Annotated in this window: 51 protein-coding genes and 1 riboswitch (1 of these 52 running past the window's edge); of the genes, 21 read left to right on the top strand and 30 right to left on the bottom strand. The window is 47.0% G+C overall.

The annotated features are described in order from the left end of the window. Window positions 1-498: 498 nt before the first annotated feature. Both QP860_RS06675 and QP860_RS06680 read right to left on the bottom strand, forming a co-directional pair. Window positions 499-966, bottom strand: coding sequence for a threonine/serine exporter family protein (locus tag QP860_RS06675; protein ID WP_070620462.1), 468 nt, complete (start codon window positions 964-966; stop codon window positions 499-501). Next, window positions 963-1757: a threonine/serine exporter family protein gene (locus tag QP860_RS06680; protein ID WP_070620458.1), complete on the bottom strand. Its 795-nt coding sequence runs from the start codon at window positions 1755-1757 to the stop codon at window positions 963-965. The genes QP860_RS06675 and QP860_RS06680 overlap by 4 nt, the downstream gene beginning before the upstream one ends. A 248-nt stretch (window positions 1758-2005) precedes the next feature. Between QP860_RS06680 and glyA the strand changes: the two genes are divergently transcribed. Beyond that, window positions 2006-3226, top strand: a complete 1221-nt coding sequence (gene glyA, locus QP860_RS06685; RefSeq protein ID WP_070620455.1) for a serine hydroxymethyltransferase — start codon at window positions 2006-2008, stop codon at window positions 3224-3226. A 106-nt stretch (window positions 3227-3332) separates the two neighbouring features. On the opposite strand, the gene QP860_RS06690 is transcribed toward glyA, so the two are convergent. The 4 genes from QP860_RS06690 to QP860_RS06705 all read right to left on the bottom strand — a co-directional run bounded on the left by QP860_RS06690 (window position 3333) and on the right by QP860_RS06705 (window position 6738). Continuing rightward, window positions 3333-4349 (bottom strand): PTS sugar transporter subunit IIC, encoded by a 1017-nt coding sequence (locus QP860_RS06690; protein WP_070620452.1) that lies wholly within the window; start codon window positions 4347-4349, stop codon window positions 3333-3335. A 225-nt stretch (window positions 4350-4574) separates the two neighbouring features. Continuing rightward, entirely contained in the window at window positions 4575-4922 is a 348-nt protein-coding gene (locus tag QP860_RS06695; RefSeq protein ID WP_284912405.1) for a hypothetical protein, read from the bottom strand. Further along, window positions 4891-6204 (bottom strand): DUF1576 domain-containing protein, encoded by a 1314-nt coding sequence (locus QP860_RS06700; RefSeq protein ID WP_143236729.1) that lies wholly within the window; start codon window positions 6202-6204, stop codon window positions 4891-4893. Before QP860_RS06700 ends, QP860_RS06695 begins: the two co-directional genes overlap by 32 nt. A 12-nt stretch (window positions 6205-6216) precedes the next feature. Continuing rightward, window positions 6217-6738: an FUSC family protein gene (locus QP860_RS06705; RefSeq protein WP_070620443.1), complete on the bottom strand. Its 522-nt coding sequence runs from the start codon at window positions 6736-6738 to the stop codon at window positions 6217-6219. A gap of 132 nt (window positions 6739-6870) precedes the next feature. Between QP860_RS06705 and QP860_RS06710 the strand changes: the two genes are divergently transcribed. Then, window positions 6871-7476, top strand: a complete 606-nt coding sequence (locus QP860_RS06710) for a GNAT family N-acetyltransferase (RefSeq protein ID WP_070620440.1) — start codon at window positions 6871-6873, stop codon at window positions 7474-7476. A 485-nt stretch (window positions 7477-7961) separates the two neighbouring features. On the opposite strand, the gene QP860_RS06715 is transcribed toward QP860_RS06710, so the two are convergent. The 7 genes from QP860_RS06715 to rpsF all read right to left on the bottom strand — a co-directional run bounded on the left by QP860_RS06715 (window position 7962) and on the right by rpsF (window position 17039). Further along, the gene (locus QP860_RS06715; RefSeq protein WP_070616417.1) at window positions 7962-9254 is read right to left on the bottom strand and encodes an adenylosuccinate synthase; all 1293 of its coding nucleotides are present in this window, start codon (window positions 9252-9254) and stop codon (window positions 7962-7964) included. 75 nt (window positions 9255-9329) lie between these two features. Further along, the gene (gene dnaB, locus QP860_RS06720) at window positions 9330-10706 is read right to left on the bottom strand and encodes a replicative DNA helicase (protein WP_067973592.1); all 1377 of its coding nucleotides are present in this window, start codon (window positions 10704-10706) and stop codon (window positions 9330-9332) included. A 128-nt stretch (window positions 10707-10834) separates the two neighbouring features. Beyond that, window positions 10835-11287 (bottom strand): 50S ribosomal protein L9, encoded by a 453-nt coding sequence (gene rplI / locus QP860_RS06725; RefSeq protein WP_070616415.1) that lies wholly within the window; start codon window positions 11285-11287, stop codon window positions 10835-10837. Between the two features lie 2 nt (window positions 11288-11289). Next, the gene (locus QP860_RS06730) at window positions 11290-13311 is read right to left on the bottom strand and encodes a DHH family phosphoesterase (RefSeq protein ID WP_070616413.1); all 2022 of its coding nucleotides are present in this window, start codon (window positions 13309-13311) and stop codon (window positions 11290-11292) included. Between the two features lie 2547 nt (window positions 13312-15858). Continuing rightward, entirely contained in the window at window positions 15859-16098 is a 240-nt protein-coding gene (gene rpsR / locus QP860_RS06735) for a 30S ribosomal protein S18 (protein WP_083272419.1), read from the bottom strand. 26 nt (window positions 16099-16124) lie between these two features. Next, the gene (gene ssb / locus QP860_RS06740) at window positions 16125-16715 is read right to left on the bottom strand and encodes a single-stranded DNA-binding protein (RefSeq protein ID WP_070616411.1); all 591 of its coding nucleotides are present in this window, start codon (window positions 16713-16715) and stop codon (window positions 16125-16127) included. A 33-nt stretch (window positions 16716-16748) separates the two neighbouring features. Beyond that, a complete protein-coding gene (gene rpsF, locus QP860_RS06745; RefSeq protein ID WP_067973608.1) occupies window positions 16749-17039 on the bottom strand; it encodes a 30S ribosomal protein S6 in 291 nt (96 codons plus the stop codon). A gap of 240 nt (window positions 17040-17279) precedes the next feature. Here rpsF and QP860_RS06750 point away from each other — a divergent pair, with 240 nt between their 5' ends. Then, entirely contained in the window at window positions 17280-18152 is an 873-nt protein-coding gene (locus QP860_RS06750) for a fumarylacetoacetate hydrolase family protein (RefSeq protein WP_070616409.1), read from the top strand. On the opposite strand, the gene QP860_RS06755 is transcribed toward QP860_RS06750, so the two are convergent. Then, on the bottom strand, window positions 18142-18438 hold the full coding sequence (locus tag QP860_RS06755) for a hypothetical protein (protein WP_070616407.1): 297 nt from the start codon (window positions 18436-18438) through the stop codon (window positions 18142-18144). The two genes, QP860_RS06750 and QP860_RS06755, sit on opposite strands and share 11 nt — an antisense overlap. A gap of 170 nt (window positions 18439-18608) precedes the next feature. Between QP860_RS06755 and QP860_RS06760 the strand changes: the two genes are divergently transcribed. The 5 genes from QP860_RS06760 to QP860_RS06780 all read left to right on the top strand — a co-directional run bounded on the left by QP860_RS06760 (window position 18609) and on the right by QP860_RS06780 (window position 26609). After that, entirely contained in the window at window positions 18609-20327 is a 1719-nt protein-coding gene (locus QP860_RS06760; protein WP_284912406.1) for an ABC transporter ATP-binding protein, read from the top strand. Continuing rightward, the gene (locus QP860_RS06765) at window positions 20320-22068 is read left to right on the top strand and encodes an ABC transporter ATP-binding protein (RefSeq protein WP_070616403.1); all 1749 of its coding nucleotides are present in this window, start codon (window positions 20320-20322) and stop codon (window positions 22066-22068) included. Before QP860_RS06760 ends, QP860_RS06765 begins: the two co-directional genes overlap by 8 nt. Before the next feature lie 1000 nt (window positions 22069-23068). Further along, the gene (locus QP860_RS06770; protein WP_070619946.1) at window positions 23069-24181 is read left to right on the top strand and encodes a lactate oxidase; all 1113 of its coding nucleotides are present in this window, start codon (window positions 23069-23071) and stop codon (window positions 24179-24181) included. A 234-nt stretch (window positions 24182-24415) separates the two neighbouring features. Then, window positions 24416-25321 (top strand): ABC transporter ATP-binding protein, encoded by a 906-nt coding sequence (locus QP860_RS06775; protein ID WP_070619942.1) that lies wholly within the window; start codon window positions 24416-24418, stop codon window positions 25319-25321. Continuing rightward, on the top strand, window positions 25314-26609 hold the full coding sequence (locus QP860_RS06780; RefSeq protein WP_284912407.1) for an ABC transporter permease: 1296 nt from the start codon (window positions 25314-25316) through the stop codon (window positions 26607-26609). Before QP860_RS06775 ends, QP860_RS06780 begins: the two co-directional genes overlap by 8 nt. A 65-nt stretch (window positions 26610-26674) precedes the next feature. Here QP860_RS06780 and gyrA read toward each other — a convergent pair whose 3' ends face one another. The 4 genes from gyrA to yaaA form a co-directional block, all read right to left on the bottom strand. Further along, entirely contained in the window at window positions 26675-29287 is a 2613-nt protein-coding gene (gene gyrA, locus QP860_RS06785) for a DNA gyrase subunit A (protein ID WP_502869810.1), read from the bottom strand. Window positions 29288-29380: 93 nt separating this feature from the next. Beyond that, window positions 29381-31360 carry a DNA topoisomerase (ATP-hydrolyzing) subunit B gene (gyrB, locus tag QP860_RS06790; RefSeq protein ID WP_284911080.1) on the bottom strand — a complete coding sequence of 660 codons (1980 nt, stop codon included), beginning with the start codon at window positions 31358-31360 and terminating at the stop codon, window positions 29381-29383. Between the two features lie 18 nt (window positions 31361-31378). Continuing rightward, complete coding sequence (recF, locus tag QP860_RS06795) at window positions 31379-32500, bottom strand: DNA replication/repair protein RecF (RefSeq protein ID WP_070619933.1); 1122 nt, start codon at window positions 32498-32500, stop codon at window positions 31379-31381. Beyond that, window positions 32487-32744, bottom strand: coding sequence for a S4 domain-containing protein YaaA (gene yaaA, locus QP860_RS06800; RefSeq protein WP_070619930.1), 258 nt, complete (start codon window positions 32742-32744; stop codon window positions 32487-32489). Before yaaA ends, recF begins: the two co-directional genes overlap by 14 nt. Window positions 32745-33154: 410 nt before the next feature. Then, a riboswitch (Fluoride riboswitch) is annotated at window positions 33155-33238 on the top strand. 59 nt (window positions 33239-33297) lie between these two features. On the opposite strand from yaaA, the gene QP860_RS06805 reads away from it, so the two are divergent. Continuing rightward, on the top strand, window positions 33298-34476 hold the full coding sequence (locus QP860_RS06805) for a cation:proton antiporter (RefSeq protein ID WP_284912408.1): 1179 nt from the start codon (window positions 33298-33300) through the stop codon (window positions 34474-34476). A 61-nt stretch (window positions 34477-34537) separates the two neighbouring features. Here QP860_RS06805 and QP860_RS06810 read toward each other — a convergent pair whose 3' ends face one another. The 3 genes from QP860_RS06810 to dnaA all read right to left on the bottom strand — a co-directional run bounded on the left by QP860_RS06810 (window position 34538) and on the right by dnaA (window position 37754). Continuing rightward, window positions 34538-34876 carry a hypothetical protein gene (locus QP860_RS06810; protein WP_070619924.1) on the bottom strand — a complete coding sequence of 113 codons (339 nt, stop codon included), beginning with the start codon at window positions 34874-34876 and terminating at the stop codon, window positions 34538-34540. Between the two features lie 175 nt (window positions 34877-35051). After that, a complete protein-coding gene (gene dnaN / locus QP860_RS06815; protein ID WP_070619921.1) occupies window positions 35052-36203 on the bottom strand; it encodes a DNA polymerase III subunit beta in 1152 nt (383 codons plus the stop codon). A 204-nt stretch (window positions 36204-36407) separates the two neighbouring features. Then, window positions 36408-37754 (bottom strand): chromosomal replication initiator protein DnaA, encoded by a 1347-nt coding sequence (dnaA, locus tag QP860_RS06820; protein ID WP_284911076.1) that lies wholly within the window; start codon window positions 37752-37754, stop codon window positions 36408-36410. Window positions 37755-38337: 583 nt separating this feature from the next. Between dnaA and rpmH the strand changes: the two genes are divergently transcribed. The 4 genes from rpmH to jag are packed head-to-tail and all read left to right on the top strand — an operon-like array spanning window position 38338 to window position 40872. Then, window positions 38338-38472 carry a 50S ribosomal protein L34 gene (gene rpmH / locus QP860_RS06825; protein WP_083272416.1) on the top strand — a complete coding sequence of 45 codons (135 nt, stop codon included), beginning with the start codon at window positions 38338-38340 and terminating at the stop codon, window positions 38470-38472. 43 nt (window positions 38473-38515) lie between these two features. Then, a complete protein-coding gene (gene rnpA, locus QP860_RS06830) occupies window positions 38516-38863 on the top strand; it encodes a ribonuclease P protein component (RefSeq protein ID WP_284912409.1) in 348 nt (115 codons plus the stop codon). Window positions 38864-38897: 34 nt separating this feature from the next. Further along, window positions 38898-39752 (top strand): membrane protein insertase YidC, encoded by an 855-nt coding sequence (gene yidC / locus QP860_RS06835; RefSeq protein ID WP_284911075.1) that lies wholly within the window; start codon window positions 38898-38900, stop codon window positions 39750-39752. Window positions 39753-39792: 40 nt separating this feature from the next. Then, on the top strand, window positions 39793-40872 hold the full coding sequence (gene jag, locus QP860_RS06840; RefSeq protein WP_284912410.1) for an RNA-binding cell elongation regulator Jag/EloR: 1080 nt from the start codon (window positions 39793-39795) through the stop codon (window positions 40870-40872). A 252-nt stretch (window positions 40873-41124) separates the two neighbouring features. Here the strand turns inward: jag and phnX are convergent, their stop codons facing one another. From phnX to QP860_RS06870, 6 genes are read right to left on the bottom strand one after another with little or no spacing between them, the layout of a single operon-like run. Beyond that, the gene (gene phnX / locus QP860_RS06845) at window positions 41125-41904 is read right to left on the bottom strand and encodes a phosphonoacetaldehyde hydrolase (RefSeq protein WP_070619909.1); all 780 of its coding nucleotides are present in this window, start codon (window positions 41902-41904) and stop codon (window positions 41125-41127) included. Then, window positions 41891-42991, bottom strand: coding sequence for a 2-aminoethylphosphonate--pyruvate transaminase (locus QP860_RS06850; RefSeq protein WP_284912411.1), 1101 nt, complete (start codon window positions 42989-42991; stop codon window positions 41891-41893). Before QP860_RS06850 ends, phnX begins: the two co-directional genes overlap by 14 nt. A 25-nt stretch (window positions 42992-43016) precedes the next feature. Beyond that, window positions 43017-44018 (bottom strand): ABC transporter substrate-binding protein, encoded by a 1002-nt coding sequence (locus QP860_RS06855; RefSeq protein WP_070619903.1) that lies wholly within the window; start codon window positions 44016-44018, stop codon window positions 43017-43019. A 1-nt stretch (window position 44019) separates the two neighbouring features. Further along, window positions 44020-44958, bottom strand: coding sequence for an ABC transporter permease subunit (locus QP860_RS06860; protein ID WP_284912412.1), 939 nt, complete (start codon window positions 44956-44958; stop codon window positions 44020-44022). A 6-nt stretch (window positions 44959-44964) separates the two neighbouring features. Further along, a complete protein-coding gene (locus QP860_RS06865) occupies window positions 44965-45651 on the bottom strand; it encodes an ABC transporter permease (RefSeq protein ID WP_284912413.1) in 687 nt (228 codons plus the stop codon). A 1-nt stretch (window position 45652) separates the two neighbouring features. Then, window positions 45653-46417, bottom strand: a complete 765-nt coding sequence (locus QP860_RS06870; protein ID WP_070619896.1) for an ABC transporter ATP-binding protein — start codon at window positions 46415-46417, stop codon at window positions 45653-45655. A 215-nt stretch (window positions 46418-46632) separates the two neighbouring features. On the opposite strand from QP860_RS06870, the gene QP860_RS06875 reads away from it, so the two are divergent. The 4 genes from QP860_RS06875 (at window position 46633) to mnmG (ending at window position 51860) form a co-directional block, all read left to right on the top strand. Then, window positions 46633-47409: a DeoR/GlpR family DNA-binding transcription regulator gene (locus tag QP860_RS06875; RefSeq protein ID WP_284912414.1), complete on the top strand. Its 777-nt coding sequence runs from the start codon at window positions 46633-46635 to the stop codon at window positions 47407-47409. An 82-nt stretch (window positions 47410-47491) separates the two neighbouring features. Further along, window positions 47492-48343: an HAD family hydrolase gene (locus QP860_RS06880; RefSeq protein ID WP_284912415.1), complete on the top strand. Its 852-nt coding sequence runs from the start codon at window positions 47492-47494 to the stop codon at window positions 48341-48343. A 202-nt stretch (window positions 48344-48545) separates the two neighbouring features. Next, complete coding sequence (gene mnmE / locus QP860_RS06885) at window positions 48546-49937, top strand: tRNA uridine-5-carboxymethylaminomethyl(34) synthesis GTPase MnmE (RefSeq protein ID WP_070619854.1); 1392 nt, start codon at window positions 48546-48548, stop codon at window positions 49935-49937. A 21-nt stretch (window positions 49938-49958) separates the two neighbouring features. Continuing rightward, window positions 49959-51860 carry a tRNA uridine-5-carboxymethylaminomethyl(34) synthesis enzyme MnmG gene (gene mnmG, locus QP860_RS06890; RefSeq protein ID WP_284912416.1) on the top strand — a complete coding sequence of 634 codons (1902 nt, stop codon included), beginning with the start codon at window positions 49959-49961 and terminating at the stop codon, window positions 51858-51860. 890 nt (window positions 51861-52750) lie between these two features. Here mnmG and QP860_RS06895 read toward each other — a convergent pair. Beyond that, window positions 52751-52966 carry a hypothetical protein gene (locus tag QP860_RS06895; protein ID WP_070619847.1) on the bottom strand — a complete coding sequence of 72 codons (216 nt, stop codon included), beginning with the start codon at window positions 52964-52966 and terminating at the stop codon, window positions 52751-52753. Between the two features lie 9 nt (window positions 52967-52975). Next, complete coding sequence (locus QP860_RS06900) at window positions 52976-53176, bottom strand: hypothetical protein (RefSeq protein WP_070619844.1); 201 nt, start codon at window positions 53174-53176, stop codon at window positions 52976-52978. Between the two features lie 292 nt (window positions 53177-53468). Here QP860_RS06900 and QP860_RS06905 point away from each other — a divergent pair, with 292 nt between their 5' ends. The 3 genes from QP860_RS06905 (at window position 53469) to rsmG (ending at window position 55782) form a co-directional block, all read left to right on the top strand. After that, window positions 53469-54629, top strand: a complete 1161-nt coding sequence (locus tag QP860_RS06905; RefSeq protein ID WP_284912417.1) for an MFS transporter — start codon at window positions 53469-53471, stop codon at window positions 54627-54629. Between the two features lie 98 nt (window positions 54630-54727). Next, entirely contained in the window at window positions 54728-55057 is a 330-nt protein-coding gene (locus tag QP860_RS06910; RefSeq protein ID WP_284911065.1) for a DsrE family protein, read from the top strand. Window positions 55058-55065: 8 nt separating this feature from the next. Then, window positions 55066-55782 (top strand): 16S rRNA (guanine(527)-N(7))-methyltransferase RsmG, encoded by a 717-nt coding sequence (gene rsmG, locus QP860_RS06915; RefSeq protein ID WP_284912418.1) that lies wholly within the window; start codon window positions 55066-55068, stop codon window positions 55780-55782. 966 nt (window positions 55783-56748) lie between these two features. Here rsmG and QP860_RS06920 read toward each other — a convergent pair. Further along, window positions 56749-56913 carry a hypothetical protein gene (locus QP860_RS06920; protein WP_284912419.1) on the bottom strand — a complete coding sequence of 55 codons (165 nt, stop codon included), beginning with the start codon at window positions 56911-56913 and terminating at the stop codon, window positions 56749-56751. 181 nt (window positions 56914-57094) lie between these two features. On the opposite strand from QP860_RS06920, the gene QP860_RS06925 reads away from it, so the two are divergent. Beyond that, on the top strand, window positions 57095-57671 hold the 5' portion of the coding sequence (locus tag QP860_RS06925; RefSeq protein WP_284912420.1) for a VOC family protein. The gene runs 278 nt beyond the window's last position; the window shows 577 of its 855 coding nt (coding positions 1-577); it begins with the start codon at window positions 57095-57097; the stop codon falls past the right edge of the window.

Here is a 57671-nt window from a genome sequence, read left to right on the forward strand (position 1 = left end):
AAAAATCAGTCTACTAAATATTGCCTCGTATACTTTAGCAACTTTATACCAATTTATACTTGACTAATCGTAGGAAAGAAGGGTGTGAGCAAAGGCGATTAGAAAGGGATGACTGGAGGCAAAGAGGATAAGAGCGGCTTCAGCCGATCGTTCCACTTTGCTGAAGTCACTCCCTTTCTGCCTTTGCGAACCCGACTAGGGTGTGAGCAAGAGCGCTTAGCTTTGGATGCTTGGAGTAAGTTAGAATAAGGGCAAGCCCTGCTTGCACGTTTCCAACTTGCGAAAGCACTCCGAAACTGCTCTTGCGAGCCCAACTACATAGGCTGTTACCCCCTTCAACAACCAAAGAAAAACTCCGCTAGAGGATTAGTCAACTAATCCAAGCTAGCGGAGTTTTTTGTACATTAAACGATCTATCACTAGGGCAGGACCCCTGCACCACCATGCATCCAAATCCAAAAAGAGTACCAGCCAGAAAAAGCCAATGTTCGATACGGATCACTTACGCCAATTTCGAATCTTCTTCTCAAATTCACGCTGTCGGCGCAGGATATCAATCACCGTATCTGCTGTAAATACTGCTAGAGCAATTGCCAAAGCCGTAAACATAGTGGTTGCCAGCTCACTCAAACCTCGCGAATAATCGGATTGGATGAGATACAAGGCAGTCCGATACATCCCTCCCCCAGGCACCAGGGTATAGAAGCCTGGAATAAAGAAAACCGTAACCGGTTGGTTATAACGCCGAGAGAACCATTGGGACATTCCAGCAATCGCCAGACTCGCAATATAGGTGGCGCCTCCAACTTCTAAAGTCAAAAAATCCAAACATATTAAATAAACCAGCCAACCTGTCGCCGCAATCACTGAGGCCCGATAAATTTGACGTGGCGGAGTTTGCACACAGATAGAACAGGTATAGCCAACAAAATACGCCGCAATAATCTGCAAGATAAAATTAATCATCCTCTAATCCTCCCTATAATAATCAGGGCGATCAAAGAACCCAATGCAATCATTAAAGCTTGAAAGAAAGCTTCCATCGCCCGAGCCCCACCAGCTAGATAATCTTCATGGAAAATATCGCGCAAGGAATTAGTAATCGCTGTTCCTGGCACCAAAGGCATCAGAGTAGAAACAATCACAATCCCCAAAGAAACATTAGGGAAGTACCATGCCTGCATAGCATAGGCAAAGAGCGTGATCATCATGGTACAGAAAACATTCTCGACTGGGCTAGAAATCTCATAACGAGCTGTCATATACATCAGCCCTGATAAGAAGACCGCATCAAAAGTCGTTACTATAAACTCATCGACACCGCCTCCAAAGAGAATAGCAAAGCACATTCCTAAACCAATCACGCCAATAAAACGCATGTGGATCGGATAAGGATTACTTTCTGAATCGATCTTTAGTAATTTTAGATAAGCTACAGCCAGCGTAATCTCCCCATTAGATAATTGCCTAGAGACCGTATTTACCTTCGAGACCTTGTGAAGAACACTCCCCCTGGTTTGGATCCGTTTAATGCCCACGAGTCGATTATTCGCTTCATTCAGGTCATCAAGTGACGCATAGAGCCCCGTGGCATAGGATATTGCTACGGTTGAATAAAGGTTCGAATAACTTAAGATGCGCTCCATAGTATCTTCCACGCGGTAGGTTTCAGAGTTACTCTCCGTCATAATCTTTCCAGCTAACAGGGCCGTCTCTAAGAGTAATTTCTTAGGTACTTGCTTCTCATCTACGGCCATTCCCGTCACTCCCTCCACCATCACATTATAATTACCCTTTATTTTATCATACTGACCCTCTAATATTATAGATAAAATATAAAAAATAAGATTTTTCTCCCATTAAAATACTTTCAATCACATCTTTCATAAATATTATCAAATTTATATATATAAAGGGCTTACATATTTTACTTGTGAAATTCATATTTTAATGATACTATAATTTTGACGTTAAAAGTCAAAATAAAATTATGGAGGTATAGCATATGTCAAGAGATGTTGTATTTGATTACATTGATAAGGAATTTGAACGCCAGCAAAATGGGATTGAGTTAATCGCGAGTGAAAACTGGGTATCCCCAGCTGTTCGTGAAGCTCAAGGTTCTGTACTCACTAACAAATACGCTGAAGGCTATCCTGGCCGTCGCTACTATGGTGGGTGCGAGTTTGTCGACGAAATCGAAACCCTAGCCATTGACCGCTTGAAAGAACTTTTTGGCGCTGAATATGCCAACGTACAACCCCACTCAGGTGCTCAAGCTAACATGGCTGTTTATTCTGCCCTTTTACAACCAGGTGACAAGGTACTTGGCATGAACTTGACAGATGGTGGCCACTTAACACACGGCTCTAAAGTGAACTCAAGTGGTAAACTCTATGATTTCGCTGACTATGGCGTAGACAAAGAAACCGAACGTATCGACTACGACAAACTTGAAGAAACTGCTAAAGAAGTTAAACCAAAATTAATCGTAGCTGGGGCTTCTGCCTATGCCCGTGAAATTGACTTCAAACGCATTGGCGAAATCGCTAAGGCTGTTGATGCTTACTTCATGGTTGATATGGCCCATATCGCTGGTTTAGTAGCTGTTGGCCTCCACCAGAACCCAGTTCCTTATGCCGATGTTGTTACCTCAACAACCCATAAGACTCTGCGTGGCCCACGTGGCGGAGTTATCTTATCCAATAACCAAGACCTCTTCAAGAAATTAAACTCTGCTGTCTTCCCAGGCATGCAAGGGGGCCCATTAGAGCACGTTATCGCCGCTAAGGCCGTTGCTTTCGGTGAAGCTCTCGACGATTCCTTCAAAGATTATCAAAACCAAATCGTTAAGAATGCTAAAGCAATGGAAAAAGTCTTCAGTGAGAGCGGTCTCCACATGGTATCTGGTGGGACAGACAACCACTTAATCTTACTCAAGGTAATCGACCGCGACCTAACTGGTCAAGAAGTTGAAGCGGCTTTAGATGAAGTTGGCATCACTGTAAACAAGAATACCATCCCATTCGAAACTTTAAGCCCAACTAAAGCATCTGGTATTCGTTTAGGGACACCTGCCATCACTTCTCGCGGCTTCAAGGAAGAAGAAGCAGCTAAAGTGGCTGAATGGATTGTTCGCATCATTGAAAATATCAATGACGACAAGGTGAAAGAAGAAGTGAAGCAAGAAGTTCAAGACTTAGTGAAGGACTTCCCACTTCAATAAGCATTCACTTAATCTAACTAAATAAAACGGCACCGAAGCAACTTAATCAGAAATTGCTTCGGTGCCGTTTTTTTATTATCAAAAGATGTAATAAAATACTATCTTTTTAATCTTCAATAATGTCATTCGTTGTGTAAACCCGCAGGTTACGGAAAATATAACTTGTGAAGAAACCAACAGCCGCCCCGCATAGTAAACAGATAAGCCCAGCAAACAATACTTTATGAGCTGGATTATCGGCTAGGGGTGCTAGAATTCCAGGAATGATGGAAGCAGTCCCTGGCGTATTATTGACTAAATCAGTCATCGCAACATACATACCAGAGACAGCTCCGGTGAGGGTACTCGTCACATAAACTGGCAGGGGATTGGCCGTTACTAAGTGGGCCTGAGTTAAGGGCTCAAGAGCCACACTTAAACTTTCCTCACGCGTACCAATCTTCAAGCGACTAAAGAGTAGATAGTTAGCCGTTGCGGAAGAAAAGATCGCTAAGCCAGCGATAGCCATCGCTTTACCAGTCAGGCCCATCATAGCTGTTAAGGCCATGGAGCTGAGTGGTGCCGTTGAAACTACCGTAAAGACAGCGCCCAAAACAGCCCCCATAAAAAGTGGACTGGATTGAGAAGCGGCTTCAATAATTGCCCCAATCTGACCTAGGGCACTGTCAATAATCGGTGCGATCAAGGCTGCAATGGCATAGGCAATCGGCAAGGCTGTTGCCGCAATGACAAAGACATCCAAGCCCCCATTGACTTTCTCTTGAATATACCGCACAAGGAAGGATATTAAATAGGCCGCAATAAAACCGGGCAAGATGCCAAATTGCATCATGGACAAGGCAATAAGTAAAGAGTTAACAGGACTTGCTCCTAGACGTAAAAGCACCATCCCTGCAGCCGCTACCCCGGCTAAAGAACCATTGGCTTCAGCAATTCCATTTAAGAAAGGAACATCCAAAATCGTTCCAAAAAGGGCACCATAAACAGCTTCAACCAAGAAACTAGCAACTGCTGCATCGGCTAGAGCACTCATTGTTTTTGCCCCATAAGGTGCTTTAAAGCTAAATAGAGTAAAGAAGGATAGGATCAAAGCTAAGTAAAATAAACCTAATAGTACATCCATAATTTAACTCCCACGAGCTCTCAGACTAGTGGGAACTCCTTTCTGTAGAAGACCCCTACATAACAATCTGCTGTTTAAACCACTCCCTCATCCCCATAAGGTAGTAAGCTTATTAGCTCTTACATTTTTAGTATAACATATTTGTAAGCGTTTTAAAAATATAAAAAATTGTGACAGGAAAAATATTAACAAGACGGCATTAACTTACCATTTCTTAAGAAATTATTAGGACAAATAACGAATTAATTCTAATTGAAAGGAATTCGGCTCAAAAGAATAAGCTGCTTCATCAATCATTGCTGCAATAATTTCAGGATTTATTTGGTCCTCGCGAATGCCTAAGAGGTCTTCGTAATACTCTTCCACCTCGTATTGACGAGGCTTTTGGAGCTGGTCCATCAATTCCTCAATATCAGCTGGTGCTTTAGGCATGGCAGCCGTCAAGTGAATAACGACCTCTTCCGCTTCAAAGGTAATCTCAACCCTAAGGTCCTTGACCCGGTAGTTGAAGAAATAATCCATCATCTCACTTGCAATTAATTTAGCTTTCCGAAATTCTTGAGCGTTCGGCACGGTCTCGCCTCCATTCTGCAATTGTCTCTAAGACAGGGGCCATTGTTGCAGCAACAAAGCCACCTGAAAAACCATTATTGTATAAATTTAAACCGGCATGGACGCCCCCTACATTATTCACCAGGGTCGCATGTAAGGCGCCCGCTAAGAAGCCTGCTAAGGGCCCATAATGCCCTGCAATCGGAGCTAAGGTGGTTCCAAATAGCACCGCTAGAATGGCTGAGGTCATATCGGGATCGTGGGTCAGCATAAAGTGCTGCATCAAGAAGATCCCCAAGACCACGGGCGTCACATTGCGAGGATGTTTCCCAAAGGCGGCAAAACCCATAACCGTCAAAATACCTCCCATAACTGGACCGTTGAGTACACCACCCAAGGCTATTAGATAAGCTATCGCTAGGAGTCCCAGGATGCCAACATTCACTAGCGTCAAAGCTGATCCATGTAAGAGAACAAAGTCTGTGACAGAAGTTCCTGCCTCGTGGTTCAAAGCTCGGTAGCCCTTAAACGAAAAGCGGTTGGCACTCCAGCCCATCAAGATTAGGAAGAGGCAGAGCAAGATAACAAAGCCAAAGACCGGCCCATAGTTCACCGTCACCTGAATATTCTCCACCTCAACAGCCAACTTAAAGGACCGCATGACGCTAGCCACCACCATGGCCAAAACCCCACTGGTAAAGCCTAAATTATAGAGGTTAAAACCCAGGTGGAAGCGGAGGAAGGAAGAAGCAATGGGACTCACCACAAAGCCAACAAAAATACCCAAAGCATAGCCCAGAGGAATTCCCCAAGCCAAGGGCAGGCCCTGACCGAAACTCACCAGACTCACAACAGGACTCAAAGCCGTTGAAAAGAGGGCTGTCAGCAGGACTTTTTTAAAAGGAATAGATAAAAATTTTGTATAGAGCCAAGCCCCCATCATAAAGGGAATAGTATTGAATAAATTTTTGCCAAAAAAAGCAAAACCTGTTACAGTAAAGAGTGCCGCAAAAAGTGGTCCTGTCATCCATTTGGCATGGCGGCTCACCATAAAAGCATTCAGTAACATAAGGATCCCGGCATTAACAAAGGTCGCCCCGTAGCCTCCGACGGCAAAATAGTCCGTCAATAAATTCGAGGGCGCGATGAGAATCTGCCAGTAGCCCTGCAAAAGTTCAGGCAGGGGCTGGATTAAAAGACCACAAACAATAAAAAATAGGGCCAAAAGGTATAAAAAGTTGCTAGAAATGAGATTCTTCTTTAAAAAATAGGCATCGAGATGTTCGAGTACAGTGCCTAACAAATGGATCCCCCCTTAAGCTTTACTTATTTTGTCAAAAAAACTTTTAACCGCATCCACCCTTTCTCGCGATAGGGCCCATTCGACGAAGAGCGCAACAGCCGCCCCCACCAAGGTATCCACTAAGCGCCAGAAAACATAGAGAATCCGTTCCTGGTCGGGAATGGAATAGAGGACGATCGTATAAATCGCAATGGAACCTACAATCGCTTGCGAGGAATTAAAAGCATTGCCTAAGATAATGGTGAGCATAACACCCAAAGCAGGAAAGAGATAAGAAAAAATCTGCCAATTAGGGAAGAGGGTCATCAAAGAAACACAGAGAAGGGCCATCAAGCCCCCAATAAAATTCCCAAAAATCCGGTGGCGGCCATATTTATTGGTCGACTGGAAATCCGTTCGCTGGCTAAATCCAGCAGACAAGGCAGCAATCTGGGGGGAATGGGTGCTAAAGAGATCATATAGCAAGGCGATTAAAAAGAAACTGAGACCTGTCTTAAAAGTGCGCATTCCTAAGTGAAATCTTGTCTGTCCCATGCCAAGGGCTCCTTTCATCTTGACAAAAACTTTATAAGTAACATAATAGCGGTCAAGTTAGTAATTAACAAGTCTAAATTTAAAGAAAATCTAAATAAAAGCATTTTGAAAAAGAAAATAGGAGGAGACGCATTGGAAAAATCATCCCTAACACCAAGTGAACGTGAACAAGTTGCCGATATCATTGTCAATACCTTCGAAGACAAAATCCACTATGTTTGGATTATGACCAGCGACAAGGCCAAAGCCAAACGCCTGATCGCTAAACACTTCAATGAAGACCAATTAATCGTCGTACGCGACCAGGGCAAGATCCAAGGCATCCTCTCCTATGAAAGCCGGGACCAACCCAACTTCCTCCCCATCCCCTGGCAGAGCTTCCGCCAAGAATTCGGCTTCTTCCCCTCCCTGATCCGCAGCCTAGGCTACTACATCTACAAGCACAGCCAAAGTAAAGCCCAAGCAAGAGACTGGCACATTGACCTCCTCGCCGTCCACTCCCAAGCCAGGGGCCAAGGCATCGGTAGCCAACTCCTCCAAAAAGCCAGTCAAGCCGCCAAGGCCGACCACAAACAACAAGTCATCCTAGAAGTCGTCAACAGCAACCCCCGCGGCAAAAAATTCTACGAACAAAACGGCTTCGAAACCAGCGACCACCAAACCATCCCCCGCCTCTTCCAACCCTTCACCAAAGCCGCCAACTTCAACAGCTTCTATATCATGAAAAAAAGAGTGTAAAAAGACAGGGTGCGAGCAAGAGCGTTTAGCTTTGGATGCTTGGAGTAAGTTGGAATAAGGGCAAGCCAGGCTTGCACGTTTCCAACTTGCGAAAGCACTCCAAAGCTGCTCTTGCGAACCCGACTACAGGGTGTGAGGGCGCGCGGGTAGAAGTGGACCTCTGGAGCAAAGCGACAGAGAAGACTGAAAGTCTTCGGCGGCGCTTTGTGAAGAGGAGCCACTTCTGCGCGACCGAACCCGACTAGACAGGGTGTGAAGGTTGGCGCTTAGCTTTCGTTCACTGGAGCAAGTCACCAGAGCAGTCAACCAGACTGCGGCGGAGACTTGTGAAGTGACACGAAAGCTGCCAGTCTGAACCCGACTATAGTGAAAGCAAGGGCATTTGCTTAGATAAGAAGCTCATCCCAAGCAAGATAGCAATCCAAACTAAAAGGCAGCTAAGCGAGAAATGATTGGTTTTCTCGCTTAGCTGCCTTTTTATCTTCTTAGCTATTCCAAATATCATTCAAAATATTAGTTTGTTCGCGATCAGGGCCGACAGAGAAGGTAGAGATTTTAACCCCCACTAATTCACTGACGCGTTCCACATAACGACGGGCATTGTCAGGTAGGTCATCAAGGCTCTTGCAAGCTGTAATATCTTCTGACCAACCAGGCAGCGTTTCATAAATAGGGGTACAATCAGCCAATTCTTTAAGGCTGGCAGGATAGTAATCGATGCGACTGCCATCTGATTTCTCGTAAGCCACGCAGATCTTCACTTCTTCCAGACCAGATAAGACATCGACACAGTTCAAGCTGAGATCGGTTAAGCCAGAGATACGTTTAGAGTGGCGCATCACCACAGCGTCGAACCAACCTACCCGGCGTGGCCGACCCGTTGTCGTCCCATATTCATGACCCACTTCGCGGATGCGGTCGCCTACTTCATCAAAGAGCTCAGTTGGGAAGGCCCCTTCCCCCACTCGTGAGGTATAGGCCTTGCAGACCCCAACCACCTTATCAATCTGGGTTGCACCGATCCCGGTCCCAATGGTGGCGCCCCCAGCTACAGGATTTGAAGAGGTCACAAAAGGATAGGTCCCTTGGTCAATATCCAACATATTACCTTGGGCCCCTTCGAAGAGAACCCGTTGCCCTTGGTCCATCAACTGACCAATCAAATAAGAAGAATCCGCCACATAATCTTTAACTTCTTGACCATAAGCATAGTAGCTTTCAAAAATAGAGTCAAAATCTAAAGCTTGTCCTTGGTAAATCTTTTCAATGACTTGGTTATGATAAGCAAGATTTGCCTTTAATTTTTCCGCAAAGCTATCCTTTTCTAGTAAATCACAGAAACGAATCCCGATCCGAGCTGCTTTATCAGTATAAGCAGGGCCGATCCCTTTAATGGTCGTTCCAATCTTTTGGTCGCCCTTAGCTTCTTCTTGGAGTCGGTCTAATTCAATGTGGTAGGGCAGGATGACATGGGCCCGGTTGGAAATCCGTAAGCCGCTCGTGTCTACACCATTCTCCTTAAGATAGTTCAATTCCTTGACTAAGGCTTGGGGATTGACGACAACCCCATTGCCAATAATGGATAACTTATCTGGCGAGAAGATACCAGAAGGAATGAGGTGGAGGGCAAATTTCTTCCCATCGAATTGGATGGTATGGCCGGCATTATCTCCGCCCTGGTAGCGGACAATAGCGCTAGCCTCCTTAGCTAGGAAGTCCGTAATCTTCCCTTTCCCTTCGTCTCCCCACTGTGTTCCAACAACAACAATTCCAGACATAATTCCAAGTCCTTTCTCGATTGGCTTATCCATAGATTGGATAGTATTTTTGACGCTACAACCGTCTTTACTCCCCTACATCTCCGCTTCATCTCGGAAACTTACCGAGGAGAATTTATTGAATTCCTTAGTGAAGATTAATTTCACTGTCCCGCGGGCCCCACTCCGGTTCTTCTCAATAATCACTTCAATAATGTTATTATCAGCATCCGGATTCTCTTCCTCTTCGCTGCCCTCTCTTTGATAATAATCCTCACGGTAAAGGAAGGCAACAATATCCGCATCCTGCTCGATCGAACCGGATTCCCGGATATCACTGAGGACAGGCCGCTTATCCTGCCGTTGCTCCACACTCCGAGAAAGTTGGGACAGGGCAATGACCGGCACACTCAGTTCTTTAGCTAATTTCTTTAATTGCCGAGAAATCTCAGACACTTCCTGCTGGCGGTTCTCGCTCCGCCGGCTCCCTTCGATCAACTGCAAGTAGTCAATCACAATCAGGTCCAAGTCTCCCTTCTCTTGCTTGAGTCGGCGCGACTTAGCCCGAATATCTGTCACCCGGATCCCTGGAGTGTCGTCGATGTAAATCTCAGACTCCCCTAAAGCCCCCATGGCAACGACTAGGTCAGACCACTCTTGCGGCTCTAAACGTCCCGTCCGCAAACGGTTAGCATCGATACTACCTTCCGCACAGAGCATCCGGTTAACCAAGGATTCGGCCCCCATTTCCAGGCTGAAGATGGCCACCCGACCATTCTGCTTGGTCGAAATGTTCTGAGCTATATTCAGAACGAAAGCCGTCTTCCCTACCCCAGGCCGGGCCGCAAGGATAATCAACTCATCCGGGTGCAAGCCCGTGGTCATCTTATCAAGATCAGGGTAACCCGTCGCAATCCCCGTTACCGCCTCATGCTGCTTGGACAATTCTTCAATATGTCCAATCGATTCCTGGAGCACCTGGGAGATATGGATAAAACCATTACGATTGCGATTTTCACTCACCGCTAGGATTTGCCGCTCGGCCCCATCCAGGATGGTCGTCAAGTCATGTTCCTCACCGTAAGATTCCTTCTGAATTGTATTGGTCGCATGGATCAGCTTTCTAAGGATCGACTTCTCTTCGACAATCTTGGCATAGTACTCCGCATTCGCTGCCGTCGGTGTCTTCTCAGCAATTTCAAAAATATAGTCAGCCCCACCGATATTCTCCAGCATGCCCCGGCTCTGCAGATCTTCCTGGATCGTCAAGGCGTCAATCGCCTCATCCCGGTCATTGAGTCGCTGCATAGAGCTAAAAATCAAGCGGTGGCTTCTTTTATAAAAATCTTCTTCACTGACAAATTCATTGACAGTTGTAAAAATATCCGGTTCAAGTAGGATTGAACCCAATACTGCCTGCTCAGCTTCAATATTCTGAGGAGGAATACGTTCTATTAAGTCACTATCAGCCATGATTTCCTCCTTCGTCATAAATCAAGTCATTTAGGCGTTAATAATTATACTAAAAACTTCAGCTCATGAAAATAAGCCAGGGCAAAAAAAGCCCTAGCCCATTCAATTCTCATTCTTTTTTAAATTTTCTATTCCTCAACAACATGTACCCGGATCGTCGCTTCAACATCCGGATGTAATTTCACAGGCACGTTCCGATAGCCAAAAGCACGGATTGGGTTGGGTAATTCAATCTTCCGTTTATCGATCTTAATCCCATATTGGTCCTTCAAGGCTGTCGCAATTTGCTTAGATGGCACAGAACCAAAGAGACGGCCATCTTCGCCACCCTTAGCCTTAACTTCAGCAACCGTTTCCTCATCTTCTAGAAGGGCCTTTAATTTTTCAGCCTCTGCCTTTTCTTCAGCGGCTTCTTTGGCTTCTGCCTTTTGTTTGCCTTTTAGGGCAGAGATGGCACTATTGGTCGCTTCTTTAGCTAGGCCTTTTTTAATCAGGTAGTTTTGCGCATAGCCGGTAGAAACTTCCTTAATTTCACCTTTTTTACCTTGTTTTTTAACATCTTGTAAGAATATAACTTTCATCCTTATTCCTCCTTATCTTTTGCTAAAACTGCTTTCAACTGGTCGACCGCTTCACTCACCGTCACATCGGAAATCTGTGTGGCAGCATTGGACAAGTGGCCGCCACCTCCCAGTTCTTCCATGATCGTTTGCACGTTGACATTTCCCATACTCCGAGCCGAAATGCCGACCCGACCGTCATTACGTTGGAAGACAACGAAGGAAGCGGCTATCCCATTCATGGACAAGAGGGTATCCGCTGCCTGGGCAGCAATCACAGTGGCATATACTTGACCATCTGGACCCTGAGCAATCCCCATATTGGGCTCAACATACTGGACGCTCTCGATCAATTGGCTGCGGTCGATATAATCATTGAGATCCTCCTTCAAGAACTCTTGGATGAGGATGGAATCGGCCCCATTAGACTTCAGATAAGAAGCCGCATCAAAGGTCCGCGAGCCCGTACGCAAGGAGAAGTTCCGTGAGTCAACCATAATCCCTGCCAACATGATCGTCGCTTCCAAGCGATTAACCGGACTGCCTTCTGGATTTTGGTATTCAAAGAATTCCGTAATCAGTTCGCAGGCCGAGGAAGCATAGGGCTCAATGTATTCTAAGAGAATATTACTGGCCACTTCTTCACCCTTCCGGTGGTGGTCAATAACCACAATCCCATTAACCGCTTCAATTAATTCAGGGGCTACCGTGATAGAAGGCCGGTGAACATCCACCAAGAAGACAAGAGAGTCTGGTTGGACCATCTCTTCGGCCTGGCTTGGCGAAATAATAGCCTCTGCATTATCTGGATCTTGGCGCAATTCTTCAATTACCCGCTTAATATCTTGGTTGATTCGATCTTCATTCACCACGATATAGCAGTGGCTATCATTCATCTGAGCAATACGCCGAATTCCCACGCAAGCACCAATAGCATCCATATCGGGATAATCGTGCCCCATAACAAAGATAGTCTGATTTTCCTGCATCATCTTGGCAATCGTATTGGCTATTTGCCGCGACCGCACATGGGTCCGCTTAACCATTGGATTGGTTTTTCCCCCATAGTAACGGGCCTTTTGGTTCTTAACTTTGATGACAACTTGATCACCTCCACGGCTCAAGGCCAGGTCCACATTGGCTTGGGCTTGGTCCCCAATTTCGCTAATACTTAGCGGATCATCCATCTCACGGTAAGAAATCCCAATCGATAAGGTCAGTGGGAAGTTCCACTTAGAAGTGGCTTCTCGGATTGTATCGATAATCTGGAATTTATCCTCTTCCATCTCTTGCAAGGCCCCGTAAGTCCCGATGAGAAGGAAGCGGTCATCGTCCAATTCTTTAACAAAACTATTATACTTTCTTCCCCAAGTCGACAATTGCTTGGTCATGTAGTTATCGATCGTTGACTTGCGGCGGTCATTCAAGGCCGACATGATTTCATCATAATTATCCACCAAAATATGGCCAATAATCATACGATTGTTGCTGGCTGCTTGACTGATTTCGCCATATTGGGTCACATCCATAAAGTACATGGCCCGTTGATCGCGCAAGAGACCGACATCAAAGAAACGATCCTGCCACTGAATCCGATCCGTGGATTGACCTTCTTCTTCATATAAACGATGAAAAACTTCGGCTAAATCAGCATCGATTTCTTCAAGTTCATGGCCAATCAAGTCATTACGGTCAAAATACTTTAATAAGTAAGGGTTCACCCAGTCGATCAAATTATCATTCGGATTAAACAAGATAATACCAATCGGCATCTGCAATAAAATTTCATTCTGTACCGATTGCAAACGATTTTCGAGCCGCTCCATTTGTTTAGCAAACTCATATTCCAGGGCATTCCAAGCATAAAGCAAGACTAAAGCTACTAAGATAACCAATACGAGGATGAGAGCCCCTAATTTCACACTAGAGATAAAGGCTAGGATGGCACAAGCCAAGAGTAAGAGTGCAGCAATCCCAATCGCAAGAGAAATGCGACCATCTTTTAATTCAGGATGCTGCTTAGACTGCTTGTAATTTTTTTGCATGATCTACTCCTTCATTTCATATAAGGATATTTTAACACACTTAGCTTATTTTTAAATTAATTTCAATCATCTCTATTATACCGTGAAATAGGCAAAAAGAAAAGGATTAAAGAACATACGTTCCCTATATAAAATGTTACACGTGAAACAAAATAAAGTCACTTTTTTGGTAAAACAATTAATTAAGCTTCATAAGAGTCAAAACAGTAAAAACTTAAAATATTATCTTTATATATTAAATAAACACTTTCTTTTTGCTTGAATTCTCGCTTGCTATCAATCATTAAGAAATATTTTTGCTCAGCTATAAAAAAATCAGTTTTACTATTTCTATCTTTTATAAATGTTCCACGTGAAACACTAATACTGATTCCAACTTATTCAGCACTCAATTTTAAAATGTTTCACGTGAAACATAGCTGGAAAAAGTTAATAGGAAAGATATTAATCATTACGAAAAAGAAAAACTAAGCATTTATATTACAAAAGCAATAAGATATGGACAATAGCTTCATAGTGAATTAAAGTCGATTTTGATATTTTCATTTCAAGCATTCAAAACTTGACGATAAAAAAGAAGGACTAAAGAGAATAAAGCATTAGATATCAAAGTGGAACTCTTTCTTTAACTAGACAGACCTCCCTGTATGAAATATTTTTTTTAAGTCAACTACAAATTAAACTTCTGTCATCAACCAAGCTAAAGATTTCCCCATAATTTTTACCACGTATAGTTTTGTCCATAGCAATGTTAAAAGTGTCATGAAACACGGATAATAATAAGTGGTTCTATGCTAGCTAGTTAGCTGATTCAGAACTAACTACTCAACAGTAAGCAATTATAATCTGTCTAACTTAAAAGTTTTCGCCTCCTCCCAATTTCAACGATTGAGCTTATAAATAAAGATTAGCTGTCATAGATATGATTAACAATTACAATATCCAATAAGATAAACAAGAGACAAACATCTACAATCATTGTTTCACGTGAAACACAAATAGCAAAATTACTTTAATAACACGATTAAGTAGAAATAGAAAGGATCACACTTTTATTCAGTAATTAATTATTCTCCACTGGCCTCCGCTTGGATAAATTAATTTAATATTGCTAGTCTTTACAACTAATTGGTATGGAGAATTAAGATGATGCTATTTAGACCTTTCGATGACTTGAAATCACTTCAAGTCGAATCTTGCGAGCCCAACTCAACAACTATACCAGGAGTGTGAATGTAAGCATTGTCCGCTTAGCTTTTGTTCACTGGAGTAAGCCATCAGAATTAGAACACTCTTCAAGACTTGACTGTGTGTCGGAGACTTGTGAAGTCACATGAAGGTTAGGAAAATGAATCCAACTACTAACTATGTCCAATCCTTTACCAACAGTTTTCCATAGTTAACAGATAAGTTGTGCTATAGCTGATCGAAAGCTAGAGCGAATTACAGATATATATTCCGAATTCAGGACTAATAGACTTTTGTCACACGCTCTTATAGAATTAAAATAAATCTATTTTAACCTACATATCACATTCAATATCTTTTTTAAAGAAGACATTTTTAGAGAGAAGTATTAGCTATAGTCAATATAGTCAACAATACTGTTTTCATTAACTTGAAATCTAGCCCTAGATTCTAGATGTCTTCCATATTTAGTAAAAGGCTTCTGTGGCACACAGTCTATTGTTCCACGTGAAACATCGAAGTGGGTTAAGTAAAGCTAGCAAAATATAAAAAAAGAGAGACGATAGTTCTTGCATTCTTGAAGAAAAATCGTCTCTCTTTTATTTATTACACAATCTGATGATTCAATAATAGGTATTCTTGCTTAGGAAAGTATTATATTTAATCATTTATATTAAGATTATTTTGGTCAAAGTTATCCCAAATCTGCTAGGAAGTTAGATCTTTTCATTAACTTAAGACTAATTCAGTATTTTTCTTGGACTATGTATTCTCAAAAACTCAGCAATGGAGAATAAGCCAATTCATTATATTACGCTATCATATTTCCCTTTATAGTCCCAATTAAAAAACTTCATTTTGTTCCATGTGGCACATTAAAAGATCTACTCACATCGCTAATCATTTTTTAGCTAGAAGAACTTATACACAGTTTTATAATAAAAAGAAAATTTTATACTTATCCACACTAGACGAGAGGAACATCATTTCTTATTTTTATCCACAATTCAAGGATATCCACATTAGGTTTATACTTTTCCATATTTAAGTACTTTTTTATCTAATAATCAATAATAATGCTATAAATAAGAACATACGTTCCTACCAACGGACAAAACCCCTGTTTCCCAAACTTCTTATCCACAAATCAACAGGTTTGTCCACTTACGAACAGTCTTGTGGATAGTTGCTGTGGACAAGTTCTAGGCTGTTTCACGTGGAACAATCCACAGTTAGCCTCATAACTATCCACACCTGTGCATAAATAGAATTAACATGTGGAAAACTCTTGTTTTAGGAACATATGTTTATACACAGGCATAAAAAAAGCACCCGGTTGATACCCGGTGCTCTCTTCTATTAGTCCTGAACGGTAAATGGTAATAAGGCCATTACACGTGAACGTTTAATAGCAGTTGCTAAAGCACGTTGGTGTTTTGCACATGTACCAGTTACACGGCGAGGTAAGATTTTACCTTTTTCAGAAATATAACGTTGTAATAAATCTGTATCTTTAAAATCAATATGATCTACATGGTTAGCGCAGAAGAAACATACTTTTCTACGTCTACGGCCACCACGACGACGATTTTGTGCCATGTTCATTATCCTCCTTTATTCCATTTTTAGAATGGCAGGTCATCATCGGCAATATTAATCGAGGCCCCATCATTGTTAGACGATTGGTTCTGGTCGTTGTTACCAGAAGCAAATGGGTTGTCATTGCCAAATCCGCCTGCACTAAACGGAGAAGAATTATCATTAGAGGCAAAAGGATCTTGATTTGCTTGGGAAGCAAATGGATCTTGATTTTGGTTTGATGAACCAAAGTTATTGCCTTGGTAAGCATTGTTACCATATGAATTATTGTTAGATTGTGGACGACTTTCAGTAACTGATTTTGGCTCTAGTAAGCTGAAATTATTAGCTAAAACTTCTGTTACGTAAACACGTTGTCCTTGTTGGTTTTCGTAGTTACGCGTTTGAATACTCCCTTCAATTCCGACGAGGGAACCTTTCCGGGTAAACTTAGCAAAATTTTCGGCTGACTTACGCCACATCACACAGGAAATGAAGTCTGTCTCAGTTTCACCCTGTGAATTACGAAAGTTGCGATCACAAGCTACTGTAAAGTTAGCAACAGCGATGCCGCTTTGCGTATAACGTAAATCGACTTCTCGAGTTAATCGGCCAACTAATACGACATTGTTAATCATATGATAATCCCTCTCTCGTAATCTTAGTCTTCATTAAGCTTCAATTTTAGTGATCATGTGACGTAAAATGCCGTCGTTGATCTTAGCGAGACGGTCAAATTCGTTGATGCCTTCAGCATCTTCAGCTTCACATTCTACGATATGGTAGATTCCTTCGCGGAAATCTTCAATTTCGTATGCGAAACGACGTTTTTGCCAGTCTTTTGATTCAATGATTGAAGTCCCATTTGAAGTTAAGATATTGTCAAAGTTTTCAACTAAGGCTGATTTTGACGCATCATCTAAATCTGGACGGATAATGTATAAAACTTCATATTTAGTCATTGGCTTTCGCACCTCCTTTTGGTCTTGTGGCTCTCCTCATTAGAAAAGAGCAAGGAGAGTATATTCATACTCACAATATTATATTTTAACAGACTGGGAAAAATGACGCAAGTAATTGCTCAGTATTTTTCCATAATTATTTCTCTGATGGCTTCTGGGGCCCATCTAGCATTTTAGGGGCATTCCACCAAGCGATGGGCTATAATGAAGATAAGAGCTTTTATTGAAAGGGGTTTTTCCATGCAATTCTTTAACTATCTCCACCAGGGACAAGCTAGTCTAGGTGCTTACTTAAACGACAAACACTACGCCCTCAGTGACTGGATCTTAGACCATGAGAATTTGATGATCCATTCGATTGATGACCTCCTGAAGGCTAACCAGGCCAAGGCCTTAATCGACAGACTCAGAACTTTAACAAGCCAAGACCTGCCCCCCTTAGAAGGGGACTTTGACTTTCTACCCGCTGTGTTAGCACCAGAGAAAATTCTCTGCGTTGGGCTCAACTACCAGGACCATATCGATGAAGTGGACCGGTCGGATGCTCGGGAGGAACCGACGATCTTCTCTAAGTTTAATAATGCCTTGGCAGCGGCTGGACAAAAGATTCCTTTCCCAAGTTATGGCAGCCAGCTCGACTATGAGGCTGAGCTTGTCGCAATCGTGGGGGAAGAAATCAAAGACATCCGACCAAAAGATTTCCGGACAGACATGATCTTTGCCTATACGGCAGGTAACGATCTCTCCTTGAGAGACCGGCAATTCGCCAGTAGTCAGTGGTTGGTCGGGAAGACAGGAGATGGTTTTGCGCCAGTCGGACCCTATGTCAGCTTGTCGGACCAGCTTGATCCCCAGCAGCTCGCCATTAGCTGCCAGGTGAACGGTCAGACGGTCCAGACCGCTTCGACCCAACAAATGATCTTCAGCATTCCTGAAATTGTCAGCTACCTATCCCGTCACATGACACTTAAGCCGGGTGACCTCATCTTCACTGGGACGCCGGATGGGGTAGTTGCCGGTAAAAAAGCTGAAGACCGAGTCTGGCTGCAGCCGGGTGATCTGGTCTGTGTGACAATTGAAGGGATCGGCAGACTGGAGAATACTATTGCTTAAGCGAGTCCTTCATTTGCGCTAGTTTGACAAAAACTGTCAGGTAGATGAAGGCTGCCACAATAAGTAATAAATAGGCTGGTAAGTGGAAGAAATAAACAATAACTAAAATAAAGGCTAGAACCGTTCCAGCAAATAGGAGGCTAACACCCAATCCCTGGGCAAGTAGGTGGTTGTGGTCGGTCTGGTTTTGGTCAAGACTGTAAAAAGCGATCCGATCCTGCTTCAGTGCCCAAAAACCAAGTCCTAGGGTCACTACAGCCAGGATAAGAAAGATAAGATAAAGCATCACGAGCCCTCCTTTCTTAGGCTTAGCTATATTCTACCGGATTTATTCTCTTGGCTGCAAATGGGAGGACTGAGTTCTTTTATTCGCTTGCTGGCCTCGCTTGTGATAAAGTGGAGGGTACGCAATTATGATCAATAGTGATCGTTTGATTAGATTGGAGGCACTCGATTGTGCAAGTATTTGCTTACCTAAGAGCTTACCGTTGGCGAATCTTACTCGTTATTTTACTGACTTTCGGAAATGCTCTGGGTGAACTTTTTCTACCCAAATTAATGTCTACGGTGGTCGACCAGGGGGTGGCCAATGGGGATACCCAGCTGATTCTTAGGATAGGGGGCGTCATGTTGCTCGTTGTTCTTGTGACCGTCCTCTGCCGAGGCTCAGCCGCCTACCACTCAGCTAAGGCAGCTATGGGCTTCTCCCGGGACGTACGCCACCAAATGTATACCAAGGTCAACCACATGACCTTCGATGAGACCGAAGACTTCGGGATTTCCTCTTTAATTACCCGAACAACGGATGATGTCAATCAAATTGAACAAATGGCCTTGATGGGCATGCGGCCCTGGGTCCGGGGACTCTTAATGTTTGTGGGTGGGCTGATTATGGCCCTGACCACCAATCTCCGCTTGTCTTTTGTCATTTTTCTCAGTTTACCCTTAATTCTAATCGGGACCTATATTGTCTTTCGAGTGGCCTTGCCTTATTTTCCTAAGTTGCAAGCCTATCTCGACCGCATCAACCTGCTTTTCCGCCAGCGTTTGACGGGGCTGCGGGTTATTCGAGCCTTTTCCCGTAACCGTTATGAAGAAGAAATCTTCAGTGAGGCCAATGAGGACTACTACCAAACCGCTCTCAAGGTGAACCGTATTATGATTACCGTTATGCCTCTTTTGACCATTATCTTGAACTTCTCCCTAGTTGGGGTGGCTTATTTTGGTTCTCACCTGATCGACCAGGGGGACTTGCAGATTGGAGATATGATGGCCTATCTCCAGTACATTACCCAGGTCCTTTCGGCTTTGATTATGATCTCCCACCTCTTAACCATGCTGCCGCGGACCTTTACTTCGGCCCAGCGGGTGAATAAACTCTTGACCTATCCAACGCGTGAAATTGGGGGGCAGACTTCCCTCCAAGAGCCGATTCAACGGATTGAAGCCCGTGAGTTGACCTTCTATTACCCAGGCGCCAATCTGCCAGCCTTAAAAGGGATTAACTTTAGCATCGAACGTGGCCAGACCCTGGGCATTATTGGGGGAACCGGATCAGGGAAGTCGACCCTACTCAAACTCCTGCTCCAATTCTATGATCCAAGCACCGGCCACTTACTCATTAACGACCAAGATATTGAAGACTTAGAAGCCGCTAGTGTGCGCGACCAGATGAGCTATGTGCCCCAGCAAAACTTCTTCTTCACCAAGTCCATCCGTGACAACTTGTCCTATAGTAACGAGGGAGTTAGCGACGATCAATTGCTTAATAATCTAAGCATTGCCCAGGCTCGTGATTTTCTGCTCGCAGAAAACCCACTCGACGAAGCTATGATTCGCGGGGGGAACAACTTCTCGGGAGGTCAACGCCAGCGTCTAGCCATTGCCCGGGCCTTGAGTCGTCAGGTTCCTGTCTATATCTTCGACGACTCCTTCTCTGCCCTCGACTATCAGACGGACTATGAGCTCCGCCAGGCCCTCCAGGAAGCCCTAGACCAGGCCATCTTAATTATTGTCGCCCAGCGTGTGGCCACAATCCGCCATGCCGATAAGATCCTAGTCCTCGATAATGGCCAGGTCAAAGGTTTCGGCAGCCATGAGGACTTGCTAGCTCATAATCAAATTTACCGTGAAATTGCCCTAAGCCAAGGAGAGGAGGCGGCTGACCATGACTAAGAAAACACAAAAAACTTTACCCCGGCTCCTTGCCTATCTCGGCCAATACAAGCTCTTCTTAGGGCTTAGTGTTCTTTCTACCTTAGTTATCGCTGCTTGCGATATCATCGCCCCACGCATGATGGGGGACCTAACCAGCCAGCTCTTCCACGATGTCCAATCGGGCCAGGCTATTAACTTCCAGGCTGTAGCTAGGCTCTGTGTAATTTTATTGGGGATCTACTTGGCCCTTGGTATTTTTAATTTCATCCAAGGCCAACTGCTCACTTATATCTCTCAGAACTTTATCCTAAGGCTCAGAGAAGAAGTCTCCCGTAAAGTCAAACACATCCCCCTAGCTTACTTCGACCAATCCCGTACAGGTGATCTCTTGAGTCGGATGACCAGCGATGTCGAAATTTTGGGTAAGAATATCCAACAGACCATCAGCCAAGTCTTCTATGGGATCATTCTCCTCCTAGGTATCATCGTGATGATGCTCCGGATTTCCGGTGTCATGACAGCTATTTTCTTCATCACCATACCTATGAGCTTCTTTGCTACTCGATTTATTACCAACCGGTCGCAGAAATACTTCCGTGCCAAGGCAAAAGGACTGGGAGCTATGGTCGCCTACGTTGAAGAAAGCTTTACTGGGACGGACCTGATTAAGGCCTATAACTATGAAGACCGGGCCGACAAAGAATTCCGTACCTACAATGACAAGCTCTATGATGTGTCTTACAAGGCCAGCTTTATGGCGGGGGTCCTCCTACCTGTGATGACTTTTGTCAGCAACATGGGCTATGTCGCTATTGCCATCGTCGGCGGCCTCCTCGTCCTCAACCGGCAGATACTCGTCGGGGACGTTTTGGCCTTTATCCAGTATAGTCAGAAGATGACTCGCCCCATCAATACCATGGCAGAGATGGCCAATCTCCTCCAAGAAACCCTGGCTTCGGCCGACCGGGTCTTTGAATTTCTGGATGCACCTGAAGAAGTCGACTGCGATGAGGCACGAATTGAATCGCCTATCGAAAGCATCAGCTTCGACCACGTGGGCTTTGCCTATGAAACCGGCCATCCCATTATCAAAGACCTGAGTTTAGAAGTGGACCAGGGGCAAACGATTGCCATTGTGGGGCCAACGGGGGCCGGTAAGACCACCCTGATCAACCTCCTCTTGCGCTTCTACGATGTCAGCAAGGGGGCGATCCGGATCAACGGAACAGACATTCGCCAGGTACCGCGCGATAATCTGCGCCAACATTTTGGCATGGTCCTCCAAGACACTTGGCTCCTCCAAGCCAGTATCGAAGAAAACATCCGCTATGGTAAGTCCGGAGCTAGCCAAGAAGAAGTGATCCAGGCGGCCAAACAAGCCTACTGCTACCACTTCATTGAGAGCCTCCCAGATGGCTTCGACACCCTACTCAACGAAGAAGCCTCCAACATCTCCCAAGGCCAACGCCAGCTCCTCACCATTGCCCGGGCCTTCATCTCGGATCCTGATATCCTCATCCTGGACGAAGCTACCTCCTCCGTCGACACCCGGACAGAAGGCCTCATCCAAGAAGCCATGGCCAATCTCATGACCGGACGAACCAACTTCGTCATCGCCCACCGCCTCTCCACAATCGTCGACGCCGACCACATCCTCGTCCTCGACCAGGGGGACATCGTCGAACAAGGCAGCCACCAAGAACTCCTCGCCCTCAACGGCACCTACGCCAAACTCTACCAAAGCCAATTCGCTGAATAGAAAGGGTGAGAGGGAGCGCGGGTAGAAGTGGACCTCTGGAGCAAAAGACCGAAGAAGTCTGAAAGACTTCGTAGGGATTTTGTGAAGAGGAGCCACTTCTGCGCGACCGAACCCGACTAAGGGTGTGAGAGGATGCGGGAGAAAGGGACCTCTGGAGTAAAAGACCAGAGAAGGCTGCAAGCCTTCGACGGACTTTTGCGAAGAGGAGCCCTTTCTGCATCCTCGAACCCGACTAAGGAAGGGTGTGAGCAGAGGCGGTTAGAAGCTTACCACTGGAGCACGAACGAATAAGAGCAAGCTCTGCTTGCACGTTTCGTTCGTGTGAAGTGGAGAAGCTTCTGCCTCTGCGAGCCCAACTGGAAAGGGTGTGAGGACGCACGTTTAGAAGTGGACCTCTGGAGCAATAGGCCAGAGAAGTCAAAAAGACTTCGTAGGCCTATTGTGAAGAGGAGCCACTTCTGTGCGACTGAACCCGACTAGACCAGGGTGTGAGCAGAGGCGGTTAGAAAGGAATGACTGGAGGCAAAAGAGACAAGAGCGGCTTCAGTCGATCGGTCTCTTTTGCTGAAGTCACTTCCTTTCTGCCTTTGCAAACCCGACTGGAGGGTGTGAGACTTGGCGCTTAGCTTTGGATACATGCAGTATCAATCTTGAAAATATAAAATAAGAATCAACAAGCTAGCAAGGGCCCTTGCTAGCTTGTTTACATTATGAGGAGGCTAGGCAGCTTGCCTAGCAGGGGGCCAACTTGCGAACAAGATCTGTATTCGAAAGTTAACACAAGCAAGTCGCAGGTCAACAAATCCCTACACGTCAAACTAAATCTTGAGTCCTAAAACTGAATCTTTCAATCTATACCTATAGTCTATATTTCACAGCGATAATTTTTTATTAAAAAGTAAGCGTTTTATTTTTTAATTTAAGGCTTTTATGTTAATTTAGAAGTATAAAGAAAGTGTTTTCATTAAGCTTTCATTATTCAAAGAAAAGGAGAAAAATTATGTCAGCCGAATACAAAGCACCTTCTGAGGTGAAAGATTTAACTATTTACAATACGATTGAATTAGAAGATTTAGCTAAAGAAGTCATGCCTAAGGGAGGCTTTGACTACCTAGCCGGTGGTTCTGGGGAAGAATTCACCTTAAAACGCAATGTTCAATGCTTTAAATCGCAAGGCATCCTTCCTCGTGTCTTGGCCGATGTGGAATTCCCAGAGACAGAAACTGAAATTTTTGGCCAAAAACTTAAAGTACCTTTCATCATGGCGCCTATCGCTGCCCACGGTCTAGCCCACGAAAGTAAAGAAGCTGGGACAGCCAAGGGAATTTCTGAATTTGGTGGATCCATTATGTCCATTTCTGCTTATTCTGGCGCAAGCTTCCAAGAGATCGATGAAGGGCTCCAAGGTAACCCACGCTGGTTCCAAATTTATATGTCTAAAGATGATGAATTAAATATCAATATCTTAAACGAGGCTAAGGCAGATGGTGCCTCCGCTATTATTCTAACAGCTGATGCCACGATTTCTGGTAACCGGGACCGCGATGACAAGAATGAATTTGTTTATCCCTTTGGTATGCCAATTGTTTCCCGCTACCTAAGCGGCACTGGGGAGAATATGTCCCTCAACAACATCTATGGCCAGTCCAAGCAGAAGATTACGCCACGTGATGTGGAATTTATCAAGAAAAACACAGACCTCCCTGTCTTTGTTAAAGGTCTGCAAACAGCTGAGGATGCCAATGTGGCCATCGGAGCAGGGGCTGACGGTGTTTGGGTATCCACACACGGTGGCCGCCAATTAGACGAAGCACCAGGCTCCTTTGAATGCTTAGCCGAAGTTGCTGATGCGGTTGCTGGCCGGGTGCCAATTGTCTTCGACTCAGGTGTCCGCCGCGGTGAACACATCTTCAAGGCCCTAGCCCAAGGTGCCGACCTGGTTGCTCTGGGCCGTCCTGTCCTCTTCGGCTTAGCCCTAGGCGGCTGGAAGGGCGTGCGATCCGTCTTTGAGTATTTCGAGACCGACCTCAAACGCGTGATGCAATTGGCTGGAACGCAAAACATTGACCAAGTCAAAGCAGCCCGCTTAAAAGCCTTAGATAACTGGAATTAGGACCAAAGTCACTGGCTTCCTCCTTTTGGGGAAGCCAGTTTTTTTCTAAAGTAAATCTTATGAGTGAGCATGCCTTCTGCTCACAATCCAAATTGTATTCGCTATTATTTAGTTAATCACTGTCAATACACAAATATTTTTCCCCAGAAGATCTAGTCTTTAATTTATGTCTTTGGGCACACATGCTATACTAGGGATAAATTAATTTTAAGAAAAATTAAAGGAGTGAGGGAAATGCTTGAAGCTAAGCACCTAACCAAGACTTTCGGGCAGAATGTTGCGGTTGATGATGTCTCCTTCCAGCTGGAGAACGGAAAGATTCTTGGCATGATTGGCCGTAATGGGTCTGGAAAAACGACCATCTTCCGGATGATCTTGGACTTTTTGACACCAGAAGGCGAGGGTAGTGTGACCTGGAATGGCAAGGCCATGAACACCCAAATTTATAATATTATCGGCTACCTACCAGAGGAGCGGGGGCTCTACGAGAAGATGTCCATCGAAGAGCAGATTATTTACTTCGCTGAATTGCGGGGGATGAAGCGCCAGGATGTCTTGGGTCGGATTGATGAGTGGATGGACCGCTTCAAGGTTAAGGGCAAACGCCAGGACAAGATTAAAACCCTGTCTAAGGGGAACCAGCAGAAAGTCCAACTGATCGCCACCCTCATCCATGAACCTGAATTTGTGATCCTAGATGAGCCTTTTTCTGGCTTGGACCCGGTCAACGCTGACTTGCTCAAGAATGGCATCCTCTATCTGAGAGACCAGGGGAGTTCTATCATCTTCTCCAGCCATAATATGGATAATGTCGAGCGGCTCTGTGATGAACTGATTATGATCCATGATGGCAAGCGCGTGCTCTATGGCCCCATCCACCAAGTCCGTGAAAGCTTCGGCAATACCCGGCTCTACCTGGAGACAGACAAGTGGACAGCTGAACAATTGGCCGGATTAGAAGGTGTGGACAAGGTTGAAAGCGACCGCCCTGGCGTCTATCAATTGGAGCTCCAGGATGAAAGTTATGGCTCGCAGATCTTCGACCAAGTGACCCAGGGCCATTATATTAAAGCCTTCAGCCAGCAACCGCCTACACTCGAAGCAATCTTTAAAATGAAAGCAGGTGGCTCCAATGAGTAAATTATGGACTGTCGCTAAGAATGTTTACCGCAAGAATGTCTTTTCTTGGTCCTTCGTCTGGATGGTCGTCTCGCCCCTGGTTATGGTCGCTGTCTTTGGCCTCATCGGCTACTTCATTGGTCAGAGCGAGGCCACTAAGTCGGGGGATATCGCCTTGGTCCAGGCTTCTCCCGAAATCCAAGAGATTGTAGAGGCGAATAAGGGCCACAATCAAATTATCTTGGACCTCAACCAGGAAGAGGCCCAAGCTGCCTTACGCGATGATAAGATTGATGGCTACCTGAAAGTTGGCGAAGAAGAAGGGCAAATCAAGGCCAACTTCTTCCACAAGACCACTTCTAGCGATGTTAATTTAGACACGATTGAAAAAGGCCTCCAAGATTTACAGGTCCGGCGCTTGGCTCAAAGTTTGGGCCTCAGCCAAGCTGACCTGGCCAAGCTCCAAAACCAATCGGTAGCAATCAATGTCAATAATTTGAATTTCGGAGACGATGGTCAGCTTTCCCAAGAAGAGGGGAATTCAGTCAAGTATATCATTCGCTCATTTATGGCCTATTTTACTTGCTTTATTGTTTTCTTCTTTATCATCTCCTATGTCAACATCATTGCCCAAGAGATTGCAGCAGAGAAGGGCTCGCGGATTATGGAAATTATCCTCTCCAGTATCCCAGCCCGGACCCATTTCTTCGGCAAGATGATTGGGGTGGGGCTCATGATCCTAACTCAAATTGGCTGCTACCTAATCCTCTATCTCCTAGGAGCGGCTGCCTTTGCTAGCTCCCTAGTTAGCCTGCCGATTCCAGATGAGCTCTTAGACAACTTACAACTAGGCAGTCTGGTCCAAGAAGCTCTGCCCATTTTTGCCTTGGGCCTGGTCTTTGCCCTCATCGGTATCCTGATCTATACAAGCTTTGCGGGCTTCCTAGGCTCTCTTGTTTCCAAGACTGAAGATGTCCAAAAAACCATCATGCCTGTTGTCTTCCTAGGGATTGCGGGCTTCTATATCGGCCTCTTCGCCTTCGCTTCCTCAGCCAACAATGCCTTGGTGCGGATCAGCTCACAGATTCCTTTCTTCACTCCCTTCGTGATGCCCTTCCGTATCGCTGGAGAGAGTGTCTCAGGCTTCGAAATTGGCCTCTCTATCGTCCTCAGTCTGATCACGATGGTAGCCATCTTCTACCTCTCAGCGGCCTTCTACAAGAGCAATGTCCTCACCTACAGTGACAAGGGCATGCTGGACACCCTGAAGCGGTCCTGGACCCTCTGGCGCAGCGAGAAAGAGGCTTAGAAATACGAACAAAAATTCATAAGAAAAAGCCAGCTTGAAAGCTGGCTTTTTGCTTACTTTTATTCCTATTCTTGGTCGTCGTCTTCTTCGTCCAAGAGTTCATTGGTGAAATGGTGCAGGTTTTCTTGGATTTGGTCATCCGACAGGCGAGCTTGAGGGATATCCTGGTCATCATAAACCGATTCATCACTGTCTTCGGTTTCTTCATTGACCTTTTCAGCAATGGCTGAGAAATCATCCTCGCTCTCTGGCTGCTGGACCGAGCCTGCAGAAGTAGTTTCTTCCTCTTCTTCAGGTGCCACCTTGGCCATAGTTGAGACCTTGGCGTCATCATTCAAGCGCATGAGGCGAACGCCCTGGGTCACCCGACCTGTTTGTGAAATATCAGCTGCATGGAAGCGAATAACCACTCCTTCATCGGTCATCAACATGATATCTTCAGTCAGGTCAACGGTTGTCATGCCCACAAGCATCCCGTTCCGCTGGCTGGCATTGATGGTTTTGACCCCTTTACCACCACGCTTGCGGATGGCATATTCGCTGGCTGGGGTTCGCTTACCATAACCGTTTTCGGTCACGACAAGGACATCCGCATCGTCAGCCAGGACGGCGGCCCCAATCACATAGTCACCAGGGTCCAAGCGGATGGCCCGAACACCGGTAGCTGTCCGTCCCATCGACCGGGCGTCTTGTTCATTGAAGCTGACCGCATAACCATTGTGGGAAGCCACGATCAGGTTGCGCTGGCCATTGGTAAAGAGCACATCGACGAGCTCATCATCCTCCTTGAGATTGAGGGCGATCAGGCCATTGTTACGAATATTGAAGTAGTCGCGAACGGGGGTCCGCTTGATAACACCCTGGCGCGTAATAAAGGCTAGGTAGCCATCAGAATCGCCGTCATGGTCCATCGGGGTTACATTAACGGCATCGCGGACCTTCTCATCCTCTTCCAGGTTCAGGAGGTTGACGATCGGAATCCCCTTGGCTTGCCGGCCATATTCTGGAATCTCATAGCCCTTCATCTGGTAGACCTTCCCCTTGTCCGTAAAGAACAGGATAATATCATGGGTAGAAGTTGAGAACATGGTTTCAATATAGTCCCCATCATTCATGCTCATGCCTTTGACACCGAGACCGCCGCGGTTTTGGACACGGAATTCATCATCGGCAATCCGCTTAATATAGCCGTTCCGAGTCAGGGTAACGAGCACATTCTCTTCTTCGATCAAGTCCTCATCTTCCAGGCTGGTGATTTCACCTACCCGCAGTTCGGTCCGGCGGTCATCACCATAGCGGGCCTGGATTTCTAATAATTCTTGGTAAATAATTTCATAACGTTTCTCTTCGCTGGCAAGGATTTCTGTCAAGCGGGCAATTTCAGCCATGAGTTCCGCATGTTCCTTGTCAATCTTTTCTCTTTCCAAACCGGTTAAGCGAACCAGACGCATATCGAGGATGGCTTGGGCTTGCTTATCTGAGAGCTTGTACTGGGTCATAAAGATTTCCTTGGCTTCGTCACCAGAACGCGATGAGCGCAGGATATTGACGATTTCATCAATATGGTCCAGGGCCACTTGTAAACCTTCCAGGATGTGGGCCCGGGCCTCAGCCTTTTTCTTCTCAAAGATCGACCGACGACGGATAATCTCTTCTTGGTGGTCTAGGTAATAGGTCAAGATTTCCTTGAGACTCAGAGTCTTAGGCACACCGTTGACGATGGCCAACATATTAAAGTTGAAGTTGGCTTGGAGCTGGGTCAGCTTGTAGAGGTTGTTGACGATCACACTGGCACTGGCGTCCTTGCGGCATTCCACCACAATCCGCATGCCATCCCGGCCGGATTCATCCCGGACCGCCGTGATGCCTTCAATTACCTTATCTCGAGCTAAATCCGCAATCCGTTCCACTAATTTGGCCTTGTTGACCATATAGGGAATCTCATGGATCACAATCCGTTCGCGGCCACTGGACATCTGGTCAATATCCAGCTTGCCGCGGACAATGATGCGTCCTTGGCCTGTTTCATAAGCCTTGCGGATCCCCGACTTGCCGATCACAATCCCCCCGGTCGGAAAGTCCGGCCCAGGAATGGCTTCCATCAGCTCGGCTGTCGTTGCTTCTGGATTCTTCATCAGGGTGTGGATACCTGAGATTACCTCATTTAAGTTATGGGGTGGAATATTGGTGGTCATCCCAACCGCAATCCCGGTCGCCCCATTAACTAAGAGGTTAGGGAAGCGGGAAGGGAGAACTTCTGGTTCACGCTCTTCGCCGTCGTAGTTGGCAATAAAATCTACCGTGTCCTTGTTGATATCCCGCAACATTTCAGTGGCAATCTTACTCATTCGCGCTTCGGTATACCGCATGGCAGCGGCCTGGTCCCCATCGATGGAGCCGAAGTTCCCGTGGCCGTCTACCAGCATATAGCGGTAGGAGAAGTCCTGGGCCATCCGCACCATGGATTCATAGATGGCGGAGTCCCCATGGGGGTGGTACTTACCCATGACATCTCCGACAATCCGCGCTGACTTCTTATAAGGTTTATCTGGGGTAACCCCCAATTCATTCATCCCGTAGAGAATCCGCCGGTGGACAGGTTTCATCCCATCCCGAACATCCGGCAGTGCCCGTGCCACGATCACACTCATGGCATAGTCGAGGAAGGATGTCCGCATTTCATGGGAGATTTCTCGACGTTCTAATCTATTGTCTAAAGCCAAAATACTAGCCTCCTATTCTAGCTTGCCTAGTCGTCCAATTGGTCATGACTAAAGGTCGATGGTCGCATAAGTGGCGTTCTCTTCGATAAAGTTCCGACGCGGTGCCACATGGTCGCCCATTAACATGGAGATCATTTGGTCGGCTTCCACTCCGTCTTCAACGCTGACTTGAAGCATGCGACGCGTACTTGGGTCCATGGTCGTATCCCAGAGCTGTTCGGCATCCATTTCGCCCAGCCCCTTATAACGTTGGACAACGGGCTTGGGTCGCTCAGGAAGACTAGCCATATAAGCCTCTAATTCGGCATCCGATTCAATATATTGGATCTTCTTCCCTTGGCGTACCTGGTAGAGGGGAGGAACCGCAATATACACATAACCCGCATCCAAGAGGGGACGCATGTAACGATAGATCAGGGTCAATAAGAGGGTCCGGATGTGGGCCCCATCGACATCGGCATCGGTCATGATAACGAGCCTGTGGTAGCGGGCCTTGGAGACATCGAAGTCATTGCCCCAGCCCGTCCCCATCGCTGTAAAGAGGGAACGAATCTCTTCATTGGCTAAGATCCGGTCCATAGATGCCTTTTCAACATTCAAGATCTTACCACGGATAGGCAAGATAGCTTGGAAGTGGCGGTCCCGGCCGTTCTTAGCGGAACCCCCAGCGGAATTTCCTTCGACGATGAAGAGTTCGCATTCCTCGGGCACCCGGCTGGAACAATCAGCCAATTTACCCGGTAGATTGGAGATCTCTAGCCCAGACTTCTTCCGGGTCATTTCCCGGGCCCGTTTGGCTGCCTTCCGTGCCTTAGAAGCAACCAGCCCTTTATCGACAATTTGCCGGCCGATATTAGGATTCTCTAAGAGGAAGGTTGAAAAGTGCTGGCCGAAGAGTCGGTCGGTAATCGTTCGTACTTCCGAATTCCCGAGTTTCATCTTGGTTTGCCCCTCGAATTGAGGATCGGGATGGCGGACTGAAACAATCAGAGTCAGGCCTTCACGCACATCTTCTCCGGTCAGGTTCTCATCATTGTCCTTGAGAATATTGACATTCCGGGCATAGTCGTTGATGGTCCGGGTGAGGGCGGTCTTAACCCCAGATTCATGGGTCCCCCCTTCAAAAGTATGGATATTGTTAGCAAAACTCATAAAGTTCACATGGAAGTCGTCCGTATACTGGAGGGCAACTTCGACTTCAATATCATCCTGTTCCCCTTCTAGATAGATCGGTTCAGGGAAAAGCGGGGTCTTATTCTGGTTGAGGAAGTCGATATACTCCTTGATCCCACCTTCGAAGTGGTAGCTGTATTCAACCGTTTCCTCTTCCCGCTTATCAGTCAGTGAAATCCGCAAGCCCTTGTTCAAGAAAGCGAGCTCCCGGGTCCGTTTATTCAGAATTTCTCGGTTATAGACCGTTGTTTCTTGGAAAATCTCACTATCGGCTTTGAAGGTGACGACCGTTCCTTGTTGGTCGGTTTCTCCCGTCACTTCGAGCTCAGTCATGATCTTCCCCCGGCTGTATTCTTGGTGGTAGACCTTGCCATTCTTGTAGACATCGACGTGGAGCCATTCGGAGAGAGCATTCACCACTGAAGCCCCAACCCCGTGCAGACCGCCAGAGACCTTATAAGAGCCTCCGCCGAATTTACCGCCAGCGTGGAGAACATTAAAGACCGTCTCTACCGCTGGCCGGCCCGTTTTTTGTTGGATATCGACAGGAATCCCCCGGCCGTCGTCTGTAATCCGAATCACATTATCTTCCAAGATTTCAATTTGGATATGCTTGGCAAAACCAGCTAAGGCCTCATCGATTGAGTTGTCGACAATCTCCCAAACTAGGTGGTGGAGGCCGGTCTCACTGGTCGACCCAATATACATCCCAGGCCGTTTCCGAACCGCCTCGAGCCCCTCTAGGACTTGAATTTGGCTGGCATCATAACTCTCTGCCAGATGGGCCAGCTCCTCCTTGCTTGGTTCGTGGCTCTCTTCCTGTGCTTGGTCTTCAAAGTGTTTCTCATCTGCCATCGCTTTCCATCACTCCTTCTAGTCATCCAATCGTTGGACTTGTCCCTGCGCAATCTCAAACAGCGCCGGCTCATCAATCTGTTCTTCCTGGACCCCATCGAGACTGGTCGTCGTCAAAAAGGTCTGAACTTTCTTTTCAATAGTTTTGAGTAAGTGGGTCTGCCGGTCATCATCCAACTCACTCAAGACATCATCCAATAAGAGAATGGGGTATTCCCCCGTCATCTCCTGCATACACTCAATTTCTGCTAATTTCATACTCAAAACGGTGGTCCGCTGCTGGCCTTGTGAGCCAAACTTCTGGACATCCTGGCCGTTAATCAAGAATTGAAGGTCATCCCGGTGGGGGCCAGCTAAGCTCACCCCGCGGTCCAATTCCCGTGCCCCAACTTCTTCAAACTTAGCCAAGAGGGCCTCATAGACATTCTCCTCAGAGGGAGCCTGGGGCAGGTCGACCGCAGTCCGATAGCGCAGACTGAGTTCTTCCTTGCCCTGGGAGATATTGTGGTGGAGCTCGCTCGCCCAGCCCTCTAATTTATCAAGGAAGGCCAGGCGCTGGCAAATAATCCGGGCGCCCGCAGCAGCCACTTGCTCCGTCAATATCTCCAAGTAAAGCTTATCTTGGGCCTGCTGACTGAGTAGCTGCTTTAGATAGGCATTACGCTGCTTTAAGATCTGCTGGTAGTCAACCGAAGTATGCAGATAAACAGGGCTCATCTGGCTGAGCTCCATATCAATAAATTTCCGCCGCAATTGCGGGGCCCCCTTGACCAGGTCCAGGTCTTCAGGGGCAAAGAGCACCACATTCAAGCGGCCAATATAGTCACTCAGACGACGCTGTTCGAGGTGGTTGACCTTAACCAACTTGCCACTTTTGGTCAGCTTGACACTTAAGGGCAGCTGGCCGAAACGGTTGCTGACCCGGCCTTCAACCAGGGCTTCCTGACTCTCCCAGCGCAAGAGCTCGCGGTCATGGTTAGTCCGGTGGCTGCGGGCTAGGGAGAGGATATAGATCGCCTCTAAGAGACTGGTCTTCCCCTGGGCATTGTCCCCGATAAAGACATTGATCCCCGGTGAAAAAGTCACCTCAGCAGACTCATAATTTCTGAAATTGAGCAGGCGGATCTCATCGAGGATCATGGGCATCATCCAAAGCCGCGTCAGAAGCACTGACAAGCTGGAAAATGGCTTCCTCAGCAGGCACTTCAACTACTGACCCTGGATAAATCTTTCGTCCTCGACGCTGATCCTGCTCACCATCAATATAAACCGCAAATTCAGACAGGTACCATTTCGCCTGGCCACCCGTTGCAATAATGCCTGTTTCCTTCAACAATTGGGTCAAAGTCATAAAGTCACCCGTTATCTCAATGGTCTCAGTCATTACGTCACTTCCTTTCCATCTTCCTTAGCTTCCGCTAAATAAAAAATCGCAATCCCTGCTCGAACCGGCAGAGATTTGCGATTTAGCCAAATACGAGCCAAAGCGGTCGTCGCAAATTAAAAAATCTATAGCTCATTTAGATCTATACTGTCACTTCTTATTATACCCCAAAAACCGCTTTTTTTGCAAAGAGAGGGGGCTATTGGCTTGTTTTTTATTGGGAGGGAAATTCGTCTCTAAATAATGAAAAGCCTTCTCAGGACAAAATAAGGCCACTTTAAGAAAAAACTTGTCTTATTTTTGTGAAAGCCGAGTATTCAATCAAAAGAAGCAAGCAAAGAAGATAAATGAAACTTATTTCATGCGATGGAAAGTTCCGATTGACAAAAGACGAACAAACTGCCTATAATCAAGACACAGGAAATGAATGTCTTCCTTGGGCCTAGCCCTAAACCGCTATTGATGATTCAAAAGCTGATGACTTCTGCTGTAAAGAGCAGGGGCATCAGCTTTTTTGCTCTTTATTCAACTAAATATTCAAAGGAGTGATACGATGTTACTGATGAGCTTTGCTTATATCTTTATTTTTGGTCTCTTGATTGACCGGCTCTGCAAGCAGTTCAAGGTGCCGAGCTTGGTTGGTTTTCTCTTTCTAGGAATTGTCCTCGGCCCCCATGTCTTCAATCTCTTGGATGGGGGGATCCTTGACCTGTCGGCTGACCTCCGCCAAGTCGCCCTTATTATTATTCTCAGTCGGGCGGGCCTGTCGCTCGACCTCAAGGGCTTATTGAAGGTGGGACGTCCGGCCTTACTCATGTGCTTTGTCCCAGCGACTTTCGAAATCTTGGGGACGGCGCTACTGGCTCCTAGCATTTTAGGCATTTCTCGGATTGATGCCTTGCTTTTGGGGACCGTCTTGGGTGCTGTTTCGCCGGCTGTCGTCGTCCCTAAGATGATTAAACTCATAGACGAAGGCTACGGTATGGACAAGCAGATCCCTCAGATCGTCTTAGCGGGGTCTTCGGCTGACGATATCTATGTCCTAGTCCTTTTCTCCTCCTTCCTTGGGCTAGCCCAAGGTGGCGATTTCCAAGCCAGCCAGCTCCTAAATATCCCAGTCTCTATTGTCCTCGGTATCCTGGTCGGTGGACTAGTTGGAGCAGGGCTCAATGCCTTCTTCAAACGCTTCAACTGGTCGAGCATTAGTCAGGTCATCTTCCTTCTTGGCTTCTCTTTCGTCTTTGTCTCCTTGGAGAAAACCTTCCCTCAAGTCCCCTTCTCCGGTATCTTGGCTGTCATGAGCATGGGTATCCTGATCAACCGTTTGGACGGCAACCGCGCCCAGGACCTCTCCCGCTACTACAATGCTTTGTGGATTCCAGGTGAAATCCTACTCTTTGTTCTGGTGGGGGCCTCCGTCAACCTCCCTTATGCCTTCCAAGCCGGCTGGCTGCCCATCTTACTGATTGCCCTAGTACTCTGCTTCCGTGCAGTGGGCGTCCTCATCAGCCTCAGCCGGACCAATCTTAGCCTGCAAGAGCGGGCCTTCAGTGTTATCGCCTACCTGCCTAAGGCCACCGTCCAAGCAGCTATTGGGGGGATTCCCCTAGCTATGGGCCTGCCTGCTGGCGAAATCATCCTCACCGTCTCCGTCGTCGCCATCCTCCTCACCGCCCCCCTAGGCGCATTCGGCATCGATCTGACCTATCGCAAATGGCTCAAGCAGAAATGATCATCCACATGTGGATAAAACAAAGACCTTCCCACTGCTCGTGGGAAGGTCTTTTTAAGTCTTAGTTTTTTATTTGTTTAAATAATAGATAAGCTATATAGGCAAGTAAGACCAAAAAGAGGGCTAGACGACGCTGAGAAGCTTCTGGGAACACTTGGATAATTAGGTTGACTAAAAGTAAAATGACCCCCATTTGCACCAAAGCTCGGACTAAGTTGCTAGGCCATTTATCAAAACCATGCTCTTCGCAAGCCTTCTTAAAATAAATCATCGTCCAAGAAGTATAGAGGGCCAAATTTTCAACGAAGCGGCTGACATCTGAAAAAACTAACACAACATATGCCAGCAAAGGCAAGCAAATAAGCGCATTGGTTACTTTTCTTAGCCTATCTTCTGTCATCACGACCACCTCTCTTGAAATCCAATCATTCGTCTTATATTTATAGTATAAAATAAAAAGGCAAAGACATAAAGTTGCTAGTCGGTAAACTACACCATAAACAAAGCGCCCCTAGGCCAGTCTTAGCTCATCTCAGCTAAAACAGGTCAGGAGGCGCTTTTTTAATTTTTTAAGTCTAGTTCCCCGGTGTCCGGATAGGGGTAATCAATTGAACAAAGTTGAAGTTATCCTGGGCATTGGCTGGCAGGAGAATAAATTGGTGGGAAGGGGATTGGAAGCGCAGAGCAATCTCTTGGGCGCCAAAAGTTCTCAGGGCTTGGCGCATGTAGTCCGGGTTGAAGGAGATCGCTAGGCTTTCCCCATCAGCAGAGGAAATATTTAATTCTTCTTCCACCTCACCGACTTCAGCAGACTGACCGGATAGGACAACCTGGTCACTGTCAATCGTCAACTTAACCACATTGTTGCGGCCTTCATGGCTCAGGATCAGTGCCCGTTCAATGGCACTCAATAGGTCTGGCGCATCAATCTGGATCCGGGTCTGGTAGTCTTCAGGCAGGAGCCGGTCCGTATCAGGGTACTTGCCTTCAAGGAGACGGGAATAGAGGTAGATATTATCGGTCTTAAAGAGAACCTGCTTATCTGCCACCATCATCTCAATGTTATCGCTATCTTCAGCAATCCGAGTCAGTTCACTCAGACTGCGGCCCGGAATATTTAAGGCAAATTCTTGATCAGCTAGGCTTTCAGGAACTTCCAAGGGCACAATTCGTTGACTGAGCCGGTGGGAATCTGTGGAAACTGCCTTGAGATGATTATCCGCAATTACAAAATGGATCCCTGTAAAAATCGGCCGAATTTCCTGGTTGGAGACAGAGATAATGGTATGGTTGATCACTTGCCGGAAGATATTGGCTGGAATGGTAAAGCTGGTATCGGAATCGATTTCCGGTAGCTTGGGGTATTCACTGCCTGCGGTCCCATTGAGAGTGAAGGCAGCTTGGCCAGCAGTAATATCTGTCTGTAGATTGTCCTTAACTTCTAAATGCATGATCTCATTCGGCAATTTCTTAACAATTTCGCCAAAGAAACGAGAAGGTAAGACAATGGAACCTGCTTTTTCCACTTGCAATTGGTTGTCTTCATTATTGGCATCGATAAAGGCTTCGATTGAGATAGTGGAATCACTCCCGGTAAGGAGGATGCCGTTATCAGTTGCTAGAATTTTGACTCCTGTAAGGACAGGAATGGTAGTTCGTGAACTGATCGCACGTTGGACATTGCTGAGATTTTCAACGAAGACAGCACGGTTCACTGAGAATTTCATTTGAGCACTCCTTTATTTATATATATTAATATAAAGATAATAATAGTAATAGGGCCTGTTAAATCTGTGGATAAGTGGCTAATCCTTATAAGACTCCTGCTTTTCCACATGTGGAAAGTCTGTTTATAAGCTGGGGATTTTTCCTATAATTATCCACAGGGGCTTTTTTACTATTTTAACATAGTGAGCTTGTGGATACATTGATTAGCTATTTTTGAGTAGCTTTTCGATGTTTTCGACATCGCGTTTAACATCGGTCGATTCGTCGATTTCGCCAAGAATTTTTTCATGGGCGTGGAGGACGGTGGTGTGGTCCTTGCCGCCAAATTCCTGGCCAATCTTAGGCAGGGAAGCTTCGGTAATTTCCCGGGAGAGGTACATAGCGATCTGGCGGGGGACAACGATTTCCCGCTTACGTTTCTTCCCTTTGAGGTCTTCAACGGTGAGGTCGAAGTACTGGGCTACCGTTTCTTGGATTTCGGCTATCGAGGGCAGGGCCTGGGCTGAAGTGTCTTTATAATTGCGGAGGGCTTTGGCTGCCATGCTAGGGGTAATTTCTTCCTGGTGCATGACGGCATAGGCTTGGACGCTGGTCAGGGCCCCTTCTAGTTCACGGATATTGGTGTCGATTTGACCGGCAATATAGGTGAGGGTGTTGTCCTCAATGTCGATGTGGTTGACCTGGGCCTTATTGCGCAAGATGGCAATCCGTGTTTCCAGGTCAGGTGGGGTAATATCGGTTGACAAGCCCTGCTTGAAGCGGGAAACCAGCCGGTCTTCTAATTCGGGAATCTGGCTAGCGTCCCGGTCAGAGGTTAGCACAATGTGTTTGTTCTTATTATAGAGGGCATTGAAGGTATGGAAGAATTCCTCTTGGGTGGACTGCTTGTTCCCAATGAATTGGATATCATCCACGAGTAGGATATCGACTGTCCGGTACTCTTCGTGGAATTCAGAGGTTGAGTTAGTCCGAATGGCTTCAATAAAGTCATTGGTAAAGGTCTCACTAGTGACATATTTAACCCGGGCTTCAGGATTGGTCCGTAAGACTTCATGGCCGATTGCCTGCATCAAGTGGGTCTTCCCTAGCCCCACGCCCCCGAAGAAGAAGAGCGGGTTGTAGTCCCGGCCTGGTCCCTCAGCAACCGCTAGAGCCGCGGCATGGGCCATCTTATTGCCCTCTCCAACGATGAAATTATCGAAGGTGTATTTAGGGTTCAACATGGTGCTGCGGTCGTGGTAACGGTTGGTTTTCTCTTCTTCCTGGGGGCTCCGACCATTGAGTGTGAAGTTAGTGGCTGGTTGGCTAGCTAAATGGACGACCACATCGATGTCATAACCTAGGTAGTTAAAGGCCACTTGGCGGATTTGGACCAGGTAGTGGTTTTCAATATGTTTCTTGTGTAGTTCAGAGCCCGCCACAAGATAGAGGGTGTTATTCTCTAAACGCTCCGGACGTAACTCTGAAAACCAGGTTTCGTGACTGGCTTTTGAGAGTTCTTCTTTAAAATAATTGTCAATATACTCCCAAAGTTTCATCATTTCTTCCATGCGTATATCTCCTTAATAAACAAATTTGTATATCGTTCCTATCGTGGATAACTTATAATAAGTGGCAAGGAAAAGATCATTTCAATAAAAAAAGCTAAGTTATCCCCAAATTAATGGTAATAAAAGGATAACATGAAAAAAAGTCTTTTTCCACAGATAATTAAGCTGTGAATAGAAATTATCCCAAGTTGTGATTTAGTTTATCCACAAACTGTGGAAAGACACTTGTATAAATGGGGATAATTTGTCCTTGTGGATAGTTTTTAGCATTAAAAAGCTCGCTTATTAACACTTCATGCAACTTATGCACAGCTGTGGATAACAATTAACATTCTGTTGATATGTCCACAAGCCTGTGAAGAAGGCTGGGAAAACTTAGTCACAAGTCGCCTTATCCACCTCCTTGTTTAAAAGAAATCCACAATTGTGAAGAAAAAAATAGAAATTTATCCGAAAAAGGGCTTGAGTCAAACGCTTGTGTTATGGTAAAATAACCCTTGTGTTGACATTCAACTTTTCAATAGCAAGTCGACAGGTTGAAATCAAATGATAAAAACATTCAATCATCATAGGAGGTGTAGTCATGAAGAGAACCTACCAACCAAATAAACGTTCACGCCAAAAGAAACATGGTTTCCGTAAACGTATGAGTACTAAAAACGGACGTCGCGTATTAGCAGCTCGCCGTCGTAAAGGAAGAAAAGTTATTTCTGCTTAAGACCACAAAAGCTGTGGTCTTATTTTTTTTAGGGGGAATTTGAATGCGTAAGGCTTATCGAGTGAAATCTGAGGCAGACTTTGGTCGGGTCTTCCACCAAGGTAAAAGTACTGCAAACCGTCAGTTTGTTGTTTATACTATAGATAAGGAACAAACGCATTTTCGCCTGGGGATCTCCGTCGGTAAGAAGATTGGCAATGCGGTGACTCGTAACTATGTCAAGCGCCGGATCCGCCAGTCCGTTTATGAATTGCGAGATGCCATTCGCCCTAACCAAGACTTTATTGTAATTGCCCGTAAACCCACGGCACAGATGTCCATGGCTGAAATTAAGAAGAGTCTGGAACACGTCTTCAACTTAGCCGGCATCTTCAAGTCCGAGGCCAAGTAGTCGGGCTGGACGACAGATATTTTGGAGGAGTCAATTGAAATCAAAATTTTGGACCAAGAAAAAGCTAAGCCTTAGCTTAGTCTTAATGGCCTTGCCCCTCTTCTTGGGGGCTTGTGCAACGGCACGTGAACCCATCACAGCGGAATCTACCGGCTTTTGGGACCGCTATATTGTCTATAGTTTCTCGCGTTTGATTATCTGGCTATCAGACCTCTTCGGAGGGAATTATGGCCTGGGGATTATTGTCTTTACCTTAATCATTCGCCTGGTCCTGGTGCCTCTCTATCACTATCAGATTAAAAGTACAGAAAAAATGCAGGTAGTCCAACCTGAAATGCAGGCCCTGCGTGAAAAATATGCCTCAAAGGATCCAGAAACCCAGCAAAAACTGGAAGAGGAAATGGCCAAGCTCAATGAGAAGTATGACTATAACCCCCTCTCAGGCTGCTTGCCCATGCTGATCCAATTACCTATCCTGATGGGCCTCTACCAGGCCATCAGCCGGACCGAAGTGCTCAGCAATGGTCACTTCTTATGGATGGAACTCGGTCAACCGGACCCTTACTTCATCTTACCTGTCCTAGCTGCTGCTTTAACCTGGTACAATACCCGCCTGATGACGATCGGCAATCCGCAAAGTAACCAGAGCATGGCTGCCATGCAGTGGATGATGCCTGCCATGATCCTCTTTATGGGGGCGACGCTGCCAAGTGCTATCGCTCTCTACTGGGTGGCATCGAATGCCTTCACCATTGGTCAGACGCTCATTTTGAATAACCCTTATAAGAAGCGGGAAGCCCGTTTAGAGAAGGAAAAGGCTGAGCGTGACCTCGAGAAACGTTTGGAAAAAGCTAAACGCCACCCCCGGACGACCAAAAAGAAGCGTTAAGTAATGAAAAGTCAATGAGTGAAAGGAGTTTGAAGCAAGCATGCAAGCCAAAATATTTCAAGCCGACTCTGTGGAAGCCGCCATCAAGGCTGGTTTAAAAGAATTAGGAGTCGCCCAAGAAGAAGTTGAAGTGGAAGTGCTGCAGGGAGCACGCAAGGGTTTCCTAGGCATTGGGGCCCGCGATGCCATTGTTAAATTATTTGTCAAGGCAGCTGATCACTCAGAAGAAGGTCAAACAGAAGCTAGAGAGGATGCTGACGATCCAGATGACCCCGTCAGCAAGTCGGTCGCTGATCCGACCAATGAAGCGAGCACGTCCGCTGTCTATGTCGCAGATGATAAGCAAGCCCGGAGTCAACAAGGGCATGATCCTGCTAGCGATTCTGTCGAAGAAGTCCAAGCGATTTCAGCTGAAGAAGCGCCTGTCCTCGCCAAGGATGAGATCCAGGAAGATGGTCGTCCCCTAGCTGACCCTGTCCAAGAATCTGTTTCTGAAGAAGAAACAGGCACTGAGACGAGCCAGCAAGAGGAAGCAGCCCAAGATTCGGATAACGAAGAAGTAGCGGCTGTAGAAGAAGCGGAAGCTAGTAAGCAAGCTTCAGAACAGGCTGATCAAGCGGCTAACCAAGAGGAAGAAGACACACCGGCTGAAGACGAAAATGACAAAGTTTTCTACGATGTCGACTTCCCCGCCCGCTACATTATCGATGTCTGTGAAGCTTATGGGGTCGATGTTACAGTGGATGTAGAAGACCACGACCGGGAAATTATCTACCACATCAACACCGATAAGCCAGGCCTTGTCATTGGCAAGCACGGTAAGATCTTGAATTCACTCGAAGCCCTAGCCAAAGTGCTGGTCCACCGCCATGTCCGCAATCGCGTCAACGTCGTGGTCAATGTCGGCGACTACCGGGAACGCCGCTTGAAGACCTTGGAGCGCCTGGCGGAACGCACAGCAGATGAAGTGACGGTCAAACAATCCTCCGTCCAACTCTCCCCCTTGCCCGCCAACGAGCGAAAAATTGTCCATCAAGCCCTCTCCAAGTATGACCACATCGAAACCCGGTCAGAAGGCCGAGAACCCCACCGCTATCTGATTGTAGACTATAGACATTAGGGTGTGAGCAAAGGCGTTTAGAAAGGGTGAGAGACTTGGCGGTTAGAAGCTTACCACTGGAGCACGAACGAAAAAGGGCAAGCCATGCTTGCACGTTTCGTTCGTGTGAAGTGGAGAAGCTTCTGCCAAGTCGAACCCAACTAAAGGGTGAGAGGGAGCGCGGGTAGAAGTGGACCTTTGGAGCAAGCCCCTGAAAATTAAATCAATAAAAAAGATGAAGGAATCCTGAGGCTCCTTCATCTTTTTTTGATTCTAGTCCAGCAGATAGGTCACAAGGTCTTCGAAGCGGTCAAAGACTTGGTCAGCTCCTGCCTCTAACATCTTTTGGCGAATTTTTTCTTTTAACTGGTCTTGTTCACCAGCTGGCAGGGCTTCGAATTCTTCCTGGCTTAGGGCCATTTCAGAGGAACCCTCAATGACGCCACAGGATAGAACGCCGGCGTTTTTCCCTTCTTTGATATCCGTTAGGGTGTCGCCGATTTTTAGGACCTGGCCAACACTTTCGATTTCGAAGTGGGTCATATTGGCGAAGATCATATAGGGATAGGGTCGGCCGAACTGGCCAACTGCTTCTGAAGTCACGGAGTAATCTGGCACATAGCCTTGGTCTGCAGCGGCGGGTTCAACGAGTTCCATCATTTCAGCGGTGTAGCCGGTGGTCGCGCCAATCCGGATGCCAGCTTGCCGTAATTTGTCTATACCTTCGACAACACCAGGCTTGGGTTGGGCGAATTCAGGAGCCTTTAGGGTCTCTAAGATGGCTTCGTTAAAGTTGCTGTAGAGGCCTTCGACATTCTCTTCACTTGGAGCCTGGCCATAAGTTTCCGTCCAGGCTTCTTGGATACGTGGCATGTCGAGCATGGTGCGGATATGGTCTTTCTTGCCCATGCCCATGGGTTGGCGCAATTCCTCATCACTTACTGGGATGCCTGCCTTATCGAAGGCTAATTTCAGGGCTTGGATTGGGGCGAAGCAGCCATAGTCAACAGTTGTTCCTGCCCAATCGCAGATTAATAATTTAATGTCTGTCATTGTCTTTCTCCTCCATATAAGCTTTAAAAATATCGAGCACGCGGGTAATATCTTCAGGATAAATCTCACCGATATTGCCGATGCGGAAGGTGTCCACATCGGTGAGTTTACCTGGATAGATCACATAACCTCGTTCCTTGATGTAGTGGTACATGTCCTGGAAGTCCCAAGCTTGACCTTCCGGATAAAGGAAAGTCGTGATGATTGGGCCTTGGTGCTCCCTAGGGACATAGGCCTTGAAACCGAGGTCTTCCATACCTTCTTGGAGGAGTTCTTGGTTTTTCTGATAGCGGGCGTGTTGGGCCGCTACGCCACCGCGTTCCTCGAATTCTTTGAGGGCTTCATGGAAGGCCATAACCACATGGGTGGGGGAGGTATAGCGCCACTTCCCGTCTCTGGCCATCTCTTGGTACTGGTCGAAGAGGTCTAAAGATAAGGTAGACGAATTCCCCTTGCTAGATTCAATAAGATCTTTACGGACAAGTACGATAGCAAAGCCGGGGACCCCTTGGATGCACTTATTGGCACTGGTGATCAGGGCGTCAATAGGCCCCATGTCAATCGGCACACCGCCAAAGCTGGACATGGCATCGACAAAGAAGAGGCAGTTGTGGTCTTTAGCGACTTGGGCAATGTCAGCAATTGGATTGAGGATGCCTGAAGTAGTCTCTGAATGCACCATCATGACATGGCTGATGTCTGGGTTCTTATCGAGTAAGCAGGCGACCACTTGGGGATCATGGACCTCATCGTAGGCGACCTTGTAAGCCTCATAGTCTAGCTTTTGGTAATCGGCCATTTGCAGGATCCGTTCCCCGTATTTTCCATTGGACAGGATCAGGAACTTCGTGTCTGGACGACTGAAGGTCGACAGGCAGGCTTCGACAGCATAGGAGCCGCTGCCCTGGAGGAGGACGCTGGTATAGCGGTCAGGGTCCACTTGGGCGATCTGGAGCAGCTTTTGGCGGATCTCTTGGGTCACTGCTTTATAGTCCTCGTCCCAGGTACAGTAATCGAAGTTCATGGCTTGGCGGACACGGTCCGTCACAGTGAGCGGACCAGGAGTGAGTAGTTTATATTGAGTCAAAGTAAACACTTCTTTCTAGACGAGATTATTGTTGGGCCATTTCCTTAGCTTTATTGGAAATTTCTTGGTGTTTGGCGAGTAATTCAGCAGTCAGTGGCTCATCGAATTGTTTCGGATGGGCAGATTGCTTGCTAGAGTCTGTTTCTTCCCCTTCATAGAGGGCAACGGGATAGAATTCTTGAACCTTAGGACGCCCTTTCTGAATAATCGTTTCGCTCATTTTTTGCGCTAGTTCGGCCTTTTCACTGTCTTCTTTGTCGATCACAGCGACCGATTCGGTTAGGGAGAAGTTACCTTCTGTCGGATCAATGAGAGAGATTGGGGCGCCTTCATTCTGCTTAACCGCAACCTGGTGGCGGAGACCAAAGCCGAATGGGACTTCTCCACTGACTACCTTGTTCAAAGGCCCTGAACCAGAAGATTCGATATGGTTGCTGGCATTCTTATAGATACCGGCAAGGATTTCTTGAGCTTCTTCTTCACCATATTCTGCAACCAAAGCTTGGACCATCAACCAGGCCGTTGAGGAAGAGTCAATATCAACGACAGAAACCTTGCCTTCATACTTAGGATCGGCTAAGTCTTTAATGGATTGAGGAAGATCTAAGTTCTCTGATTTCGCCATTTCGTCATTGACAATAATGGCACCTTCTTGGACGGTTAAGGGAGCGACATAGTCTGGGAAATCTTGCTGGGTATTCACATCCCAGGTCAAATCTTGGAACATTTCATGCTGGTTCTGGGCGGATTCGAGGTAGAAGGTGGACATAGTCACCATGTCTGCTTCGATATCCTTGCCTTCAGCTAAGAGTTTGCCCCCTAATTCAGAGGTACCGAAAGTTTGAATCTCGTATTGGCCTTCATAACCGTCTTCGTTTAGGCTGCTTTCAATAGCAGCAATGGCTTCGTCATCAGCGTTCGAATAGAGGATGACCTTGTCGGACGCCGAGGAACAGCCGGTGAGGGTAAGGCCAATCAAGCCGAGGAAAGTTGTTAAGCCGAGTAAAGATTTTTTGAGTGGTTTCATTTTAGTGAGCCTCCATTTTCTTTTGATTGCGTTGACTGAGATAATTAAAGAGCGCACGTACGATTAAATTCGTGAGGAAAAGCATAATCGATAGGATGAAAACCTCATTGAATTTGTTGTAATATTGTAATTCTTGGATCTTGGTGGTCATGAGAATAGTCCGTGTCGAATAGAGGAAGACCACAGCGGAGATGGTTACCATGGAATTGGTGAAGTAATAGCTCATCACTTCAAGTAGAGCCGTCACCGCATTGGGCGTCAGAATCCGCCAAACGGTTTGGAAGAAGTTGTCGCCCATGAGAGCGGCCGTGGTTTCCCAGGACTTGGAGAGCTTATCGAGACTGCTCTTCAGGGTAAGATAGGGCGTTGAGAAGTAGTGGATAATGTTAGCGATGATAATGATTGTGAAGGTGGACTTAAGCGGGGTCCCATTGATCACCAGAAGGAAGGCCAGACCTAGTACCATCCCTGGAATAGTATTGGAGATGGTGGCCATGAGGTCGATGGCCTTCTTGATGAAAGCAGGCTGCTTGCTGCGGGTGGTTAGGATGGCAGCCAAGTAAGCCAGTGCCGTTCCGATGACAGCCACTAAGAGACTGATGAAGACCGAATTAGTGAAGGCCTTGGTAATGGTTGAATCCCTGAAGGCCGACACCAAGTGCTTGCTGGTCCAGGACAGGTTATAAGGCCAGGACTCGGTAAAGGGAACAATAAAGATTGGGATAAAGATCATCAGGATAAAGGCAACCACCAGGATGGCTAAGATAGCGAAACACAGGTCACGCACTTTGTTCTCCTTGGCCCTAAAATCTGAGAAATTATCATATTCAATGGATTGTTTGTCCAGGTAGTGGAGGATGGCCATGGAGATAATGGACGGCAGGAGCATCATTAGAGAAATCACGGCCCCATTGTTGAAGTTAGGGATGGTCCCTAGCATCTGATTTTAGAGGGAGGTAGCGATGACTTCATAATTGCCTCCGATATAAGACGGAATCCCATAATCGGTAAAGGCCATGAAGAAGGCTTGGATGACGGCAGCCCCCAGAGAAGGCAAGAGAGGCACCAGGGTGGTGGTCCAGAGCCGCTTGAAGTACTTATCCCCCATCAAGCGCGAAACCAGGGTGAAGCGCTTGTCGATAAAGGACATGCCGTTATTGATCATTAAGAAGGTGACAGGTAAGGTATAGATGGTATAGCCTAGCAGTAAGCCTTTGAAACCATAGAAATCCGGGGCATCGATATTTAAGAGCCGGGTAAAGAGGCCCTGGTTACCGATAGAATAGATAATGGTGAAGCCATAGGTAATGGTGGGCAGGAGCATGGGGATCATAATCAGAAGACTGAGCGCTCGCTTCAGACCGGGGCTCATATTGGTAAAGTTCACCGCAAAGGCCATAAGGAAGGCAATAAAAACAGAGAGGAGGGCCGAGCTGAGGGCGATGACCAAACTGTTCTTAAAAATTTGCCCGATATTCCCTGTTTGGAAGACATTCTGGAAGTGCTGGAGGGTGAACTGGCCCTCTTCAAGGAAGGCCACCCCAAAGGAATTGATTAGAGGATAGAGCAAGGCTAAGAGAAAGAAAGCGATAATGGTCCAGCTGAGGAATGTTGTTGTCTTTGACTCTCTCATCCTAGACGCTCTCCTTTACGGGCTCTTCCTGGAAGAGACCCACAATATTATCCCGCTTGATCCTTAATTGGTTGAGGATGAATTGGTCAACAAATTCACTCGCCGGTTGGGCGACAATCTGATGGCTGCTTGAATATTGTTCCACATGCCCCTGGTTTAAGATGATGACCTTATCCGATAGGGTCAGAGCTTCTTCGGGGTCATGGGTAACCATGATTGTGGTCAATTGGTATTTCTTGGCGATGGTGTGGATCCGCTCCTTAATCTGTTCTTTGATGACGCCATCTAAGGCAGAGAGGGGTTCATCGAGGAGGAGGATCTTGGGCTTCATCACTAGGGTACGGGCCAGGGCCACCCGTTGTTTCTGCCCGCCAGACAATTGCCGGATGGATTTTTCCAGGTGTTTCTCTAGGTTAAGTAATTGGATGAGGTCTTGGACCTCGGCTTGACTGGAAATATCGGGATTATTCTTCAAGCCGTAAGTAATGTTGTCGTAGACATTGAGGTTGGGGAAGAGGGCATAGTCTTGGAAGACAATATTGAAGCCCCGTTTCTCCATAGAGGTCTTGGTAATATCTTGGCCCTGGTAGCGAATTTGACCAGAGCTAGCTGGGATAATGCCGAGGATTAGATTCAAGAGGGTGGTCTTGCCACAGCCGGAAGGGCCGAGAATGGAGACAATATCACTCTCCTCAATGCTGAGGTTGATATCGTGCAAGACTTGGGTATCACCGTAGCTCTTGGTGACATTGATTAACTCGAGCAAGTTAAGGACTCCTTTCGATTTTTAACAGACATGACTTAACAATGGTTTACATCAGTTCGAACTAATTCAAGTATACACACCTAATGTAAACTTGATGTAAAAATGCCGTTAATTATCGGTAAATGATAGACTGCTTCTGTGAAGAAATCATTTCAGATCAGCCAATTTATGTTAAGATTTGTAAAGACGACAATAACAAGAAAGGAGCGCTTGACATGCTTCAAGCCGAACGCCACCAAAAAATTTTGGAACTCTTGGCCAGCCAGCAAGTAGTCAAAACCTCTGAATTGAGTGATTATTTTAACTTATCACGGCAAACCATCCACAATGATATTGATGTCATGGAGAGCAAGGGACTCTTGCAGAAGGTCCATGGCGGGGCAGTCTCCAATAAGGTGGCTATCGAACCGGAAGCCCACCAGCGCAAGCAGCAATTCCCCCGTGAGAAAGATGCCATTGCCCGCCAAGCCGTCCAATTTGTTAAAGAAGGGGAGACCCTCTTCATCGATATGGGAACGACGACGGCTGCCATGGTGCCCTATCTTCTTGCCTTCAACCAATTGACTATTATTACTAATAATGTCCAGGTCGCCATGGAGGTGCAGGAGAAGGCTGGCTTTACCGTGATCCTCCTAGGAGGGAATTTAAGGGCTAAGGAAATGTCGACGTCAGGTCCTGACACTGTCCAAGCCTTGAAGAAATATTATGCCGACCGGTGCTTCCTCGGGGCTAGTGGGGTATCAGCTAAGCAAGGTTTTACGGATTACCACCTCGATGAGAACCAGGTCCGTCGGCAGATGATTGCCAATGCTAGGCACAGCTATGTCCTCTGTGACCATTCCAAGTTAAACCAGCATACCCTGGAACAGTTCGCTTCCTTATCAGATATTGAGAGCCTAATTGTGGATGCTTGCCCAGACGAAGACCTAAGAGCAGCCCTAGTTGACCAGGGCCTTGAATTGATTGAAACGGAAGCTAAGACCAGGGTCTAGGTCAGACATGGCCCTAGCTTTGCAAGCTTGCCTTCCCATGCTATAATGCGGTAAAAGCGTTCGAAAGAGACGGAGGTTCGTGATGACAGTTAAATTACTTGCGATCGATATGGATGAAACCCTCTTAAGGTCGGATAAGACCTATGATGCCAAGGCCTTCTTAGACATGGTGAAGGACTTGCGCAAGCGCGGAGTTGTGACTTGCATTGCTAGTGGCAATAGCCTCTCCAAGCTGGAATACTACTTGTCGGGTCCCCTGCAAGACCTGGTTTATTTGGCTGGTGAGAATGGCAATGTCATTGAAAAAGAAGGCGAGCGGATTGAAGAGAAGGTCATCGCTTTAGATGACTTACTGGCCCTGGACCAGGAAGTCCACGCCAATCCCAACTACAGCTCCTTAGTCAGCGCTGGGGATGGCTTCTATTCCACCCGCTTGATTGCTGAGAATGAGGCCAATATTCGGATTTATTGTCCCGATATTACCCTCCTAGATTCCTATGCAGAGCTTGAAGATTTGGGCCACCATCCGGTGAAATTAGCGGTCAATTCCTTTGAAGGGCTGGCGGCCAATAAGGATTTCGTGACTCAGATGAATGCGACCTTCCCGCGGATAACGGGCGTGACCTCTGCGACCATGTGGATGGACTTCATCAATGCCGAGGGAGGTAAGGGATCAGCTGTCCGCTACTTACAGGATAAGTACCAGATCCGTCCCGAAGAGACCATGGCCTTCGGGGATAGCCTGAATGACGCTTCCATGATGGGAGAGGTTGGCTACTCGGTGGCCATGGCCAATGCCGATCCCGATCTCAAATCCCTCTGCCGCTACGAGATTGGCAGCAATAATGAAGGGGCGGTCTTGCAAGTGATTGATCGCTATCTGAAGGCAGGAAACTTGGACTTTATGGCAGACTTTGTGCGGTCAGGAGATTAAAGAAAAAACAAGATCAAGTAGTTTACAAATTCCAAAAGACTCGGTATAATATGGTCGACTTTATATTTACCATTAAGCAACGACAGTCAAAGTGTCCGTCTGCTTCCTTGTTATTAGGGGGCAGACTAGGCACTTTTTTTGTTAGATAAATTAAGACGATTATAGGCTAAGGAAGAATGCTAAGGAAAGGGAGCGTGGGTTTATGTTTACGGAAGCTTTTGATACGATTGCTGCGATTTCGACGGCGCCTGGTGAAGGGGCGATTGGGATTGTCCGCTTGTCGGGGACTGATGCGGTCGAGATTGCGGATAAGATTTACCGGATGGGGAAGAAGCACTTGGCTGATCAAGACAGCCATACCATCCACTACGGCCATATTGTGGACCCTAAGACGGATGAAGAAATCGATGAGGTCATGGTGAGCGTGATGCGGTCGCCGCGGACCTTTACCCGGGAAGATATTGTAGAGATCAACTGCCACGGTGGGATGTTAGCGACCCAGCGGATCCTGGAATTGGCCCTGCGCGAGGGCTGTACCATGGCGGAACCTGGTGAATTCACCAAGCGAGCCTTCCTGAACGGTCGGATTGACTTGACCCAGGCCGAAGCCGTCATGGATGTGATCCGGGCCAAGACAGACCGGTCCATGCAGCAGGCGGTCAACCACTTGGACGGCCACTTGTCTTCTATCATCAAGGACCTGCGCCAGGAAATCTTGAATACCCTGGCCCAGGTCGAGGTGAATATCGATTATCCAGAATACGATGATGTGGAGGAAATGACCCTCTCCCTCCTGGCTGAGAAGACAGCCCAGGTCAAGGCAGGTATCCAATCCTTGCTAGCGACCTCCAAGCAGGGGAAGATCCTACGTGATGGTCTAAACACTGCCATTATTGGCCGGCCTAATGTGGGCAAGTCCAGTCTCTTGAATACCCTGCTCAGAGAAGACAAGGCTATTGTGACGGACATTGAAGGGACCACCCGTGACACTATCGAGGAATATGTCAATGTCCGTGGGGTTCCTTTGAAACTCATCGATACGGCAGGTATCCGGGAGACTGAAGACCAAGTCGAACGAATCGGCGTGGAACGGTCTCGGAAAGCCCTGGAACAAGCTGACCTGGTCCTCCTCCTCCTCAACCAGAGCGAGCCTTTGACTGATATGGACCGGGAATTATTGGAACTGACAGCAGGAAGTCAACGGATTGTGATCTTTAATAAGACCGACCTGCCAACAAAACTCGACCGGGCTGAATTAGAAAGCTACTTAGCAGATGATCCAGTGATTGAAACCTCCATGGTCGAACGAAGCGGCTTAGATGCCTTGGAAGAAGACATCGCTGAGCTCTTCTTCAGTGGACAGACGGGCGAACGAGATGCGACTTATGTGACGAATTCTCGCCACATCGACCTCTTGCAGAAGGCCGACCAAGCCTTGGATGATGTCGAGTCCGGGATTGCAGCCGGCATGCCCGTCGACCTGATCCAAATCGACTTTACCCGGGCCTGGGACTTGCTCGGTGAGATTACTGGAGAGAGTGCTCCGGATGAACTGATTACTCAACTCTTTACCCAATTCTGCTTGGGCAAGTAAGGACAGAGAAAGGATGAAATGATGGTAGAACAATTTGCAGCTGGAGACTATGACGTTGTCGTTGTCGGGGCTGGCCATGCGGGCTGTGAGGCAGCCTTAGCGACCGCTCGGATGGGACAGAAGACCCTCCTGATTACGATTTCTATTGATATGGTGGCCTTTATGCCTTGTAACCCTTCGATTGGGGGACCAGCCAAGGGGGTAGTGGTCCGTGAGATCGATGCCCTAGGCGGGGAGATGGGGGTCAATATCGATAAGACCTACATCCAAATGCGGATGCTCAATATTGGCAAGGGCCCTGCTGTGCGCGCCCTCCGCGCCCAAGCCGACAAGGAAGCCTATGCCCGAACCATGCGCCAAACCATTGAAAACCAAGAAAATCTGGACCTGCGCCAGGGTATCGTGAGTGACTTAATTGTTGAAGACGGCCAGTGCCGGGGGGTTATCACGGAAACAGGGGCTGTTTTCCGTAGCCAGGCAGTGATCTTAACAGTCGGGACAGCAGCTCGCGGTGAAATTATTATCGGTGACCTGAAATATTCTTCAGGCCCCAACAACTCCCAGGCCGCTACCGAATTGACTAAGAACTTAGCTGAGAAATATGGCTTTGACATTGTCCGCTTCAAGACGGGGACCCCACCCCGGGTAGCCAAGGATAGCGTGGACTATGACCAAACCAGCATCCAGCCCGGAGATGAAGCCCCCCACCACTTCAGCTTCCTCTCTGACGATGAAGACTACCTGCCTGCAGACGAGCAGATCCCTTGCTGGCTGACCTATACCAATGAAGGCACCCATGAGATTATCCGTGAGAATTTGGACCGGGCCCCTATGTTTACAGGGATTGTGGACGGGGTTGGTGCCCGCTACTGCCCATCCATTGAAGATAAGATTGTGCGCTTTGCCGACAAGGACAAGCACCAGCTCTTCTTGGAACCAGAGGGCCGCTACACTAATGAAATCTATGTCCAAGGCCTGTCGACTTCTATGCCGGAAGAAGTCCAAGAAGCCATGATCCATTCCATCAAGGGCTTGGAAAAGGCCCGCATTATGCGCGACGGCTATGCCATTGAATATGATGTGGTTCGCCCTAATCAATTGAAGGTCACTTTTGAAACCAAGCATATCGATAACCTCTATACCGCTGGCCAGACCAATGGGACTTCAGGCTATGAAGAAGCAGCCGGCCAAGGCCTCTATGCGGGGATCAACGCCGCCTTGAAGATCCAGGGTAAGGACCCCTTCATTATTGGCCGCGACGAGGGCTATATCGGGGTCATGGTCGATGACCTGGTGACCAAGGGGACGACCGAACCCTACCGCCTGCTCACTTCTCGGGCTGAATACCGGCTCCTCCTCCGCCATGACAATGCCGACCTCCGCCTGACCGAATATGGCCGCCAGCTCGGCCTAGTGACGGACGAGCGCTACCAACGCTATCTCTTCGAACAGAATGCGGTCATGTCCGAGCTCAACCGCCTACAAACCACCCGGCTCAAGCCGACTGCCGACCTCCAAGCCTACCTCGAAGACAAGGGCTCTGCTCGCTTGAAGGACGGCATCCTGGCCGCTGACCTGCTCAAACGACCTGAACTCAAAATTGCTGATATCTTGAAATTCGCCCCATCCGACACCGACTACCCCCACGAAGTCTGGGACCAAGTCGAGATCCAAGTTAAATATGCCGGCTACATCGAAAAAGCCCAGCGCAATGTGGACAAACTCCACCGGATGGAATCCAAGGTCATCCCTGAAGACATCGACTGGGAAGCCATCGAAGGCATCGCCACCGAAGCCCGCCAACGCCTAGCCGAAATCGGTCCCCGCACCCTGGCTCAAGCCAGCCGCGTCTCCGGCGTCAACCCCGCCGATATCTCCATCCTTGCCGTGTACCTGCAATCAGGGAAAGTTAAAAGGGTGTAGAATATAAATGGTGCTAGTGAGCATCCGTTCCGCTTTTGAATTTGATCCTTAAAAGCCATGGCACCGGCTCGAGCCAAGGTCTCTCGCCTAGCGAGATTCAAACGGCTCGTACGGCTAAAGCCTACGATCCGTAATTCTCTTCGCTTGCTTTTTCATGGCTAAGGATCAACTTCAAAGCTCCACTCTTGCTCATAAGGACATGGTTAAGTAATTTTGATTCAATTCTTAGTATGCAGTATCATTAAAAATCAAAGAGTGTCTATCTTTCTGCTTTCTGGAATTCGACTAACTATCTCTAATCAACCCTCAAACAGGAGCCTGGATTGTGTGTTGGCTGCTGTCAACACACAATCGTAAGCTCCAAGTGTGGACTGCTAGACTTCAATACACACTCAGGATCTTGGATTGTATGTTGACAAGTTTCAACCCACAATCAACCCTTTCCAGTGAGGCTTACTAGGTCCCAATACTCACTCAAGCCCTTCGAGTGAGGCTTGGCCTTATCAAGCTTCACTGAAAAATAAGGAAAACCAAGCCTACAAGGATGAAAGACCTTGTAGGCTTGGTTTTTCTGCTTGTGCTAAGCAAGGCCCAGGGGGAAGCCGGCGCTATTCCAATCCGATAAATAAAAAAGACCAGTAACTTCCAAGAGTTCAGAAGTTTACTGGTCGTAGATGATAGATTTATTTTTCCTTTGCCTTCCGAGCGCTCTGATCCTTCACTGCTAGAAGGAGGAAGAGGGCGGTGGATAGGCTGAGTAAGAAGTATTGGATAGTTTGGTCTGCATGGACAAAAGCTATTAGGTTGAAGAATAGAAAAAGATAGATTAATGAATTGGTATGTTTCATATATTTAAAAGTAAGTAAGCCTTATCCTTACTTCACTTCCTATCATTGACGGTTTTTCTTGCCTTCTTCATAGAAATATTTAGCCAAGCGAGTCAGTGGCCAACACACAATTACTATGAAGATGACAAAAATGAAGAGGCGGAAGAAATAGTTCTCCCAAGAGTCAAAGTCGCGGAAAACACTGAGGACAGAATAGACAATAAAGATCCTAGTCGAATAGCCGATAAGTTGATTTTTATACTGTTTAAAGAAATCCATGAAATCCCTCTATTCCTTAGTCTTCGGTCTGCGGAAGACCATGCCTAAAACGACAGCAAGGATAAAAAAGGAAAGAGAGAGGAGCATCCGATGGCTGGGTGCGGAGAAATGCTCGACCAGCAAGATGTAATTACTGATGAGCAGACCAGCTATAATGAGCAATTTAATTAATTCCGGTGTGCGGTATAAGAATTGGTGAACTCTATCCATAAAACGCCTCTCCTTTCGCTGTCTGTCTTTCATTTACACTTTTATTTTAACAAGGATAAGAAGCGCTTTCAAAGAGACTTGCTTCTATTCGATATATATATGGAGCATTTTTATATGGTTCGTTATTTATTAATTTGTATGACAAGCTTAGTGGGATGTCCTAGCCAGTCTATCTGCTCTCACTCCCTTTCTCATAAATCTTTTAGGCGGCCAAGCTTGACTTTTTGCTCAAAGATTGCCAAAATGATCGAATACAATGCTATTGGTGAAGTTTTTAGAGTGGAGGTAGAAGATGACGAGAAGTTTACGGGGAAATGACCAAGCCATGCCCTGGCCGGTGATTCTCCTGATGAGTGTGATTACATTATTAGCGATTATTTCGGAATTATTGCCTGCGGGTCTCTTGACGGAGATGGGCGAGAGCCTGTCCGCAGATTATTCCATGGTGGGCCAATTTGTTGGGGCCTATGCCCTGACCGCTGCCCTGGGTGCGATTCCGGTGACCCGGCTGGTGACTAAGGTGAACCGACGTCCCCTCTTGATTGCGGTGGTCCTAGGCTTTGGTCTGGGCAACTTATTGACAGCTATTTCGCCTTATTTCTGGCTGGTCATGGGGGCCCGCTTGATTGGTGGGGTCTGTGCCGGCTTGATGTGGTCCATGTTGGCGGCCTATACCCTGCAGATGGTGCCGACTGCCCATGCGGGTCGGGCGGTAACCCTGGTCTTCTCGGGTTCTACCATTGGCCTGAGCCTGGGCGTGCCCTTGATGACCTATATTGGCCAAGCCATGCACTGGCGCTTAGCCTTTGGACTGGTAGCTCTAGGCTTCTTCATTGTTGCCGCTTTTGGCTATAAGCTCTTGCCTTCAGTGCCTGGCCAATCCAGTGCCCACTTGATTAGCCCCAAGGATATGGTGAAGAACCGCAACGTGATGATGGTGGTTGTCCTCACCTTCCTCTTTGTCTGCGCCCATTACACCAGTTATGTCTATATTCAGATGATTGCGGAAAGATTAGGCATGGGCCTTCAAGCCATGCAGATTGTCTTTGGATTGGGTGCTATCTGTGCGGTAGTTGCAGTGGCCCGTTTGATCGACGACCACCTCAAGTCCATCATGCTGACGGTCTTTATTATCGGGATCATCGCCATGGCTATCTTCATCTGGGGGGCTTCTTCGCTCTGGCTGGGCTTCATCGGCATGTTCCTATGGGGGCTCAGCTTCGGTCCGATTTCGACCCTGATGCAGACAGCTACCACCCGGCAAACCTCAGAGGGTCAAGATATTGCCATCTCCCTGCAGACGACCAGTTTCGACCTGTCAATTATGATTGCCAGTGGGGTCGGGGCCTTCCTCTTGAAGTCATTTGGCCTCTCAGCCACCCTGCTCTTCGCGATCTTTATGTTTGTGATGGGATTGGCCTTAGTTGTGACCCATCCTAAGAATTTTGAATAAAGTACTACATCCTCCTAGGCATGGTCTTGGGAGGATTTTTTTGTTGGGGGAAGTATGCTATACTGACAATGATAATAGACGAGAAGGAGTCGATCGGAATGAAACGTGTGGTATTCCATGTCCATGAAATGAAATCATGGCCAACATTATTTACTTATTTAGAAAAAGCTTATGAAGTGACCCCTGACTTGAAAACGGTGGTTGTTGCCAATGGCGCAGCCGTTCGGATTGCTGAGCGTGAGGAGCTTCTCGACCAGGCCAAGCCTTGGTTGGACCGCGGAGTGACCTTTGAACTCTCCAAGCCCAGCTTAGAGCGGGAAGGGATTGACGAAGACCGAGTAGCCCAAGTTGGCCTAGAAGTTGCTCTAGATGGTGTAGCAGCCCTGATTAACTACCAACACGACCGCTATGCCTACATTAGAGTCTAGGAGGCGCCATGAATCCCGAACAATTTCAAAATAAACTCCAAGAGTCAGGTATCTCCCTGACCGACCAACAGATGGCCCAATTCGCCCGTTACTATGAGCTCTTGGTCGAATGGAATGAGAAGATGAACCTGACGGCCATTACCGACCGCGATGAGGTCTACCTCAAGCACTTCTACGATTCCCTGACCCTGGCCTTCCACGTTGACCTCAGCCGCCCGCTGACCCTGGTAGACGTCGGGGCAGGAGCAGGCTTCCCGAGCATCCCGCTCAAGATCGCCTTCCCAGAACTCCAGGTCACTATCGTGGACAGTCTCAAAAAACGGATCGGTTTCCTGGATACGGTTATTGACGAACTCGGTTTAGACCAGGTTCAGGCCATCCACGACCGGGCCGAAACATTCGGCCAGAACAAGGCCCAACGCGCCCACTATGACCTGGCCACCGCCCGCGCTGTGGCTCGCCTTTCCGTCCTCGCTGAATTCTGCCTGCCCCTGGTCAAAAAAGACGGCCTTTTTGTTGCCATGAAGGGAGCCCAGGTCGAAGACGAACTCGCGGACGCCAAGAAAGCCATCGCCACCCTCGGCGGAAAATTCCTCGAAGACGCCGCCTTCGAACTCCCCGAAAACGCCGGCGAACGCCACATCATCCGTATCGCCAAGAAAAAAGAAAGCCCCAACAAATACCCCAGAAAACCCGGCACCCCAGCCAAAAAACCAATTCAGTAAAAAAAAGGTGTGAGCGAGAGCGTTTAGCTTTGGATGCTTGGAGTAAGTCGGAATAAGGGCAAGCCCTGCTTGCACGTTTCCGACTTGCGAAAGCACTCCAAAGCTGCTCTTGCGAACCCGACTAAAGGGTGTGAACAAGAGGATTCAATCTCAAAGCAAGGTCTTAGCTAGCTTATTTTTATTATGGTGGTGCAGGGTGGCTTGTCTAGCTGCTGCCCAGCTTTCAAATGAAAGCGGAATTTGAGAGTAGCGTGGGCCGCACTTTTAAATGGACATGGAGTTTGAGAGTAGCAGAGGTCAAACTTTCAAATGGACATGGAGTTTGAGAGTAGCTGAGCCCCAACTTTTAAATAGAGCTGATGGTTAGAAGTTGCACCACCCTACTCACTAATAATGCCTATCAAGACAATTTAATTCAAAACAAATAAGGAAGCAGTAGATTTTCTAAGTATCTACTGCTTCTTTTTTGCTTATTTCTGTTTTAGTGTCAGTGACTAATGATAAAAAAAATTTATTACAATTGTTTTGAGCAGGAGTGGAGCTTTGAATTTGATCGTTAGCCATGAACAAGCAAGCTTAAGGGGGTGAGGGCTGGCGGTTAGCTTTCGTTCACTGGAGTAAGTCGTCGGAGCAGTCTGCAAGACTGCGGCGGAGACTTGTGAAGTGACACGAAAGTTGCCAGACCGAACCCGACTAGATGTGAATTACGGATAGTCGGCGTAAGCCGTTACTAGCCAAAACCTGCTCCAAAAGTCAGCTCTGACTCCACTTCACAAAGGCTGTCCGAGCCTCCGCAAGGCTCTTCCAGCCTTTGCTCCAGTGGTTCAGAGCTTAACGACTTTTGTCGCACTCTAACTTTGAAGCTCGTTAGGCGAGAGACCTTGGCTCGAGCCGGTGCCATGGCTCTTCAACGATCAAATTCAATAGCGGAACGTATGCTCGCTAATACAATACATCAAAGCTTCCTTATTTTTTCAAATTCAATCCTAGCACATATAAAAGCAGGATCAGAAATTGAAGGGCAAATGGAATCGTTAGGGAGAATATTTTTTCGATAAGGGCTAGGACTAAGAAGATAAAGCAGGCATGCAAACAAGTAACTATGAAAGACCGTAAAATTTCTCGTGACATAAGTACCCCTCCTAAAAATTAATTCAATGCTTTCATTAAGGCCAGGCTAACATATTAAAGGGCTTCAGCCAAATCAAAATTACTCCAAGACTTATTGCTTCGGTTTGGAAATAAAACATGCTAGACTGGTTACTGAATGTAAGTAAAGACGGAAAAAGTAAAACAAAGGAGCAAATATTCTATGACTAGACATGTGACCGAATCAGCGACTCAAGTGACTACTAAAGCGGTGGCAATTAATGCGCTCGATCCCAAGGCCTTGGCAGACTTCTACCAAGAAACGATTGGGCTCAGCCAAATTGAGGTTAAGGATGGTATTTATTACCTGGGAACGCCAGATGGGCAAGTTCTCCTCGAGATCTATCCCACTGATGAGCGCAAGAAGGACTATACCGGCCTCTACCATATGGCCTTCCTCCTGCCCAGCCGCAAGGACCTAGCCAATAACTTCAAGCACCTCCTCCAGGTCAAAGCGCCCCTCGATGGTGCCTCTGACCACGGCTACAGCGAGGCCCTCTACCTCCAGGACCCTGAGGATAATGGGATTGAAATCTATGCTGATAAGGACCAAGCTGAATGGGATATTAACGAGTCTGGGGCTATCGCTGGGATTGTTGAACCTATAGCGGCAGAGGAAGTCCTCGCCCTAGCTGAAGCAGGTGACTACCAGGGCATGCCGAACGGAACCATCATGGGCCATATCCACCTCCACGTCCATGACATCGAAGAGACCATGAACTTCTACTATGACGTGATGG

It is taken from the genome of Aerococcus sp. UMB1112A (assembly GCF_030230715.1).
Taxonomy (GTDB): domain Bacteria; phylum Bacillota; class Bacilli; order Lactobacillales; family Aerococcaceae; genus Aerococcus.

What these genes read in the sequence shown, in the direction of transcription:
- QP860_RS06770 (WP_070619946.1), top strand. Translation starts at nt 23,069, where the DNA reads ATGTCAGCCGAATACAAAGCACCTTCTGAGGTGAAAGATTTAACTATT.
- mnmG (WP_284912416.1), top strand. Translation starts at nt 49,959, where the DNA reads ATGGTAGAACAATTTGCAGCTGGAGACTATGACGTTGTCGTTGTCGGG.
- recF (WP_070619933.1), bottom strand. Translation starts at nt 32,500, where the DNA reads ATGATCCTCGATGAGATCCGCCTGCTCAATTTCAGAAATTATGAGTCT.
- QP860_RS06910 (WP_284911065.1), top strand. Translation starts at nt 54,728, where the DNA reads ATGAAACGTGTGGTATTCCATGTCCATGAAATGAAATCATGGCCAACA.
- gyrB (WP_284911080.1), bottom strand. Translation starts at nt 31,360, where the DNA reads ATGGCAGATGAGAAACACTTTGAAGACCAAGCACAGGAAGAGAGCCAC.
- QP860_RS06860 (WP_284912412.1), bottom strand. Translation starts at nt 44,958, where the DNA reads ATGCTAGGGACCATCCCTAACTTCAACAATGGGGCCGTGATTTCTCTA.
- QP860_RS06865 (WP_284912413.1), bottom strand. Translation starts at nt 45,651, where the DNA reads ATGAGAGAGTCAAAGACAACAACATTCCTCAGCTGGACCATTATCGCT.
- QP860_RS06895 (WP_070619847.1), bottom strand. Translation starts at nt 52,966, where the DNA reads ATGGATTTCTTTAAACAGTATAAAAATCAACTTATCGGCTATTCGACT.
- dnaB (WP_067973592.1), bottom strand. Translation starts at nt 10,706, where the DNA reads ATGGCTGATAGTGACTTAATAGAACGTATTCCTCCTCAGAATATTGAA.
- QP860_RS06880 (WP_284912415.1), top strand. Translation starts at nt 47,492, where the DNA reads ATGACAGTTAAATTACTTGCGATCGATATGGATGAAACCCTCTTAAGG.
- QP860_RS06750 (WP_070616409.1), top strand. Translation starts at nt 17,280, where the DNA reads ATGCAATTCTTTAACTATCTCCACCAGGGACAAGCTAGTCTAGGTGCT.
- mnmE (WP_070619854.1), top strand. Translation starts at nt 48,546, where the DNA reads ATGTTTACGGAAGCTTTTGATACGATTGCTGCGATTTCGACGGCGCCT.
- dnaN (WP_070619921.1), bottom strand. Translation starts at nt 36,203, where the DNA reads ATGAAATTCTCAGTGAACCGTGCTGTCTTCGTTGAAAATCTCAGCAAT.
- QP860_RS06765 (WP_070616403.1), top strand. Translation starts at nt 20,320, where the DNA reads ATGACTAAGAAAACACAAAAAACTTTACCCCGGCTCCTTGCCTATCTC.
- QP860_RS06755 (WP_070616407.1), bottom strand. Translation starts at nt 18,438, where the DNA reads ATGCTTTATCTTATCTTTCTTATCCTGGCTGTAGTGACCCTAGGACTT.
- rsmG (WP_284912418.1), top strand. Translation starts at nt 55,066, where the DNA reads ATGAATCCCGAACAATTTCAAAATAAACTCCAAGAGTCAGGTATCTCC.
- rpsR (WP_083272419.1), bottom strand. Translation starts at nt 16,098, where the DNA reads ATGGCACAAAATCGTCGTCGTGGTGGCCGTAGACGTAGAAAAGTATGT.
- rpsF (WP_067973608.1), bottom strand. Translation starts at nt 17,039, where the DNA reads ATGACTAAATATGAAGTTTTATACATTATCCGTCCAGATTTAGATGAT.
- yaaA (WP_070619930.1), bottom strand. Translation starts at nt 32,744, where the DNA reads ATGACTGAGACCATTGAGATAACGGGTGACTTTATGACTTTGACCCAA.
- jag (WP_284912410.1), top strand. Translation starts at nt 39,793, where the DNA reads ATGCAAGCCAAAATATTTCAAGCCGACTCTGTGGAAGCCGCCATCAAG.
- rplI (WP_070616415.1), bottom strand. Translation starts at nt 11,287, where the DNA reads ATGAAAGTTATATTCTTACAAGATGTTAAAAAACAAGGTAAAAAAGGT.
- QP860_RS06810 (WP_070619924.1), bottom strand. Translation starts at nt 34,876, where the DNA reads ATGACAGAAGATAGGCTAAGAAAAGTAACCAATGCGCTTATTTGCTTG.
- dnaA (WP_284911076.1), bottom strand. Translation starts at nt 37,754, where the DNA reads ATGGAAGAAATGATGAAACTTTGGGAGTATATTGACAATTATTTTAAA.
- phnX (WP_070619909.1), bottom strand. Translation starts at nt 41,904, where the DNA reads ATGACAGACATTAAATTATTAATCTGCGATTGGGCAGGAACAACTGTT.
- gyrA (WP_502869810.1), bottom strand. Translation starts at nt 29,287, where the DNA reads ATGCGGACATCCTTCCTCGACTATGCCATGAGTGTGATCGTGGCACGG.
- rnpA (WP_284912409.1), top strand. Translation starts at nt 38,516, where the DNA reads ATGCGTAAGGCTTATCGAGTGAAATCTGAGGCAGACTTTGGTCGGGTC.
- glyA (WP_070620455.1), top strand. Translation starts at nt 2,006, where the DNA reads ATGTCAAGAGATGTTGTATTTGATTACATTGATAAGGAATTTGAACGC.
- QP860_RS06705 (WP_070620443.1), bottom strand. Translation starts at nt 6,738, where the DNA reads ATGGGACAGACAAGATTTCACTTAGGAATGCGCACTTTTAAGACAGGT.
- rpmH (WP_083272416.1), top strand. Translation starts at nt 38,338, where the DNA reads ATGAAGAGAACCTACCAACCAAATAAACGTTCACGCCAAAAGAAACAT.
- QP860_RS06805 (WP_284912408.1), top strand. Translation starts at nt 33,298, where the DNA reads ATGTTACTGATGAGCTTTGCTTATATCTTTATTTTTGGTCTCTTGATT.
- QP860_RS06690 (WP_070620452.1), bottom strand. Translation starts at nt 4,349, where the DNA reads ATGGATGTACTATTAGGTTTATTTTACTTAGCTTTGATCCTATCCTTC.
- QP860_RS06855 (WP_070619903.1), bottom strand. Translation starts at nt 44,018, where the DNA reads ATGAAACCACTCAAAAAATCTTTACTCGGCTTAACAACTTTCCTCGGC.
- QP860_RS06780 (WP_284912407.1), top strand. Translation starts at nt 25,314, where the DNA reads ATGAGTAAATTATGGACTGTCGCTAAGAATGTTTACCGCAAGAATGTC.
- ssb (WP_070616411.1), bottom strand. Translation starts at nt 16,715, where the DNA reads ATGATTAACAATGTCGTATTAGTTGGCCGATTAACTCGAGAAGTCGAT.
- QP860_RS06715 (WP_070616417.1), bottom strand. Translation starts at nt 9,254, where the DNA reads ATGTCTGGAATTGTTGTTGTTGGAACACAGTGGGGAGACGAAGGGAAA.
- QP860_RS06900 (WP_070619844.1), bottom strand. Translation starts at nt 53,176, where the DNA reads ATGGATAGAGTTCACCAATTCTTATACCGCACACCGGAATTAATTAAA.
- QP860_RS06680 (WP_070620458.1), bottom strand. Translation starts at nt 1,757, where the DNA reads ATGGCCGTAGATGAGAAGCAAGTACCTAAGAAATTACTCTTAGAGACG.
- QP860_RS06675 (WP_070620462.1), bottom strand. Translation starts at nt 966, where the DNA reads ATGATTAATTTTATCTTGCAGATTATTGCGGCGTATTTTGTTGGCTAT.
- QP860_RS06905 (WP_284912417.1), top strand. Translation starts at nt 53,469, where the DNA reads ATGACGAGAAGTTTACGGGGAAATGACCAAGCCATGCCCTGGCCGGTG.
- QP860_RS06730 (WP_070616413.1), bottom strand. Translation starts at nt 13,311, where the DNA reads ATGCAAAAAAATTACAAGCAGTCTAAGCAGCATCCTGAATTAAAAGAT.
- QP860_RS06920 (WP_284912419.1), bottom strand. Translation starts at nt 56,913, where the DNA reads ATGTCACGAGAAATTTTACGGTCTTTCATAGTTACTTGTTTGCATGCC.
- QP860_RS06875 (WP_284912414.1), top strand. Translation starts at nt 46,633, where the DNA reads ATGCTTCAAGCCGAACGCCACCAAAAAATTTTGGAACTCTTGGCCAGC.
- QP860_RS06775 (WP_070619942.1), top strand. Translation starts at nt 24,416, where the DNA reads ATGCTTGAAGCTAAGCACCTAACCAAGACTTTCGGGCAGAATGTTGCG.